Source organism: Bradyrhizobium sp. BRP23 (genome assembly GCF_020194135.1).
GTDB classification, from domain to species: Bacteria; Pseudomonadota; Alphaproteobacteria; order Rhizobiales; family Xanthobacteraceae; genus Bradyrhizobium; species Bradyrhizobium yuanmingense.
The window spans coordinates 1-43,676 of the sequence record NZ_JADYVW010000030.1 but is presented as its reverse complement, the minus strand read 5'-3'; the positions used below and the strand labels follow the sequence as shown (position 1 = coordinate 43,676).

Sequence of the window (43,676 nt, the reverse complement as noted above, 5' to 3'; positions counted from 1 at the left end):
CCCCTGCCCCGCCGTCCCCAGCCGAAACCGGGCGAACTGCTTCTGAAGGTCGACGGCGCCGAGCGGCGGTTCGGCGGTCTCGTCGCGGTCAGCAATGTCAGCTTCGAAGTCCGCTCCGGCGAGATCCTCGCCGTCATCGGCCCGAACGGCGCCGGCAAGAGCACGATGTTCAACTGCCTGACGGGCGCGCTCAGGGTCAACAAGGGCGAGATCGTCTTTGCCGGACGCGCCATCACGCGCGATCCACAATCCCGCATCGCGAGGGGCGGAATCGCCAGGACCTTCCAGCATGTGAAGCTGCGGCCGCGCATGAGCCTGCTCGAGAACGTCATGCTCGGCACCTACGCGCGCACCAGCACGGGCCTGTTCGCCGGCGCCCTCCGCCTCAACCAGCGCGAGGAAGCCAGCACCCGGCACGAGGCCTTGAAGCAGCTCGAACGCGTCGGGCTCGGCGACAAGCCGTTCGAGCTCGCGGGCAATCTGCCGCTCGGCAACCAGCGCATCCTGGAGATCGCGCGCGCGCTCGCCGCAGACCCGGCGCTGCTGGTGCTGGACGAGCCGGCCGCTGGCCTGCGCCGCCAGGAGAAGCTCAGGCTTGCGGAGCTGCTCCGCTCGCTGCGGTCGGACCATCTGACCATCCTGATCGTCGAACATGACATGGAGTTCGTGATGTCGCTGGTCGACCGCATCGTCGTGCTCGACTTCGGCTCCAAGCTCTGCGAGGGCGCGCCCGCCGCGATCCGGAGCGACGAACGGGTTCAAGAGGCCTATCTCGGAGGCGTCGCGTGAGCGAGATGTTTTCCATGACGGATGTGACCGTCTGCTACGACAATGTCGAAGCGGTCCGCAACGTCTCGCTGTCGGTCGAGGAAGGCCAGATCGTTACCGTGATCGGCCCGAACGGCGCCGGCAAGACCACGCTGCTGATGGCTGCCATCGGGCTGCTCGCCTCCCGCGGCCGCCTCGTCTTTCAGGGCAACGACATCGGCAGGATGTCCGTCGAGGACCGCGTCGAGCGCCGGCTGTGCCTCGTGCCGGAGAAGCGCGAGCTGTTCTCCGACATGTCGGTCGCCGACAATCTCCTGCTCGGCTCCTACAGCTTGCGCGACCGCTCGGGCGTCCAGAAGACGCTGGACGAGGTCTATGATCGCTTTCCGCGCCTGAAGGAGCGGCAGCGCCAGGCCGCCGGCACCCTCTCCGGCGGCGAGCGCCAGATGCTGGCGCTCGGGCGCGCGCTGATGGCCAAGCCGAAGCTGCTCATGCTCGACGAGCCGAGCCTCGGCCTCGCACCGCTGATCGTGCGCGAGATCTTCCGCACCATCGCCTCGCTGCGCGACCTCGGCGTCTCGATCCTGCTGGTCGAGCAGAACGCCCGCGCCGCGCTGGAGACAGCCGACTACGGCTATGTGCTCGAGACCGGCGAGATCGTGCAGTCGGGCCCCGCCAAGGATCTCATCCACGATCCCCGGCTGATCACAGCCTATCTCGGCGGACACTAGCGCTGATCTGGACAGGCGGGGTCGCTGGAAAAACAGAAAGGTCGAAAACAACCCCATGCACAGTAGCCGGCGACAGCGATTTCAATGACTTGGCGGCGAGCTTTGCGGATTTTACGAAAACCGCTTGCTCCGTCGGGCAAAACAGGGGCATAATGCCATCATCGCCGCCCCCCCGGCCGCCAGGATCCGACGGGGCGTACCGTCTTCGTCAACATCGGAAAGCGCTTCTTATCGGCGGTCCAAACTTGCGCCTCCCCCAACCGAGTTTACATATCACTCCAACTGGTTGCTATCCCGCGCGGCACGAATCAAGCGACGTTCGTTTGTTTTTGATGGGCGATAAGCGGTAACTATCTGGCCGTTTTTCACAACAAGCCGCTTGCCTACCAGCCGGCGAGCATCTTGAAGAAATTGCTTTAAGCGGTGTTCAACTTCTCTGTAGTCTTTCTCCGTCACCAGATAGCCATCGTCGACCTGGCTGCCGATCTGAACGATTAATTCCGCATCGTTCAGCATCATGCCGCGTTGAGACATGCGCGACGCCGCGTGCCTTGTGATCGTGAGCGCGCTCATAGCGTTGGTTCCCTCGATTTCCTCCTTCGCTCTGTCGCCTCCAATTGCCTTGCAATGAACGCGTCTGCTTGGGTCTGCACCCATGCGGCACGGTCTTCCACCTTCCCATGGAATTCCTGCAAATCCTTCGGCATCTCGTACAGGTCGACGACGCCGCTAAGGATTCGCTCTGCCAAGGTCTCGTCGCCACCAACCATATGCAGTGCTTCCCTGCGGCACACTTCAAAATCTGGGAAATCAATAGGCGAGAAGCCTTCGAAAGTCGCCACGTCGCCAATCTCCGCTGCTAGCTTCGCAAGGAATTCCGGCCGGAGTTTCGGTGGAGAAGCTTCGGCGTCACCCGGACGAATTCTATCAGTTGCAAGTGACCGAAACCCGCCATACGCCTCCGGGCGAACTTAAACCTAACCCTCGTGTGCTTCTCGACATCATCAAGGACATTGGCGCCAAGATTGAGCGATGCGCCTATGTGGGCGATAGCCTTTTCAAAGATGTTGCAATGGCGCGAGACGTTGGCGTGCTCGATGTGCATGCGCAGTTTGGTGAAAGCCAGCGTCGTCCCGAATATAGCCTGCTACAGCGCGTATCTCACTGGACGGAAGAAGACGTACAACGCGAAAAGGCGATTACGGCGAAGGGGCACAATTTCACACCGACCGTTGTCCTGAAAGATTCCTTCGCAGAAATTTTTATGTATTGCGATTTCGTGAAATTCGACGAACCCGCACTTGAAATTGAGCTGGAACAGCAAAGCAAAAACGCAATCGAGATTTGGAAGAAGTGCGTCGATGTACACCAGCACTTCAACGATCTCGAGATGCGCATTCGGAACTTCGCTATCACGGTGGCAGGCGCACTGTTGGCAGCCGTCAGCTTCACTTATCAACAAGGCCTGCAGGCACAGATCTTTGACGTAACGGTGCCTGCAGGCGCTTTCTTGGTGGCCGCAGCGACGTTTGCCTGGATAGGCTTCTTCCTGATGGACCGATTTTGGTACCATATCCTACTTAAAGGTGCGGTCGACCATTCTGCAAAGATCGAGAAACGTTACGCAGATGCGATCCCGGAAATTGGCCTTGGAAAGACGATCTCGGAGGCAAGCGGCAACGTCAAAATCCTCGGGATCAAAATGAATTCGAACCGACGACTAGAGGCCTTCTACGCGGGAGGCGCGGTCATTCTGACCATTCTTTTCTTCCTGCTGCTTTGGGCAAAGCCGCAACCGCCTGCGCTCAATAGGGTGTCTACAAATCCTCCGGCTGCGGCAGCAAAGAGTCCATAAGCGTATGTGTACGCTCCATTCAATTGCCATTAAGCGGCCGGTCCATCAGCCCAAATCTTAACGCCCATCGCGGTGGCTTCGGCAGATTACGGTAACAGTGCAGTCCAGCACTGTCACCGTAATGTGAGCAGATATCAAGACTTGGCGGCAAGCTCCTTGACCTATTGTGCGACCACCGCAAATCCCCTGCCGGCTTCGCTGGCGCGGGCCGCCTCGTGTTGCATCGGGTGCCAATAGATTCGTCTGTTCGGCAGCCTCGATGGAGCTTGGTTTGACCGTCTGTTTTGCCCGCCGAACCGGGCGAGCGCTACGCAAGGACCCGGCTTTCGATTTCGCCGCGCTCGATCGTCAGCGTCACGTCTGCGAAGGTCTCGAGCAGCTTCGGGTTCGACTCTGTGATCAGCAGGGTAATGTCCCGGTCCTGCGAACGAAGCCGACGCAGCGCCTCGGCGTACCTCTGCGCCAGCACAGGGGCGAGGCCCTGGAACGGCTCGTCCAGAATGACGAGGCGGGTGCCCAGCATCAGGGCGCGCCCGAGGGCGACCATCTTGCCTTGGCCGCCCGAGACGGAGCCCGCCGGGCGACCCGCCAGTTCCTCGAGCTCCGGCAGGACGGAGTAGGCTCGCTCCAGCCGCCGGCGCGCCTCTTCCGCGCTAAGTTTCGCGACGCGAGCGGGCAAAAGAATGTTTTCTTCCACCGTAAAGGCCGAGAAGAGACGACGGTCCTCGGGGGCGTAGCCGATGCCCAGGAAGGGCCGTCGGTGCGGAGGAACATGCCCCAGGTCCTGACCGCCCAGGCGCACGGTACCGCTCGCCTTCGTGAAGCCCATGATAGTCCGTACCGTCGTGGTTTTGCCGGCGCCGTTTCGCCCGATGAGCGCGGCGGTCGCGCCCGGCGGCAGCGAGAAACTGACGCTGCGCAGCACCGGCGCATCGGCGATCGCGACGTTGACGTTCTCGAAGTCCAGCATCGCCGTCATATGCCGATCACCTGTTCGCGGACCTTGGGATCGGCCAGAACCTCCGCGGGCGTGCCGACCTTTTGGATCTTCCCGACGTTCCACACCGCGACTCGGTGGGCATAGCGCTCCACCATGTCCATGTCGTGCTCGACGAAGACCGAGGTCACCTTCTCCTTGGCGAGCGCGGACGTCAGGATGTCCATGATCTCCAGCTTCTCTGCGGAGGCGACGCCCGAGGTGGGCTCGTCCATCAGCAGCAGTCTGGGCTTCAGCGCGAGCGCCAGAGCGATGTCGACCAGCTTGCGTTGTCCCTCGGGAAGCTCCCTCGCTTTGCGAGATGCGTACAGCTTGACGCCGACGAGATCCAGGAGGCGCTCCATTTCAGACAGCTCAGGCAGGGCGGAAAGAGCCCTAAAGCCGGAAGGGCTTCCCAGCCGCGAGGCTGCGGCGATCAGCATGTTCTCCATCACGGTCTGATCGAGAAAAAGCTGCGGTATCTGAAAGGCCCGCGCGATGCCGAGTTTGGTGATCGTGCGCGGGAGCTGCGCCGTGATTTCCTGGCCTAGAAAGGTGATGCTTCCGGCCTGCGGCCGCAGATAACCCGTCGAGATGTTGAGGAAGGTGGTCTTTCCGGCGCCGTTCGGTCCGATGATCGCGAGGTTCTCGCCTTGGAGCACGTCCAGATCGATACCGTCGGCGGCGACGACGCCACCGAACCGGATTTTGATGCCCTTCGCGGAAAGGAGGACGTTGGTCATCAATGTCCTCCCTGCTTCGCCTGGCCGTAGCGCTGCCTGAGACCTATCAGTCCGTTAGGCGCATAGAGAATGATGACGATCAAGACCACGCCGAGGATCAGTTGCCAGGTGTCGGCCAGGTGGGCCGCCGCATAGAAGCGCACGCACTCGAACATCGCCGCGCCGGCGAACGCTCCGAAGGCGTGGGCGCTGCCGCCGAGGATCGCGATAAAGACGAACTCGCCCGACTTCGTCCAGAACCCGAACTCGGGCGTGGCGATCTGCTGGATGATCGCCACCAGCGTGCCGCCGATGCCGCCGAGAAAAGCCGAGATCACGTAGCCTATCAGAAGCACGCGCCGTGCGGACGTCCCGAGGTACTCGAGCCGCGTCTCGTTCGATTTGATGGCACGCAGCATGTGTCCGAGCGGGCTATCGAGATAGCGTTGCACGCCGTAGAAGGCGACGACCGCGATCAAGAGGCTCACGTAAAGAATGACGTACTGGAAGGTTTCGGGCGTAAACGACAGCCCCAACAGGGCCGGACGAGGGACCCGGATGCCGTCGGCGCCGTTGGTGTAATGAAACATCTTCTCCAGCAGCGACCACAGCACCATCGAAAACGCCAGATTCAGCATTCCAAAAAAGATCTCCCGGTAGCGCACGACGAAGAGCCCGACGATGAGGCCGAAGACGGCGGAGGTTATGCCGCCCAGCGCGATGAAGAGCACGATGTCGCCGCCACCGACGTACTTGCCCCAGAACGCTGCGGTATATGCCCCGGTAGCGAAGAACATTGCATGTCCGAACGACACCTGTCCCGCCTGCAGCAGAAGAATGATACCGAGGACGACGATGCCCTTCGCGAGGATCAACGCGAACAAGGTTGCCCAGCTCGCTACAAAAAGGGGCGCGACGGCGCTGGCCAGAAAGAAGATGGTCGCGATCGTGGTGACCGGCTTAATGCGACCGCTCATCATATTTTCCTTACCTGCACGGCGCCGAACAGGCCGAACGGACGCACCAGAAGCACCAGCACCATCAGCAGATAGGGAACGAGAACTTCGAATTCCGGCTGGAGATAGATTACGAAGGCACGGGTCAGGCCGATCATCAGCGCGGTGAGCGCGGTGCCCTCGATCTGGCCGAGACCCGCGGTCGCAGCGACGGCAAAGGAAAGCACGATCATATCGGCGCCCATTCCAGGGACCAGCGAGGTGGTCGGCGAGGCCAGCGCTCCTCCCAACGCGGCCAGACTCGCGCCGATGACGAAGGTGACGAAATATACGCGTTTTGCGTCAATCCCGATGGCCGTCGAAGCTTCGCGATCCTCCGTGACCGCAAGGATCACCGCTCCCGACAGCGTCCTGCGCAGGAAGTAGCGGAGCCCGAACAGCGTCGCCAAGGCGACTCCGGGCAGCAGAATGACCTGGTACGACGTGTAGCTGACGCCGAACACGGCGATGTTGGGAAGTAGTCTCAATGGCTCCGCGGCGAAGATGGGCTGCACGCCCCAGATCAGACGCTGCAGGTTGTCCATGATCATGAAGGCGGCGAAAGTGATCAGAAGCTGGAGGACGTCCTCCTGTCCGGAGAGCGGTCGCAGCAGAAACCGTTCGATGAAACCGCCGCACACGACGCCGATCACGATGGAGGCGGCCAGCAGCGCGGGATAGGTGAGCCAAGGCGAGATCGGCGCGATTGCAAGGCTGAACGTCGCAGCCAGATAGGCGCCGAACGCATACAGCGAACCGTGCGCGACGTTGACCACGCGCAGCACGCCGAAAATCAGGCTGAGCCCGACCGAGACCAAAAACACCAGTGCGGCGTAGCTGATCCCATCGAGGATCGCCAAGATAGCGAGTGTCGAGTTCATGATGGCCTTCGGAAAAGGTCCGTCCTCCGGGACGCGGCTCGGAGGACGGGGATCAAAAGTCGAGCGTGCCGTTACTGAGCTTTGAAAGTCGGCACGTCCATCTTGACGAAGTCCGGCTTGAGCGTCTTGAGCCACTCAACCGACCGTACACCCGCCGGGTTGGTGATCGTCTTCGGATCGAAGATCATCATGTTGTCGAGCAGCTTGAAGTCGTACCCCGGAACGGACTTGGTGACGCCGACCAGCTGAGCTTCGAGACCCTGGTTGTCCTCGGGCCGCAGCGTAATCGGACGGCCGAAGCCGGTGGCGAACTCGATGCCCACCGTCGCGTCGACGACCTGTTCGCGCGTGGGCCAGTTACCGCCGTTGGACTTGATCGCCTTGTCGTAGGCCGTCTGCAGGGCCTTGAACGCCTGCGCCATGTGATAGACCGGGTAGATCGGCCATGCACCGGTCTTCGCCTTGAAGGCTTCATTGAACGCCTTGAAGGCCGCGTCGTTCTTCTTCTCGGGATGCAGGAACCAGTGGTCTCCGCGTGCGCCGACGATCAGGCCTTCGGGCAAGTCCTTGCCCAACCTCTGGATCGATGATTCGCCGATCCCGAGCACGAAGGTCGACTGCTGCAACAGGCCGCGCTGACCGGCCTGGCGGACCAGGGTGTCGAGATCTCCGCCCCAAGACGTTGTCAGAACCACATCCGGCCGCAGCGCCAACAGACGGGAAACTTCAGTGGAGTAGTCCGGTGCGCCGAACTTCGGGAAGAGCTCCGCGACGACTTGCACGTCCGGCTTCATCGCCTTGAGCGCGGTCGAAAAGATCTCCCAGCTCTCCCGACCCCATGCATAATCCTGATTGACCACCGCGATCGTCTTAAAATCGGGCTTGGTCTTGAGCAGGTAAAGGAGCACGGCCAGCATTTCCGGCGTGCCGTTCGCCTGAGTCCGGAAATTGTAGCGGTACTTCTTGGTTTCGAGGATGGAGGCCGCACCGCAGTCCCACATGAAATTCATGACTTTGAGGTCTTCGGCGACGGGCACCAACTGGGTGCAGCTGCCCGACGAGATCGAAGCAAACGTGGCATCGACCTTTTCGTCCTGCACCACGCGTCGGTAGTTCGAGACGAGCGCTTCGCCTCCCGCGCCTTCGTCGATGAAGGAGAGCTTGACCGGCACGCCGCCGATGCCGCCCTTCTTGTTGAGGTCCTCCGCGATCATCTCCGCCGCGGCCTTCGCCGGCACACCGAAGACTGACGCAGGGCCCGACAGGAACGTCGTGATGCCGATTTTGAGCTCCGACGGCTTGCTCTGCGCAAGCGAGTTGCCGGTAAAGGTCGCAATGACAAGCCCGGCCGCAACCGCAGCCTTGAGAAACTGCATCGAAAGTCCTCCCTGTTTTATTGTTGCGCCCGGTTTCAGCCGCCGTGCGCTTCTTCTTGCAACAACGCTACTATAATTGTCGCGTGTTGCCAGCCCCCTTGGCCGCCATTCGCGAGCCGACGAATTCAGTTCGCGGCTGTCCCCCATTTTGTCGGAAGCGAAGCGACTGGAACGGACAAGGTCCCCAAAATGGTCGATGCCTTTAATTCCATGGTGCGATAAAAGCTCCGGCCAGAGCCCGCAGCGCGCCAATCGCGCCTGCCGTTGCTCTGCGACATAGGCGCTCCCGTTCCAGCAACAAACACCGAACGCGCTTTGCGCTTTTGGCCCGTTGCTGACTTCCCCTTTTGACCGCGCACGGTCGGCTTCCAAGGGCTGAGCGGAACGCTGCCGTGGAGCTGCCGAGGGCAGCCTTGACCCAAAACGGAAGTCGCCCCTCTTGGCCTATTCAACGGCATAAGGGTTGAGCTTCGGAAAGCCCTGCTTCCACTTCACCCATTCTTCGGCGTCACGGAGGGACACGAAGTCCGCAACAGGAATGTCCTCGCGATCGGGGCGACGCTCACTGATCCGCTAGCCGCCCTCGACCAGACGCTCGATGATAAAGCTCTCGACAGGCAGATCAAGGTTGGTCATTTCTAACTGTATCAATCTGTCGGCTCTAGCGGAAGCGTAGAGTGTTCATGAACGAAAATCTTGACATGGCCGAGCGGTGTGCTGAAATTTCCCAGACCACGAGCGACACGACACTTCGCTCGATATTTGGCAGGATGTCAGAACTGTATCGTCAGTTGCACGCGGAAGAGGAAAAACTTGCTGACTGGAAGAGCAAGCAAGACCCTTCGTCAACATTAGATTTCATTTTCAAGAAGCCGCGAGATTAAGATCACGGCAAGCCGCGAACCTTTGGATGATCGAACTCGACTGGAAGGATCAGAGGATGACGGCCTCGGACTTAATTTGCTCCTTTTGTGGAAAGGAGCCGAGAGAAGTTGTTTCCGTGGTCAACGCCGTATCCGTGAGCGTACAAGGTCAGCAGACCGCCGGTGCTATTTGCAATGAATGCGTTGAGCTTTGTGTACAGGTCATCGGTTTGCAAAAGCCGGAGTGGCTTGAGCGACATCGCCAGTTCGTCGCTACGCTAGGAAAGTGATAGGCGACTCACCTGTTGGCCCTTAGCGGGCTGCCGCAGCATGGGGCGCCACGGCAACTTTTGACCCGTTGCAGACATTCGGTGTCGCCGGTTACAACAGCTTCGTGTTTAGCGTGTGAGCGTCGCTATGAACCAAAAGGTCGCGGAAGGTACCTGGTATTACGACGGCAATGTTCCGCGGCGCATTGCCGTTTATAGAAAAGAAGCACGTCTCGCGTCGTCGAGATTTAAGCGCGACACTGACGAAGAGCCGTCGATAGATGAGACCCGACCGATACCGGAAACGAAGGACGGGTTCTTGTACTATTGTCTGCTCACTAACTCGGGGGAACACCTCTCCCTGGCTGAGGCTAAAGCCTGGGCGGACGCCCAGCCGTGGGGTCCCGTCAAATGGGAGTAACTGCAGTTTACCACGTCCGTTGTTGGCCCATCGCTTTCGTTAGGCGTAGCGAGGAGTTGTCCGGAAACGGGGGTAGACTGGAAGCGCCCGACCACTGGGCAAATCGGCGGCTTTTGACCCGAGGCAGACGTTAGCGGTCAGTCTTTCATGCCATCCACACCTGGATGATCTTTGTTAATTTCGTCGTGAAGCATGGTGTCCATCCGAGCGATGATATCGCCGACCGATCTCCTCAATTTCAGAAACTCATCTGCTGGAGAGGCTTCTTTGGCGAGCATGAGCGCCAGCGATAATTCCTCAATTGCCCGCTCTACGTGCTGTTTCAATCGTGCAGCCGATTTCGCGTCCATAGAACCATCTCGCAGGAAGGGGCCTGCCTTGCAAAAGGCAGCATACCCGCTTTTAGACCAAAACTCCTTTCAAATCGCTGGAGCGCTACTCTTCCGTTAATGGCCCATCGCGACATACTGCGCCGGCGCACGAACTCGGTCGCTATAGGAGCAAAGCAGACATTGCTTTTGGCCGCGTCACGCCGCCGGATTTTGTGGGTACGCGGCCTAGGACCTCGCCCCCACCACTCTGGTCAGCATCGGAAAATGCTTGTTGCCGCCTGCGAATGGCGGGAATTTCGCGAAGTCGGCACGCATGTGCTTGATCACGTCGGAGCCGAGTGCGTGCGCGAGGGCTTGCGGGCTGTCGAACACCAGCTTGTTGCGCTGCATATGCTCGACGCGCTGCGACGGCAGCCGGTCGACCCAGTCGATGCGGGTGTAGATCTCGATCTGGCGGACGTTCGGGAAGGTCCGCATGATCGACGGGTGGTGCTCCAGATAATGCAGGTTCCAGGCGTTCATATCCTCGGCCGGGCCGGGATAGTGCACGAGGTAACTGCAGGGGGTCGTCGTTCCCGCCGGATGCTCTGCGACATCGACCGGAAACGGGCGCGTCAGCATCACCTGGTGTGTGATAGCGAGTCCGGTGAGGCCGGAGAGACCGGCCCCTGTTGCGAGGCCGGCAAGGACGCCGCCGCGGTCCATCGCCGCCTCGCAGGCGAACAGGTCGGGAAACCGGAGTTGCAGCGCAAAGGCGGGGCCGGCGCCGTCGGCCTTGTAGGGATGGTCGACCGACTGTTCGAGCGGCGTGAACAGCAGGGCCTCGGTCATGCCGGGGATCGATCCGACGCGCTCCGCCACAGCGGCAACCTCATCGGGACGGAGTCGCCGTTCGCCCGTGGAATCGGAGAATGTCATGAACAGCGAGATCATGCGGGCGTTGCCTCGGTCCCCTCGCCCACACTCACATGCGCCATCAGAGCGAGGCGAATGTCATCGGGCCATGGGATCGCATGATGATCGACCAGCGAGGTCGCAGCAAGGATCTGGCGCGCGCGCCAGCGCGGGCCATTCGCGCCGGAGATGACATGCTCGAGATGAAGAGATGACCCACCGACCCTGATGATGCGCAGCTTGAATGTCAGGAGATCGCCGAACATCGACGGCCGGGAGAAATCGCAGTTCAGGTGCACCGTGGGCGTTCCGATCTTTCGGACCGCGATCAGCTCCGGCCATGGAAAGCCGATCCGCGCCCAGAAATCTTCGACGACGCCGTTGAGAATGTTCAAATAGGACGGGAAGTACGCGATCCCCGAGGGATCGCAGTCTCCGAACCTGAGCACGCGATCGAACGAAAAATTCGTCATCAGATCGCAACAACGGGGTGGCGGATGACACCGACGCCGTCGACGCCGGCCTCGACCACGTCGCCCGGCCAAAGCCATTCCTGCGGGCTCATGCCGGCGCCGACGCCTTCAGGCGTACCGGTGGCGATGATGTCGCCCGGCTCGAGCGTCATGCCCGACGAAATGTCCGCTATCAGCACCGGGATGTCGAAGATCATATATTTGGTGTTGGAGTCCTGCTTCGTGACCCCGTTCTTGGTCAGCCACAGCCGCAGATCGTGCGGATCGGCAATCTCGTCCGCAGTCACGATGCAGGGGCCGAACGGCGCATACGTGTCCATGCCCTTGGAGAAAATCCACTGTCCGGCGCGGCGATTGTCGCGCGCGGAAATGTCGATCATCACCGAATAGCCGAAGACGTGGTCCATCGCCTTGTCGGCCGCAATGCGCGTTGCGGTCTTGCCGATGATGACGGCGAGTTCGACTTCCCAGTCGAGCTGCTGCGTCATCTTCGCATTGTGCTGGATCGCCGCGCCCGGGCCGATCACCGAGGTCGGCGGCTTGGAGAAGACGACCGGCTGCTTCGGCAGATCCTTGTCCGTATCCAGGCTCTTGGCGGATTCGGCCACATGCGCCCGGTAGTTCAGCCCGATACCGAAGATGTTTTTCCGCGGCCGCGGGATCGGCGCCTGCAGCTTTACATCCTCGACCGCAACCGCCGAGCCGGCCGGGAAGCGGCCATCGGCGTCCGCCAGTGCATCCTTAAGCGCAGGCAGCAGGGTCACGCTGTTGTCGATGAACGACAGCATGTCACCCGGCCATGTCACGCCGCTGGACGCACCAAGGTGCTCGACATCGACGACCAGTCCATTGACGAGGGCTCCAAGACGGGCACCGCTGGAGCCCAAGGTGTAGGTGACGAGACGCATGAAGGCTTCTGTCCGGCTGTTCTGGTTGAATTCTGCAAGGGCCTATCAGGCGGCAACCGACTGATAACCGCCATTGTCGCCATAGGCCTCTTCCCGATAGAGCCCGAGGCCCTCGATGACGGGCAGGTCGTTGAAGCAGAACAGGCAGGCATCCTCGCTCGCTGATGCATTGCCGTGCTCGTGCCAGGCCCAGGAGGGAACGCAGAAGATGTCGCGCTCTTCCCATTCGAGCCGCTTGCCGCCAATGATCGAATAGCCGCGCCCCTTGGCGACCTGGTAGATGAAGCTGCCGGTGTGCCGGTGCGACTTGGTCTTCTCGCCGGGGCGCAGCAGCTGCATGCTCGCACCGATCGTCTGCATCACGTGCCCGCCGGTGACCGGGTTGACGTAGTTCATGAGGATGCCGTCATAGGGCGAGCCATCGGTCGCGGCCGCATATTTCTGCAAGGACTCGTAGGTCGGCTCCCACTCATATTTGAACATCGGCGAATAACCCTTCGACCAGCGCGAGTCCGCCGGCCGAAGACCGGGATTGCCCCAGGTCCGGGTCATGTCGTCCACGGGATAGCCGGACGGCTCCTGCTGGATGTTCGGATGCACGACGAAGAAATTGGCTTCCAGCGCGTTGACGAGCGGGATGTCCAGGCCATCCTGCCAGATGCAGACCGAGCCGTCGCCTTCGACGCCATGCTCGTGCCAGGTGCCGTTCGGCGTCAGCACGAAATCCCGCGCGCCCAGCGTCATCTTGTGACCGTCGACGATGGTGTAGGCGCCCGCGCCCTCCATGATGAAGCGCAGCGCCGAGGCCGAGTGGGCATGGGCCGTGGCGACCTCGCCGGGATGCATCACCTGCAATCCGGAATAGAGCCAGCCGACCGCGGCCGACACGTCGCGCCGCCCTGGATTGTTGAGATAGATCACGCGCCGGCCGGCTTTCTCGGGCGAGACCAGCTCGACCGAGCGCAGCACGTGCTCGCGCAGATCCTTGTAGCGCCAGAGCACGGGAACCGAGGCCGATTGCGGCGCCCACGGCTCGATCTTGTTGGCGACGGTCCAGAGCGCTCCGGCTTCGTACCTTTCGAGATCCTTGTAATAGGCCTCGAGCTCGGGGGTGTCCTCGACATTGGCCCGGCCGATCACGTTCTCGCGCATCCTATCCTCCAAGTCCTGTCTTATGATCCCGCACCCTCAAGCGAGCCAGCCCGTCATTCCGCTCGACCTGGAATCGACGCGAAGCCCGCCTGCTCCGGTCCGGCGACGGCTTCCGCCTCTGCCAGACCGAGCGGCGTCTGTGGACGACGGTTGACCCGCAGATCGAAAATGTCGAACCGGTTATAGTGCCCGACGATGTCGTGCATCTGCTTCGGCTGGATGCAGCGCTCGAGGTCGATATCGGCATAGACGATGCCTTCGTCGTCGATCAAGGGATCGCCGACCACGCGCCCGTCCGGCCCGATGATACCGGAGAATGCGCTCGACTTCCGTTGCAGACGTGCGCGAGCGTCGGGAACGACGGTCTCCATCGCCGCGATGATCTCCTCCGATACGGTCGAGCAGGAGACGATCGTGAAGATCTTGCCTTCGAAGGAGTGGGCAATCGCGCGCAATTTGATCGCCTCCGCCATGTCATAGTCAGGGGGCGCGACGGGAAGCGAGATATAGCTGGCGACGTGCACGAGCTCGCCCTGCCCGAGCAGCGCAAAGCGCGCGAGCGTGTTGGTGTTCTCGCCGCAGGCCAGGCCTCCGAGACGCCCGATCTCGGTATCATAGACGCGCAGGCTCGACCCGTCACCGCCGGTCCAGGTCAGCTTCTCTGCCCAGGTCGGCACCAGCTTGCGATGCTTGCCGAGCAAGGCGCCGTCAGGACCGATGAAAACCAGCGTATTGTAGATCGCGCCGAGCGAGACCGGGCTGCGCTCGTTCACGCCGAGCACGACGTGGCATCCCGTATCGCGCGCGGCCTTGCAGACGATTTCGACCTCCGGCCCCGGCACCAGCACGGACGCCTTGGCGAGCTTCTCGAACCATGCACTGCCGGTGACGGGATCGGTGATCCAGTTCCAATAAGGATAGCCGGGAACGAACACTTCGGGGAACGCGACGAGCTTCGCCCCGTTGGCTGCGGCCTCACGGACCAGTGAAGCCGCCTTCTCCGCGGTCGCGCTTGCGTTGAGATAGACTGGTGAAGCCTGGACGGCGGCAGCTTTAAAGCGAGGCAGCTTCAGCATCGGCCCTACCCTGTCGCTGGCTCATGACCGCCTTGTCGGAGAGAGCATCCGCAAGCGTGATAGCATGGCGCGGCGTTGACTTACTTCACATGTAAACGTATGCTATCGCATATTTCTGGAGGGTGCAATGGCTGAACGGTCTTTTGCTCGCGAGGTCGAGGATCTCAGGCTCGGCGATGGCGACACGTTCCGCGGCGAAGGCATCCTCGCCATCACCAAGGCGCTGCTGCAATCGGGGGTCGCCTATGTCGGCGGCTACCAGGGCTCGCCGATCTCGCATCTGATGGACGTGCTGGCCGACGCCAAGGACGTGCTCGACGATCTCGGCGTCGTATTCCAGAGCTCGGCCAACGAAGCCGCCGCTGCGGCGATGCTGTCGGCATCGGTGATGTATCCCCTGCGCGGCGCGGTGGCGTGGAAGTCGACCGTCGGGACCAACGTCGCCTCCGACGCCCTTGCCAACCTCGCCTCGGGCGGTGTCACCGGCGGCACCATGATCATCGTCGGCGAGGACTATGGCGAAGGCTCCTCCATCATGCAGGAGCGTACCCACGCCTTCGCGATGAAGTCGCAGATGTGGCTGCTCGATCCCCGCCCCGAGCATGAATGCATCGTCAATCTGATCGAGAAAGGCTTCGAGCTCTCCGAGTTCTCCAACACGCCGGTCATGCTGGAGGTGCGCGTGCGCGCCTGCCACATGCACGGCAGCTTCGCCTGCAAGGACAATGTCAGGCCGGCGCACACCATCAAGGACGCGCTCAACAATCCCAAGCGTGACGTCAACCGCATCGTGCTGCCACCGGCGGCCTATGAGCACGAGCAGGAGAAGATCAAGACGCGGATGCCCGCGGCTATCGGATTCATTCGGGACAACAAGCTGAATGAGTGGATGGGGCCGAAGCAGGGCAAGGTCGGCATCATCATGCAGGGGGGCATGTACAACAACGTCATCCGCGCGCTGCAATATCTCGGGCTGTCGGATGCCTATGGCAACACCCAGATCCCGCTCTACATCATGAACGTCACCTACCCCGTGATCGATACCGAGGTTGCGGAATTCTGCGTCGATAAGGAGGCCGTTCTCATCGTCGAGGAAGGCCAGCCGGAATATCTGGAGCAGGCGATTAATACGGTCTTGCGCCGCAAGGACATCCAGGCGCGCGTCCACGGCAAGGACGTGCTGCCGATGGGCGGCGACTACACCGCTCAGGTGCTGCTCGGCGGCGTCAGGGAATTCCTGGAGAAGACCGAGCCGCGGCTGCTCGGCAACCGGCCGCCGGCGCCGGACGCAGCGCCCGTGCTCAATCACCCCGCGGTCGAGAAGCTCAAGCAGGTGGTGCCGGCGCGCCCACCCGGGCTTTGCACCGGCTGCCCGGAACGGCCGATCTTCGCCGCCATGAAGCTGGTCGAGGAAGAGCTCGGCCAGCACCACGTCTCCGCAGACATCGGCTGCCATCTGTTCTCGATCCTGCCGCCCTTCAACATCGGCGCGACCACGATGGGCTTCGGCCTCGGCCCGGCCTCGACCTCGGCCTTCAACGTCAAGGCGGACAAGCGGTCGATCGCGGTGATGGGCGACGGCGGCTTCTGGCACAATGGACTGACCAGCGGCATCGGCAATGCCGTGTTCAACAAGCATGACGGCGTGTTCGTCATCGTCGACAATTACTACACTTCTGCGACGGGCGGTCAGGACATCCTGTCCTCGCGCGCGGTCAACAAGCGCCGCAAGACCAACAATTCGATCGTGCAGGCGGTGAAGGGCATCGGCGGCCAGTGGGTGCGCCAGCTCGACCGCACCTACGACGTCGGCAAGATGCGCGACACGCTGAAGGAAGCGCTGACGACGAAAGAGGAAGGCCCGAAGGTCATCGTCGCGTCCTCCGAATGCATGCTGAACAAGCAGCGGCGCGTGAAGCCGCAGATCAACAAGGCGATCAAGGACGGGACGCGCATCGTCAAGGAGCGCTTTGGCGTCGACGAAGACGTCTGCACCGGCGACCATGCCTGCATCCGCCTCTCCGGCTGCCCGTCACTGTCGGTGAAGCAGCTCGACGACCCCTTGCGCGACGATCCGGTCGCGGCGATCGATAATTCCTGCGTCGGCTGCGGCAATTGCGGCGAGGTTTCCGAGGCCGCCGTGCTCTGCCCCTCGTTCTATCGAGCCGACGTCATCCATAATCCGACGCGCTGGGACATGTTCAAATCCAAGGTCGCCATGAGCGTGATCGGCTGGCTGCAGCGTCGGCGCGACCGCCGGCGTCCGGCGCTCGAGGCACTGGCATGAGGGACGAGACGGTCCGGCTGGCCCTCCCCGCCGCAGGCGAAGCGACGGAGCGGCCGATCTCGATCGCGATCGTCGCGATGGGGGGCCAGGGCGGCGGCGTCCTGACCGACTGGATCGTTCAGCTCGCCGAGAACCATGGCTGGGTCGCGCAGTCCACCTCGGTGCCCGGCGTCGCCCAGCGCACCGGCGCCACCATCTACTATATCGAGGCGATGCCGCCGCTCGACGGCCGCAAGCCGATCCTGTCGCTGATGCCCACCCCGGGCGACGTCGACGTGGTGATGGCGGCGGAATTCATGGAGGCCGGGCGATCGATCCTGCGCGGCCTCGTGACGCCGGATCGCACCACGCTGATCGCGTCCAACCACCGCTCGTTTGCGATCGGCGAGAAGATCGCGCCGGGCAACGGCATCGCCGACGGCGGCGCCGTGACCGGCGCCATCGGCATTGCGGCGAAGACCGAGATCATCTTCGATCTGAACGCGCTGGCGATCGCGCATGGCAGCGTCATCTCGGCCGCGATGTTCGGCGCGCTCGCAGGCGCGGGCGTGCTGCCGTTCAGCCGCGACAGCTATCTCGACGTCATCCGCACCGGCGGCAAAGGCGCCAAGGCCAGCGTCGAGACGTTCGAGGCCGCCTTCGAGCGGGTCAAGACCGGCCCGACCGAAGTTGCGGCCCCCGCGCCAACCAAACCGACCGACGATACCCCCTCTTCCGCGACGCCCGATCCGCAGCTTGGCGAGCTCGTCGCAAGATTGAATGGGGAGCTGCCCCAGCCTGCACTCGGCATGGCTCGTGCAGGCTTGCGGAAGGTCGTCGACTTCCAGGACATCGCCTATGGCGGCGAATATCTCGACATCCTCAAGAGGTTGCACGCAGCCGACCGAAACGCCGGCGGTGACGCACATGCCTATGCCTTCACGGAAGCCGCGGCGAAGTACCTCGCCAACGCCATGACCTATGACGACGTCATCCGCGTCGCCGACCTCAAGACGCGCGCCGGCCGCCGCGCGCGCATCGAGAGCGAACTCGAGATGTCGAACGGACAGGTGCTTCAGACCACCGAGTTCATGCATCCCCGCATGGAGGAAGTGATGGGCATGCTGCCGGCAGGCTTCGGCCGCTGGCTCGGCGCGCGGCCGCGCCTGCTCGGCTGGCTCGATCGCCGCGTCAACCGGGGACGCCGGGTGCGAACCTACTCGCTGCCCTGGTTCCTGGCCCTCTATGTCGTCGGCGGAATGCGCGGCCTGCGCCGCCGCTCGCTGCGTCACGCCATCGAGACGGCGCACCGGGATTCATGGCTCAAGGCCGCGACCGAGGCGGTCGGCACCAATTACCAGCTCGGTGTCGAGATCCTGCAATGCCGACGCCTCGTCAAAGGCTATTCAGACACCCACAGCCGGGGGCTGTCGAAATTCGACAGGACGCTCGCGGCGATCAAGCTGGTGGAGCGCCGCGAGGATGCCGCCGACTGGGCGCGCCGCCTGCGCGAGGCCGCGCTGAAGGACAGCGCCGGAACGGCGCTCGACGGCGTGATCCAGACCATAAAGACTTTCGCATGATTCCACGGGCGCCGGACGCAGGATTGGATTGCCGTTCGCCCCTCAGGAGGTCAGGATCGGACGGCTTGACTACGATTCTCAGGTTGTTAATCGGAGCGAACGACCCGCAGTAATTCCCTTCACTCGACGAGACATTCTGTACTCGATGGTCATGCGATGCCGGCAGCACTCAAGGAGAACGTTGTTCCCGTCCCTGGGCAGATCGAAACCCGGCTCTGGCTCCAATTGCTGTCGCTGCATGGTGAGCTGTTCGCCTCGCTCAATTCGATGCTGAGTTCGGAGTTCGGCCTGTCGCTGGCAAAATTCGACGTGCTGGCCCAGCTCGATCGTTACCAGGAGGGCCTCGCGCTCGGGCAATTGTCGCAAAATCTGAAGGTGACCGGCGGCAATGTCTCGGGGCTGGTACAACGTCTTCTCGCCGACGACCTCATCAGCAGGGAGATGTCGAGCGAGGACCGGCGGTCCTTCATCGTGCGCCTGACGCCGAAAGGCGAAGCGCTGTTCCGGCAGGCCGCCGAAATCCACAAGAAGCATCTCGCCAGACGGCTCGAGAACGTCCCGGCCCGGGAGCTGGACACCGCGCTGTCCGTGCTGAAATCGCTTTCCTCGAAACTTCATACCGAGAGCAAGAAGCAAAGTCGCAAGAGATAATGGCCAGAGAATCCAAGAGCAGATGGAAGTCGGGTCCGCCGAGGACGAGGGACCAGCTGCAAACCTATATTCCGTATCTGTTCAACCGGCTCGCCAATCGCTGGAACCTGGATCAGAACCGCGATTTGAGCGAGCACGGCATCAACAATGTCGTGTTCCGGACGCTGTCGGTGCTGTTCATCTACAAGACCCTCACGGTCAACGAGGTCGCCGTTCTCGCGGTGACCGAGCAGTCGACGGCGAGCCGCATGGTCGAGTCCATGGTGTCGTCGGGCCTCGTCAAGCGCGAGATCGCCGAGGAGGACCAGCGCCGCCGCGTCGTCGGCCTGACGCCGGAGGGCGAAGCGCTGCTGCGCAAGATCTGGCCGATCATGGCGAACAATTACGACAGGCTGGTCGCGGGCATCGAGCCCGACGACATCGAGGTCTGCGCGCGCGTGCTGGCCAAGATGGTCGAGAATATCCGCCAGAACCAGATCTAGAGCGCGCGCGTCAAGGCCCGAGGCCGACGAGGCTGGTACCGCCGCAGACATAGAGCACCTGGCCGGTGACGAAATCGGAGTGCTCGTCGAGGAAGAACGAGATTGCGTGCGCGACGTCCTCGCGCGAGCCGAGCCGCCCGACCGGAACGTTGCGCGCCATCCGCTCCTGCTGCTCGGAGCCCTTCGGGATGATGCCCCAGAAATTATCGGTCAGGATCGGTCCCGGCGCGACGACATTCACGGTGATGCCGCTCGCGGCAAGCTCCAGCGCCCAGGTCCTTGCCATGCCGTGCACGCCGGCCTTGGTGGCCGAATAGGCCGAGCGCGTCACTGCCCCCATCGCGGCGCGCGAAGAGACGAACACGATGCGCCCGAAGCGGCGCGCACGCATCCCTTCCAGCGCCGCCTGGGTCAGGAGCATCGGCGCGCCCAGATGCAACTGCGCCAGCATCAATATGTCTTCCGGCTTGGCGTCGGGCAGCAGGTTCGGCAGGATGACCCCGGCATTGTAGACCAGGTTGTCGACGGCGTGATCCCGGCAGATCTCCTGCGCGATCGCACGCGTCTGTTCGATATTGGTGAGGTCGGCGCGATAGGCCGCGAGCAGATCATGTGTCCAGCCGGGCTGCTCGAGCCCGACCGAGACCACGCGCTGCCCGCGCGCGACGAGCTTCTTCGCCAGGGCCTCGCCGATCCCCGAATTGCCGCCGGTGATGAGGGTGGTGCGGATCTCGCTCATGATCAGACCTTCTTTGATCAGACCTTCTTGATCAGACTTGCCGCTTCTTGAGGTCGCGCAGGTCGAAGAACGCGCCCTCGCCCATCAGCTTCCCGACAAAATCCTTCAACCCGCCGCGCTGGATCTTCTCGGTCGCGGTCAGCGGCAGGCTGTCGGCGAAGCAGATCCAGCCCGGCGCCTTGTAATAGGCCATCTGCTCAAGGCTCCAGCGCACGATCTCTTCGGCGAGCGCGCGGTCCGCGCCGGCCTTCTCAGCGACGATGACCGCCGCAACCTCGTCGCCGCGCACCTGATCCGGCGTCGCCGCAACCGCGGCCTGCCGGATCGCGGGATGGCGGTTGAGAACGGATTCGACCTCGACCGCGGCAATGTTCTCGCCGGAGCGACGGATCACGTTCTTCTTGCGATCGACGAAGTGCAGGTCGCCGTCCGCATCGCGCGACACGATATCGCCGGTGTGCAACCAGCCGCCGGCCCACGCCTCGGTGGTGGCAGCCTCGTTCTTGAGATATTCGCGGAAGAAGCCGTAGCGCGGATCGGCGCCGGCGCGCCGCACCAACAGCTCGCCGGGCACATCGACCGGGGCATCATTGCCGCCGTCATCGACGATCCGAACCTCGATCTCGGGGGCCGGGCGGCCAAAACAGCTGGTGCCGACCTTGCGCGGCTCGACATTGGCGGCGATGACGCCGCCGCTGCCGGTCTCGGTCATCGCCCAGGCCTCCAGCAGCGGAAAGCCGAAGCGCTGCTCGAACGTGGCATGCAGCAGCTTGTCGACGCCGGCGCCGAAGCCGAAGCGCACGCTGTGCGCGCGGTCCAGCTCCGACGGCGGCGCGCTCATCAGCATCGAGGGCATCACGCCGAGATAATGCAGGCAGGTGGCACGGCTGTCGCGCACCGAGGCCCACCAGCTGCGCGGGTGGAAGCGATCGAGCATGGTCAGGCAGCCGCCGACCGACAGCATCGCCATCAGAGACACCGCCATCGCGTTCATGTGGAACAGCGGCAGCGGCGTGATCATACGCTCGCCGTCTGGCTTGAGGTCGATCAGCCCGCCGACGTCGCGATACCAGTTTCCGCAATGCAGGAAATAGGTGTTGGTGAGCACGCAGCCCTTGGGCTGGCCCGTCGTCCCCGACGTATAGAGCAGCGCGCATTCGCTTCCCTCGCTTGCCGCGGTCAAGGGCCGCGCACCGCCGAAGGGCGCGGGAACGTCGTCCTGATCGGCCACGACAGGGATCGGCCGGCCGGCCTGACGCGCGGCCAGCCCCACCTCCTCGCGCCGTTCGGTGAGGACGAACGCGGCATTCATCTCGGAATGCCCGATGATGTATTCGAGCTCGCTGAGACGGAGGTCCGGATTGATCGGCACCACCGAGACGCCGAGCGCATTGAGCGCGAACCACAGCTCGATGAAGACAGGCCTGTTCTGGAACAGCAGCCCGACCCGGTGGCCTTCGCCGTAGCCGCGGCTCGCAAACGCCGCGCGACGGTGCTCGACCCGGTCGAGCATCGCGCGGTAGGAAATCTCGCCCGCCGCTATGCCGTAGATGCCTGCGGTCTCCGGCAGCACGTTGAGGAAACCCGCCTCGCCGCGGCGGAGCGCGGTCTCTTGAAAACGGGCATGGACAGTGGTCGCAGCGGTCAAGGCAGTCTCACATGAAAAGCTGGATGTTGCCGAACGGCGCATCGAAATTGACGAGATCGACGCGCTTGAGCTTGATCTTCAGGGCATCGCCGACCTGCACGAGCTCGTGCGAGGCCCATCCCGAATAGCGCTCCAGCATATCGCCGCGCGTCTCGGTGTAGATGTAGGAGGTTCGTGCCTTGAACATTCCGGCAGCAGGATCGCACGCGACGATCCGCGGTGCCTGGAGCAGGTGATGGCAACGGCTCTTCGGCTTCTGGCTGAAGGTGCGCTCGCCGGCGAGCCGCTCGACCCGCACCTTCAGCAGCAGAAGATCCTCGTACATCAGAGACGGCTGCAGCACCGGATCCTGCTGCTGCCATTCGAGCGGCATCCAGTAACGCCCTTCGGGGTGAAACAGATCGAGCCAGGCCTGCCACTGCATCGTGTCGAGCAGCTCGGCCTCGCGATAGATAAAGTCCGTGATGGTGTTCTCGCCGATCATTCCGCGGCCTCGATGCGCTCGTCCATGCCCATGGTGATGAATTTCGCCCAGGCGTGAAACTGGTTCCGCATCTGCCGCTCGGACGTGCCGTTGATCACTGCCGTGACGTCCTGTTCCTCATGGCCATCGTAGAGCCGACGCAGATTGACCCATTGATTGCCGTTGGACTTCAGTCCTTCCTGCGCCCGCTCGTACATCTCGAGGTCGTCGTGGCCGACGATCGAGGTCGGCGCGTTGATGAACCGGTTGTACATCAATGCGCGCTCGTAGAGCTTGTCGGGCGCGCCGACCAGGCGATAGACCCAGCTCTCGACCAGCGTCTTGTCGACCGCGATGGGGATGAAATTGCGTAGGATCTGGACAGCGCCCTTCACCATGATGTTCGGGAAGTAGACGGTGTTGTGCCTGACTTCGCCGAGAATCTCGTGCGCACGCTGCTCGCCATAGGCCGCGACCATCTGGTCCAGATAGCCCGGGATATCCGAATAGTTCGAATGGATAGAGTTAGCGACGCCGGTGTGGCCGTGGCCGTTCGGCCAGATCCGGATGCCGCTCTGCTCGTAGAACTCGTACGGGCTCATGAAGGGACCGTAGAGCTGCACCGCCATCGGTGTTTCCGTGGAATCGCCCTGCTCGCGCTTCCAGACCTTGACCGCGGTGCCGGCCGAGCTCTCGTGCGCCACCATCGGATGGCAGGTGTCGGTCTGGTTCTCGACCAGCATCTTCCAATTGCACGTGTGCATGTAGCGGATCGGTGTCGCCTGTACCGCGAGCTTCCCCTCCGGCGAGCGGTCGACCATGTTGTCGATGGTCGAGAGACTTTCGCCGAAATAATCCTCGAAGGAGACGCCCTCATCGCTCAGGCGAGCGAAGATGAAATCACGGTAGATGACGACGTTCCTGACCCTCGACAAGCCCTCATTGGCCTGGGTGTCGCCGAAGCCGGTGCCCTCGTAGCCCTTCTTCAGCGGGATCGCGAGCAGGGAGCCGTCGGTCTTGAAAGACCATGCGTGATAGGGGCAGCGGAAGAACTTTCCGGTGTTGCCGCAGGGTTCGGACGCGATCTTCACGCCTTTGTGCGGGCAGCGATTGTAGAACACATGGATGGACCCGTCGGTATGGCGGCTGGCCATGACCGGCTGCCGGCCGATATTGGCCGTGATGAAATCGCCGGGTTTTGCAAGTTGACTGGCATGGCCGACATAGACCCAGCTGTTGGGAAACAGGTGCTCCATCTCGAGCTCGAAGATCTCGGCATCGACATAGACGTCGCGATGCACCTCGGCCTCGCGCACCAGCGCCGCAATCGCGTGGGCATTCCCGCCGTATCTTTTCATGGCGTCCCTCGTCTCCCCTAGAGATCCAGCACCAGTCGTTCCGACTTCGCGCGTGACACGCAGATCTGCATGACCTTGTTGGACGCCCTCTCCTCGTCGCTGAGGATGACGTCGCGATGATCGGGGACTCCCGCGATCACGCCGCACTGGCAGATGCCGCAATCGCCGCGCCGGCAGTCGTAGAGCACGTCGAAACCAGCCGCCTCCAGCGCCTCGATGATGGTCTGCCCCGCAGCAACGCCGACGACCTGCCCGGTCGACTTGATCTCGACCTCGAACGGCTGGTCAGGCGCCGACGTCTGTTCGGATTTGAACAGCTCGTAATGAACGCGATCCGCTGATACGCCGGCGGCGGCCGCAGCGGCCTTCACCGCCTCGATCATGCCCGAAGGGCCACAGACATAGACGTGGGTGTTTGCTGCGGCATCGCCGAGCGCCGCGGCAATGTCGAGGCGGGATTCATCGCTGTCGTAGTGGACGGACAGCCCTCCGGCGCAGATCTCCTGCAATTGCGGCAGGAACGCCAGCAGTCCTAGCGTGCGCCCGGCATAGTGCAGGCGATATGAGCTTCCCCGCGCCGCCAGTTCCGCCGCCATCGACAGAACGGGCGTGATGCCGATGCCGCCGGCGAACAGCAGCGCCGGCGCTGCTCCCTCGTGCAGTCGGAAATTGTTGACCGGCGCGCTCGCCTTCACGACGTCGCCGACCTTGAGCGCGTGCATGAATTGCGAGCCGCCGCTCGAGGCCTCCTCGCGCAGGACACCTAGCGCCAGCGCATCTTCAGGAAGTCCCGGCAACGCCATCAGAGAGTACGGCCGATCTCCGCCATTCGGGAGCGTCACGCGGAGATGCGCGCCTGCCTGCCATTGCGGCACGACGCCGTCCTCCACACCAAACACAAGGCTCCGTATGAACGGCGTCTCCGCGACATACGACCTGACCTTGAGCTTGAGCGGATGCACGTCCATTCAGGCATCTCACGGATTATATGAATTTGCATATTTTTAGACATGTAATAATTCGCTTGTCAATCGTCAGCGTGGGGCAGGTCCGGATGATGCAATCAATGGATCGCCAGCTGGCGTCTCGGGCGATCGCCCGCCGGCAACGTCAGTGGCCAGCCGGGGGGCTCGCTACCGGCTTGCCGCCGGTCGTCAGGCCCGGCGCATCATGCGCTCTCCTGCGCTCGGCATCGAGCAAGGATACAAGGGGCGAAAGCCGGCGGTAATGGCGATCCGGTGATACTTCGAGGCACCTGCCCATCTCGGCACGCAGCTCAGGAAGGCGGCAGGCGGCATACCGGACGCAACGAATGCAAGCTGGCCGACTTCATTCCAGAAATCAGAACTTACAACCTGACAGCGCCGCTCCTCCCCACGTGAGGGCACGTCGCGATCAAGCGGCAGCCGCCTGGTATAGGCACTCGCGAAGCCAGGCGTGGCCTTTGTCCTCCTGATTGCGCGGATGCCACAGCGCGACGATGCGAGCGGGCGGCAGATCGAGCGGCGGTGGCGTGAGATCGAGCTCGTGGGCGAAACGGATCAGGAAGCGCCGCGGAAGAGTGCAAATGCAGTCGCTGTGCGCAAGGATGACCGGCGCCAGCGCATAGGTCTGAATCGAGACGGCGACGCGCCGGGAGCGGCCGAGCACCGCCAGCGCGTCGTCGACCAGGCCCGAGAAACCGCCGCCATCGGCGGAGATCAGCAGATGGTCGAGCGCGCAAAAGCTGTCGAGATCGAGCGGACCGATGCCGCGGGGATGACCCTTGCGCTGTGCGGACAGGAAGCCGTCTTCGAACAGCGGCCGCTGCATCAGCTCGCCATGTGCGCGGTCGGCGCCCGTCACCAGGATGTCGATCTCTCCCCTTTCGAGCTGATCCACGACATCGCGCGCGGGGTGAATAAGGGCGAGCCGCGCCCGCTCGGCCATCGCGGTCAAGCGCGCGACCAGGCCGGGCGCCAGCGTCACGGCCGGATTCTCGTGGATGGCAACGATGAAGGTACGCTGGCTCTTGGCGGGGTCGAACTCAGCCGGCCCCTCCACCATGCGACGAAGCTTGCCGAGCACGTCCGCAAGCGCCGTCTGCAACTCCACCGCCCGCGTCGTCGGCACGACGCCGCGCCCGCTCGCGGCGGGTACGAACAGCGGATCGGCAAAGATCTGCCGCAGCCGGTTCAGCCGCGCCGAGAGCGCAGGCTGCCCGATATTGAGCCGGGAGGCCGCGCGCGTCACGTTCCGCTCGCGCAGGAGAGCCTCCAGAGCCAGCAACAGACCGAGGTCGATCTCGGCGAGATCGTTATCATCGGCCGGCCGACCCCGGCCGTGTTCCGCATCCTGCATCGGTGGCACCTCCGTCTGGGGCATGTCGCGACCGCGACGAGCCGCGATACGAGGGTTAGGGCCAAAACGCCGGCGTGAAAAGCTGGGCCAGCATCCTTTCCGATATCGACAATGTCGATGGGACCTATCGAGCCCGCGACTCTCCCCAAGGCCTGGCGGCCTTCGTACCTCACCGTCACCGCGGCCCGGGCAACCAGCCCTACGCCGCGGTCCAGTGGAGGACATCTTGATGATTCACGCGGCCAAGACCTATCAGGTCGGCGAAGCATCCATCACGCGGATCGACGAGTTGCGGCTTGCCGCATTCAAGTTCGACGCGCTCTATCCGGGAGGCGAGCCGCGGGCGCTGGAGCGCCATCGCGACAGCCTGGAGGCGGGCTCGTTCGATGCTGCGACCGGTACCTTCATCCAAAGCATTCACAGCTGGGTGGTCAGGACACCGCACCACACGATCCTGATCGACACGGCCACCGGCAACGACAAGAACCGGCCGGAGATTCCGCCGCTTCACCGGCTCAACGAGCCGTTCCTGGCGCGGCTGGCCGCAGCGGGCGTCACGCCGGAGCAGGTCGACTACGTGCTGCTCACCCACGTGCATGCCGATCACGTCGGCTGGAACACCCGTCTCGTCGACGGACGCTGGGTCCCGACCTTCCCGAATGCGACCTACGTCTTCTCCGCGATCGAGCAGGCCTATGGCGAGAGCCTCGCGACGGGCACAGAGCCGACTGGAGCGGCCCGCCCGGCCCCGGCCCTCGGCCCCGCGCTGCGCAAGCCGGCCGACCGTGTCTATGACGACAGCGTCCGGCCGGTGATCGAGGCCGGACTTGCCAGGCTCATCGCGGTGGACGGGAGCGAGGCCATCGAGGGCATCTCGTTCGTCCCGACGCCCGGCCACAGCGTCGATCACGCCTCCATCCGGCTCGTCTCGCGTGGCGAAGAGGCGCTCTTCGCCGGAGACGTGATGCACCATCCGCTCCAGGTCTATGAGCCTTCACTCAATTCCTGCTTCTGCGAATTCCCGGAAGCCGCGTTGCGCTCGCGCGCCTTCGTGCTGGAGGACGCTGCCGAGCGGGGCTCAATCATCTTCACCACCCATTTCGCACAGTCATCGGTCGGCCGCGTCAGCCGCACCGGAGGACGCTTCACCTGGCAATTCGTCTGAACGGAGAACGATCATGAATCAGCACGCCAGCGCGCGCGTCGACAGGCCCAAGATCGTAGTCGAGGATCTCATGATCCCGAGCGACACGGCCGGAATTTCGCTTCACCTGCGCAACAAGCGCCCCGCGGCGCTCGAGACCTTCTCCGCCGAGCGAACCATCCTGATGATGCACGGCGCGACCTATTCATCGGGAAGCCTTTTCGATACGCCGCTCGGTGGCCTCTCGTTCATGGATCATCTCGCCGGCCATGGCTACGACGTCTTCGCTCTCGACGTGCGCGGCTATGGCCAATCGACCCGCCCGCCCGAGATGGACGCGCCGCCGGAGCAGTCCGCACCGCTCGTGCGCACCGAAGCCGGCGTGCGTGACCTCGCCAGCGCCGTCGCGCACATCCTGAAGCAGCGCAGGATCGCGCGCCTCAATCTGGTTGCCATGTCCTGGGGCGGCTCGGTGGCCGGCGCTTACACTGCAGGCAACAACGACAAGGTCGTCAAGCTCGCGCTGGTCGCGCCGCTTTGGGTGCTGCAGGGCCCAGCTCCGATCGATGCTGGCGGGCGCCTCGGCGGCTATCGCAACGTTCCGGTGCTGGACTTCAGGGAGCGCTGGCTTTCGGCTGCGCCGGAAGCGGCACGATCGAGCTTGATCCCGGCGGGCGGCTTCGAGCGCTGGGCCAATATCTCGCTCGCCACCGACCCGCTAGGCAGCGCGCAAGCGCCTGCCATCATGCGTGCAGTCAACGGCCCGATCCTGGACATCCGCGAATACTGGGCCGCGGGCAAGAGGCTCTATGACGCCGCCGACATTCGCGTGCCCGTGCTCCTGGTCCACGCGGAATGGGACCAGGACGTTCCTATCGACTCGGCGCAGAACTTCTTCCTTTCGTTGAAGCATGCGCCATACCGGCGATGGGTCGAGATTGGCGAAGGCACGCACATGGTTCTGCTGGAGAAAAACCGTCTGCAGGCGTTCGATGCGATCAACCAGTTTCTCGGCGAAGATTACAGCTAGCGCGGCGTCCTGCTGCACCGCGAAAATCACTCGCGCCGCAACATTCAAAAATGAGACTGCCAGTCAAGCCGAACGAGGCCGCGATGGGTGCAGCGCATCCGACTTCGGTTAGCTTTCCTCCAAAGCCGCGGGCTTCGAGAGCCACTGGCACCATACGGTTCGTCGCGGCAACAAGCGATGACACAGGGAGGAGCACATGTCGAAATGCAGCATCGGACTGCTCGCGTTGAGCAGCCTGTTTCTTTCGGGCGCGGCGATCGCCCAGGAAAAGATCAAGGTGGGCGTGACCGCAACGCTCGAGGGCACCTACACGGTGCTCGGCGAGGACGGCATGCGCGGCCACCAGACCGCGCTTAACGTGCTCGGCAAGAAGGTCGGCGACAAGGAACTCGAATTCATCGTCGCTTCGACCGATGCAACGCCGGACTCCGCCGTGCGCGCCGTGCGCAAGCTGATCGAGCAGGACAAGGTGCAGATCCTGCTGTCGCCGCTCTCCGGCGACGAAGGCATCGCGGTCAAGAATTTTGCCAAGAGCCATCCCGGGCTGACGTTCATCAATGCCGCATCCGGTGCGCAGGAAACGACCTATGTCGACCCGGCACCGAACTTCTTCCGCTACAACATGGACGGCGCGCAGTGGCAGATCGGCCTCGGCAAATACGCCTATGAAGAGAAGAAGTATCGCAAGATCGCGACCGTCGGCGAGGACTATTCCTTCATCTATACCCAGGTGTTCGGGCTGGTGCTCGAGTTCTGCGGCATGGGCGGACAGGTCACCAACCGGCAATGGGTGCCGCTGGGAACGAAGGACTTCGCCTCCGTCATCGCTGCCCTGCCCGACGACGTCGATGCCATCTATCTCGGGCTTGGCGGCGCCGACGCCGTCAACTTCCTCAACCAGTATCAGCAGGCCGGCGGGAAGGCGCATCTGATGGGCGGTTCCATCATGATCGACCAGACCATCCTGTCGTCGAAGGGCAACGCCAAGAACGCGCTGATCGGAACCATCGCGGCGAGCGGACAGGCCGACACCTGGGAGGATCCGGGCTGGCAGAAATTCGTGAAGGCCTATCAAGACGCCTTCCCGCCCAACAAGCGCTTCCCGAGCCCGTCGCTGCTCGCCACCAACTACTATAATTCAACCATGGCGCTGATCCTCGCACTGCGTCAGGTCAACGGCGATCTCTCCAACAACCAGGCCAAGTACAAGGAAGCACTGGCGAAGATCGAGCTCGACGCACCGAACGGCAAGATCAAGCTCGACTCCAACCGCCAGGCGATCGGCACCAACTTCGTCACCGAAGTCGTCGACGACGGCAAGGGCGCGCTGTTCAGCAAGGTCGTGAAGGTGATCCCGAACGTGAACCAGACGCTCGGCTACGACCCGGCCGTGTTCTCCAAGATCGGGCTGCCGAGCCGCACCGTGCCGGAATGTAAGAAGTACTGACGCATCACGTCAGGCAGACGCAACCGGGGAGCGACTCGCTGACGCGGTCGCTCTCCGCTCTTGCAATCTCGGCGGTGTTGTTGAAGGCTGGCCGAAAAGACAAGAACATTCGGGAGGGGAAGGCATGAGCCGTGCGCTCGCCGTCTTCCATGGCCGCTTCGGCCGGGCGACGGTTTATCAGTTGAACCGGCCTTTCAATATCCACGCCCATCGCGAAGGTCATCTGATCTTCCATGTCGGCGGCATGTCGGCATGCATCGATGTCTCCGAAGGGCATTACGATCTCACCGAGACGTCGGTCGTCGCCGTCAATCCCTGGGAACCGCACAACTTCCTGCCGACCGATCTTGACGGCGGCGCCATCTTCTTCGTGCTCTACGTCAACGCCGAATGGTTCGCGCCGGATGCCTCCGGCTCCGACCGGTTGCGCTTCGGCCGCACCCAGTTCAAGCGCACGCCAGCACTCGACAAGCACATCAGGCGGACCGCCGCGCTCGTGTGCGGCGCACCATCGCTCTCCAGTCTCGATTCCGAGCTGAGGCGGCTGATCGACATTTGCTACGATGAAAGCTGGCAGCAGGCCGAGATCGCGCGAGATCCGCGCGCAGTCGGTGCCGTCACCGACTTTCGCGTGCGCAAGTGCATCAAGATGATGTCGGAGAGCCCCGGCGCTGAAATCGAACTCGACACCATCGCGCGCGAATCCGGCCTGTCGCGACCGCATTTCTACCGGCTGTTCCGCGTGCAGACCGGCGTCACGCCGAACCTCTATCTCAACACGCTGATCATGGAACAGGCGCTCGAAGCGCTGGTGGCGAGCGAGACGCCGATCGCCGACATCGGCTTCGATCTCGGCTTTTCCTCGCAGAGCGGTTTCACGCGCTTCTTCGCCGCCAATGTCGGGATGGCCCCGACCGATTATCGTCGCGCCGCCAAGGTTTTGCGCGCCTGAGCGCAGACCACGAAAAGATACTCACGATCAAATGTCGTCCTCCCCGTCTGGCTAGGATGTCGGCAACGCGATCCCGAAAGAGAGGATCGTGAGTGACGGGAGGACGTTCGTCCATGGCAGGGCCAGCAGCCGGCAACGGCTTGCATGCCCCCTCGCCCCACTCGCGGGGAGAGGGTCGGGGTCGGGGAGAGTCTCCGCAAGCGCGGTGGCGGTTTGACTCGCGGAGAGCCCCCTCACCCGGCGCTGCGCGCCGACCCCTCCCCGCGAGCGGGGCGAGGTAAGCCATGAGCCGCTTCGTCGAACGCCATCCGGCCTGGGCGCTGATTACGATCATCGCGATTGCGGTCGCGCTCTGGCTGGTCTTCGCGGTCTGGCCGCCCGGGCTGGAAGAGGCGATCGGCCGCAAGCGCGTCTTTCTCAACGCGGTCTTCAATGGCATCACGCTCGGGGGCCTCTACTTCCTGGTCGCCAGCGGCTTCACGCTGATCTTCGGCCTGATGCGCAACGTCAACCTGGCGCACGGCTCGCTCTATCTATTCGGCGGCTATATCGGCTACGCCATCAGCACATCGTCCGGTTCGTGGATCCTCGGCTTCATCATCGCCTTCATCCTGACCGCTGCCGTCGGCGTGCTGCTGCAGGTGATCGTGTTCCGCCGGATGGAGGGTCAGGATCTCAGGCAAACCATGGTGACGATCGGATTGTCGATCGTGTTTGCCGATCTGATGTTGTGGGCCTGCGGCGGCGACTTCTACCAGATCCAGACCCCGAACTGGCTGATCGGTCCGATCGAGCTGCCGCTGATCACTGCGATCAAGTCCTCGGGCGAGCCGGTCTATCTCAGATATCCCATGGTGCGGCTCGTGATCTTCATCGCGTCCGTGATCATCGGTGTGGCGATGTGGCTTGCGCTCAACCGCACCCGGATCGGCATGATCATCCGTGCCGGCGTCGACGATCGCGATATTCTCGCCGCGACCGGCGTGCGCATCCAGCTCGTCTTCGTCGGCGTGTTCGCCTTCGGTGCTGGGCTTGCGGGCATCGCCGGCGTCGTCGGCGGCACCTTCCAGTCATTGTCGCCCGGCGAAGACATCCGTTTCCTGCTGGCGTCCCTCGTCGTCGTGATCGTCGGCGGCATGGGCTCGATCCCGGGCGCCGCGCTCGGCGCGGTGATCATCGGCCTCGCCGAGCAGCTCGGTTCGGTCTACATCCCGACCTATGCCATCGTCGTGACCTTCCTGATCATGGTGCTGGTGCTGGCGATCCGGCCGCAAGGCCTGTTGGCGAGGCGCTGAGATGTCGCTCGCCCACGATGCCCGCCTCGCCGTAGGCCGCGCCACCGAGGCGCAGCGCGCGGCCCGGACCTGGCCGGAGATCAACAACCCCGCCGCCTGGGCCGTCGCGGCCATCCTCGTAATCATGCCGCTGATCGCGAGCAGCTTTTTTCTGATCGAGATCTTCGCGACCACGCTGATCCTCGGCACCATGGCGCTGAGCCTGATGTTTCTTGCCGGCTATGGCGGCATGGTCAGCCTGATGCAGCTCACCATTGCAGGTTTTTCGGCCTACATGGTCGCCGTGTTCGGCGTCAGCGGCAACGCCAATATCAGCCTGGGCTGGCCGTGGTGGCTCGCAGTGCCGATGGCGCTGGCGCTGGCGACCGCGTTCGGCACGCTCGGCGGCGCGCTCGCGGTGCGTACCGAAGGCATCTACACCATCATGATCACGCTCGCCATTGGGGCTGCCTTCTACTATTTCACCAATCAGAACTGGGCGATCTTCAACGGCCATACCGGCATCAACAACGTGGCCACGCCGCGCTTCTGGGGCGTGAACTGGCGCGCCGACATTCCCTTCTACTACATCGTGCTCGCCGTCGCCGCGTTCTGCTATTTCGCGGTCCAGTATGTCGTGCGAGCGCCCTTCGGACTCGCCCTTCAGGGCGTACGCGACAATCCGCGGCGCATGGCGGCGCTCGGCTTCAACGTCAACGCGCACCGGATCGCGGCCTATGCCTTCGCATCCTTCATTGCGGCGCTGGCCGGCGTGCTCCAGGTCTGGAACTACCGCCAGATCTCACCGGGCTCGGTCAGCGTCGGGGCCTGCATCGACGTGTTGATCATCGCCGTCGTCGGCGGTATTACGCGCCCGATCGGGCCGTTCATCGGCGCGCTGACATTCGTGCTGCTGCGGACCTTCGCGCTCGACTTCCTGGTCCGGCTAGGACTCGACGGCAACCGCTTCCGCCTGCTGATCGGGCTCGGCTTCCTCGCCATCGTGTTCTGGTCCTCGGACGGCGTCATCGGCCTGTGGCAGCGCTGGCGTCAGCATCAACGGCGCGAGGTGAGCCGCTCCGGTAGAGGGCGCGGTCATGGATAGCGTCGCCCAGCGCCTCTCCGCCGTCGGTGCCGGCGCTGCGCTGGAGCTGCGCGGCGTGACGCGGCTGTTCGGCGCGCTCGCCGCGCTGACCGACGTCACCATCACGGTGCGACCGGGCGAGCGGCGCGCCGTGCTCGGCTCGAACGGTGCCGGCAAGACCACGCTGTTCAACTGCATCACAGGCGATTTCCCGCCCTCCTCCGGCACCATCCGCTTCTTCGGCGAGGACGTCACGCATTTCCCGCCCTATGAGCGCATCCGTCGCGGGCTGCGCCGCACCTACCAGATTTCGGCGCTGTTCCCCGGCCTTACCGTGCAGGACAACGTCTATCTCGCCTGCCGCGGCGTCTCGCGCGGACGTTTCTCGTTCCTGCGTCCGGGGCAGAACGACGCACTGATGCATGCCGCGGACAATCTCGTGCAGGCCGTGCATCTATCCGCTGTGAAGGACCAGCGCGTGGCCGAGCTCGCCCACGGCCAGCAGCGCCAGCTCGAGATCGCGCTGGCGCTCGCAGGCGCACCGCGCTTCGTGCTGTTCGACGAGCCGGCCGCGGGCCTGTCGCCGACGGAGCGGGCCGAGCTGATCGAGATCCTGACCTCTCTGCCCGCCCATATCGGCTACATCATCATCGAGCACGACATGGACGTCGCGCTCCGCGTCGTCGAGAGCGTCACGATGATGCACAACGGGCGCGTCTTCAAGGAGGGCCTGCCGGAAGAGATCCAGTCCGACCCTGAGGTGCAGGAGCTTTATCTGGGAGGCGGCCATGAATGAGGCCCGCCGCAGCAATCCCGCGCTCGAGGTTCGCGGCCTCGACGTCTATTACGGCCACTCGCACGCCCTGCAAGGCGTCGATCTCACGCTGGATAGCGGCGTGTTCTCCGTCGTCGGCCGCAACGGCATGGGCAAGACCACGCTGTGCAAGGCGATCATGGGGCTGGTCGGCGTGAGTGGCGGCTCGATCCGCGTCCGCGGCGAGGATGTCACGCGGCGGCCGCCGGCCCAGATCGCCCGGCTCGGCGTCGGCTATGTGCCGCAGGGCCGCCGCCTGTGGCGCTCGCTCAGCGTCGACGAGCATCTGCAGCTCGCCGGCGGCCTGCGTTCGGGCGCATGGACCGTCGAGCGCATCTACGACACATTCCCGCGCCTCGCCGAGCGCAAAGGCCACGGCGGCGGCCAGCTCTCCGGCGGCGAGCAGCAGATGCTGGCGATCTCGCGCGCGCTGCTCACCAACCCGCACTTGCTCATCATGGACGAGCCGACCGAAGGCCTCGCGCCCGTCATCGTCGCGCAGGTCGAGGAGATGCTGCTGCAGCTGGGCGAAGACGGTGACATGTCCGTGCTCGTGATCGAGCAGAACATCGGCGTCGCCACCGCGATCTCGCGCAACGTCGCGATCATGGTCAACGGCCGCATCAACCGCATCATCGACTCCGCGCGCCTTGCCGCAGACCGCGAGCTGCAGCAGCGCCTGCTCGGCGTCGGGCTTCATGCGGAGCTCGAGACGGATATCGACGTCGCCGCTTCCGGCGCCGAAACGACACCGACACCGGCGCCACGGCGGGACGGGCCGGTGCGCATCTACATCTCCAACCCGACGCTGCCGACGCGATGGTCGCAACCGGTGCCGATCGCGCGCATCGAGGCCGCGGCGCGGACGCTCTCGACGCAAGTCGCGCGCGTCGACGAGACGGCGCGGCGCAAGCGCGAGCCGGCGGCGGCGCAGGCCTCGGGCCCGCCGGTGGTGCTGGTCGTCGGCACGCTCGACACCAAGGGCCAGGAGCTGCGCTACATCCGCGACATCATCGCCGAAAGCGGCCTGCGGACGCGGCTGGTCGACGTCTCGACCAGCGGCAAGCATTCATCCTGCGACGTCTCCGCGCAGGAGATCGCCCTGAACCACGGTCGCGGCGGCTCCGCCGTGTTCGGCACCGACCGTGGTGCCGCCGTGACAGCAATGGCGGACGCGTTTGCCAACTGGTTGCGGCGTCAGGGCAATGTCGCCGGCGTGATCTCCGCCGGCGGGTCCGGCGCGGCCTCGCTGGTCGCCCCAGGCATGCGCGGCCTGCCGGTCGGTGTGCCCAAGCTGATCATCTCCTCCGTCGCCTCAGGCGATGTCGGGCCCTATGTCGGCCCGGCGGATATCACGATGATGTACTCGGTCACCGACGTACAGGGGCTGAACTCGATCTCGCGCGCGGTGCTCGCCAATGGGGCCAATGCGCTCGCCGGCATGGTCAAGGCGCGGCTCGACACGCGTGCCGCCACGGCGCGCGAGGCCAGCGGGCTGCCCGCAATTGGCATCACCATGTTCGGCGTCACCACGCCGGCCGTGCAGAAGATCGCCGCCGACCTGCGCGGCGATTTCGAATGCCTGGTCTTCCATGCCACTGGCGTCGGCGGACGCTCGATGGAGAAGCTCGTGGAGTCCGGCCAGCTCGCCGGCGTGATCGACCTCACCACGACTGAGGTCTGCGACCTCCTGATGGGCGGCGTGTTTCCCGCGACCGAGGACCGCTTTGGCGCGGTCATCCGCAGCCGCCTGCCCTATGTCGGCTCGCTCGGCGCACTCGACATGGTCAATTTCGGCGCGCCCGACACCGTTCCCGAGCGCTATCGCGGCCGCAAATTCCACGTCCACAATCCGCAGGTGACGCTGATGCGGACGACCGTGGAAGAGAACGAGCGCATGGGCCGCTGGATCGGCGAGCGGCTGAACCAGATGGATGGCCCGGTGCGTTTCTTCCTGCCCGAGGGCGGCGTCTCCGCCCTCGACGCACGAGGCCAGCCGTTCTGGGATCCGGATGCCGACGCCGCGCTGTTCCGCACGCTGGAGCGGACCGTGCGGCAGACCGGCAACCGCCAGCTCATTCGCATCCCTAAGAACATCAACGATCCCGATTTCGCCGCCGCCATCGTCGGTGCGTTCCGAACCCTGTTCGGGCGCACCGGGGTGCGGCGGAGAGTAGCGAGGTGACCGATGGCCAGGTTTGAACGCGCGGCGCTGCTGAAAAGGTTTCGCGACATGGCAAGGCGCGGCGAGCCGATCGTCGGCGGCGGGGCCGGCACCGGGCTCTCAGCCAAATGCGAGGAAGCCGGCGGCGTCGACCTCATCGTCATCTATAATTCCGGCCGCTACCGCATGGCCGGGCGTGGCTCGCTCGCGGGCCTGATGGCCTATGGCGATGCCAACGCCATCGTGCTGGAAATGGCGAGCGAAGTGCTCCCCGTGGTCGACCAGACCCCGGTGCTGGCGGGCGTCAACGGCACCGATCCCTTCCGCGACATGGACGTCTTTCTCGACCAGCTGAAGGCACTCGGGTTTGCCGGCGTCCAGAACTTTCCGACCGTCGGCCTGATCGACGGCACCTTCCGCGCCAATCTCGAAGAGACCGGTATGTCCTATGCGCTCGAGATCGACATGATCGCCAGGGCGCACGACAAGGACATGCTGACCACGCCCTACGTGTTCAGCGAGAAGGAAGCCGCAGCGATGGCGATCGCCGGCGCCGATATCATCGTCTGCCACATGGGTCTGACCACCGGCGGCACGATCGGTGCGCAGACCGCCTTGAGGCTCAACGACTGCCCGGCGCGGATCGACACCTGGGCCAATGCCGCGCTCAGCGTCAATCCGGACATCCTGGTATTGGCGCATGGCGGCCCGATCGCCGATCCGGCCGACGCCGATTTCATCATGAAGAACACCCGTCATTGCCACGGCTTCTACGGCGCGTCCTCGATGGAGCGGCTGCCGGTGGAGCGGGCGCTGACGGAACAGGTGCGGCAATTCAAGGCGATCGGCGCGCGATAACGTCTGATTGGTTCGAGGGAGGAAAAGATGTCAGGGATGTTGGTCGGTGAATTGATCCTCTGGCTGATCGTCGCGATCATCGTGATCGTGGTTGGCGTCTATATCGTGAACTGGCTCTACCACCGCTCCTCCAAGGAGACATCGTTCGTCCGCACCGGCTTCCTTGGCGAACGCGTGGTGATCAATGGCGGCGCCTTCGTGCTGCCGTTCATCCACGACTACACGCCCGTCAATATGAACGTGCTGCCGATGGGCATCGTACGGTCGAAGCAGGATGCCGTGATCACGCGCGACCGCATGCGCGTCGACATCGAGGCCGACTTCTACGTCCGCGTGCAGCCGACCCGCGAGGCCGTCTCGATCGCCGCGGCGACGCTCGGCCGCCGCACCCTGGAACCGGGGCAGCTCCATGCGCTGCTGGCCGGCAAGTTCATCTCGGCGATCCGCTCGGTCGCCTCCGAGATGACCATGGAGGAAATGCACGAACGTCGCGGCGACTACGTCGCGCGGGTCAAGACCGAAGCGGCGGAAGCTCTCGCCCAGAACGGCCTCGAGCTGGAATCGGTCGCGATCACCGATCTCGACCAGACCGACCTCGAGTTCTTCAACCCGTCGAACCGGTTCGACGCCGAAGGCCTGACCCGGTTGATGGAGGACATCGAGGCTAGGCGGAAGCTGCGCAACGACATCGAGCAGGATTCGATGATCAAGATCCGCTCCCGCAACCTGGAAGCCGAGCGGCAGGCGCTCGAGATCGAGCGCGAGAGCGAGACCGCACGCCTGGAGCAGGAACGCGACATCGAGATGCGCCGCGCGCTTCAGCGCACCGAAGTCGCCCGCGAGCGGGCCCTGCGCGAGACCGAGGCCGAACAGGCGCAGATTTCCGCCCGCGAGGCCATCGAGCGCGCCCGCATCGCCAATGAGCAGGCGATCGCCGAAGCCCGCATCGCCTCGGAGCGCGAGACCCGCCAGAAGGAGATCGAGCGGACCCGCACGATCGAGGAAAAGGAGCTGCTGGCGCGCGAGGAGATCGAGAAGACAAGGATCGCCAACCAGCGCTCGATTGACACCACCCGCATCGCCTCCGAACGCGAAGTGCGCCAGCGCGAGATCGAGCGGATGCGTACGGTCGAGGAAGCCGAGATCGCCGCGCGCGAGGCGATCGAAAAGGCCCGCATCCAGCAGGACCGCGTCGTCACCGACGCCCGCATCGCCAACGAGGAGGAGACGCGCCGCCGCGAGATCGAGCGGACGCGCGCGGTCGACGAGGCCGAGATTGCAGCACGCGAGGCCACCGAAAAGGCCCGCATCGCCCAGACGTTGATCGTCAATGTCGAGCGCATCTCCTCCGACGAGCGTACCCGCGCGCTGGAGATCCAGCAGGTGCGAACCATCCAGGAGGCCGAGATCGAGGCCCAGCGCGCGGTGGAAGCCGCCCGCATCGCCCGCGAGCGGACGCTCGCCGCCGAGCGCATCGCCGCCGAGCAGAACACGCGGCAGCTGGAGATCGAGCGCAACCAGGCGCTCGACGTCGCCGGCATCGCCGCACGCGAGACCACGGAAGCTTCGCGCATCGCGCAGGAGGAGCGCGTGCGCTCGCTGGAAATCGCCCGCAACCGCGCTGTCGAGGAAGCCGATATCGCCTCGCGCGAGGCGATCGAGGCAGCCCGCATCGCCCAGGAAAAGACGGTCGCGGCCGAGCGCATCCAGGCCGAACGGGAAACGCGCGCGCTGGAGATCGAACGGACCGGGATCCTGGATGCCGCCGAGCTGAAGCGGCGCGACGCCATCGAGCGGCAGCGCATCACGGTCGATCTGGCACTCGAGGCCGAGCGCATCAATGCCTCCAAGAAGCGCGAGGTGCTGAACATCGAGCAGAAGAAGGCGATCGAGATCGCGGACGAGGACCGCGTCATCGCGCTGTCCACCAAGAAGTCCGAGCGGATCGACGCCGACCGCCAGGTCCGGCAGGCCGAGATCGTCGCGCGCAAGGAAGTCGAGACCACCGACGTCTCGCGCGAGCAGGCCCTGGAGGCGGCGCGCATCGAGCGGCGCCGCGCCATCGAGCAGCTCGAGGTCGCCCGCGTGCAATCGCTCCAGGAGGCCGAAATCGCCGCGCGCGAGGAGGTCGAGCGAGCCCGCATCGCCTCCGACCGCGGCCTCGACGAGGCTCGCATCGGCCGCGAGCGCGAGCTGCGCAAGCTCGAGGTCAATCGTGAGAAGGAGGTCGAGACCGTCCTGATGGAGAAGGCGATCGCGATCCACACCAAATCCCTGGAAGAGTCCGCAGCCAAGGCCTCTGCCGAGGAAGCCCGGATGCGCGCGACGGAAGCCACCGAGCGCGTCGTCACCGCGCGAGAGAGCGAGATCGCCAAGCGTCGCAAGACGGTCGAAATCCTGCTGGCCGAGAAGCAGGCGGAGGAGACCCGCATCGCGGCCGAAGCCGAGCGTGTGCGCGCCGCCGTCGAAGCCGAAGCGCAGCGCATGCTCAACGAAGCCGAGAACGTACTGACAGACCAGGCGCGCTACTCGCTGTTCCGCAGAAAGCTGCTCGACCGCATCGAAGGCATCGTGCGCGAGAGCGTCAAGCCGATGGAGAAGATCGAGGGCATCCGCATCCTCCAGGTCGACGGCCTCAACGGCAACGGCCATGGGAACGGCAATGGCGGTCGCAGCGCCACCGACGAGGTGATCGACTCGGCGCTGCGCTACCGCGTCCAGGCGCCGCTGATCGATTCCATCCTGTCGGATATCGGCGTCGAAGGCGGCAGTCTCGCCAAGATGCCGGGGCTGATCCGTGAAGCCCGCGACATGCAGGGCATCAAGGAGGCCGCGCGCAAGGGTAGCGGCGGAGGTGGTGGCGGTGGTGGTGACAAGCCGGCGGCTTCCTCGCCTGCGACCGAGGGCGGCGAGCCGCCGGCCGAGCGCGGCCCGCGGAAGAAGAGCTGAGGTCTCAAGCGATGGCCCGCGTCTACGTCTCCACCGTCGTCAACGCCCGCAACGACCGCGTCTGGGCGCGGGTGCGCGATTTCAACGGTCTGCCGAACTGGCATCCGGCCATCGCCGAAAGCCGGATCGAGGGCGGCGAGCCCTCCGACAAGATCGGCTGTGTCAGGGATTTCCGCCTGCGCAACGGCGACCGCATCCGCGAGAAGCTGCTCGGCCTCTCCGACTTCGACATGTTTTGCACCTACTCCATCCTGGAATCGCCGATGGGCGTCGAGAACTACGTCGCCACCCTGCGCCTGACGCCCGTCACCGACGGCGACCAGACGTTCATGGAATGGACGGCGGAATTCGACTGCGCGCCGGAGCGTGAAACCGAGCTCGTCAACAACATCGGCGGCGGCGTATTCCAGGGCGGCTTCGACGCCCTCAAGCGCGTGTTCGGAGGCTAGCCGTGCCGCATATCGTCAAGAGCACGATCCTGAACGCATCGACCGACGCGGTGTGGGACGTGCTGCGCGATTTCAACGGGCACGACCGCTGGCACCCGGCGGTCGCGACCTCCTCCATCGAACGCGCGCAGTCCGCCGACAAGATCGGCTGCGTCAGGCGGTTCAAGCTCAAGGACGGCTCGGAGCTACGCGAACAATTGCTGGCGCTGTCCGATCTCGAACAGACCTTCAGCTATTGCCTGCTCGATACGCCGGTCCCGATGTTCAACTACGTCGCCCATGTTCGCTTGCTGCCGGTGACCGACGGCGACCGCACCTTCTGGCACTGGGAATCGCGCTTCACGACCAAGCCGGAGGACAAGGACCGCATCACCCACATGGTCGCCGAAGACATCTATCAGGCCGGATTTGAAGCGATCCGCCGCCATCTGAAGGAGGCCGCCTAAGCCATGGCCGTGACGGTAAAGACTTTTGCGAATGCGAGCGAGGCGGCTGGCGCGCTGTCGTCGGACCGGAGCGCGCGCTATCTCGGCGGCGGCACGCTGGTGATGCGGGCGCTGAACGAAGGCGACGTCTCGATCTCGACGATCGTCCGGGCGCGGGACCAGGCGCTGACCCGGATCGACGCCTCAAGTCCACGCATCACGCTGGGCGCCGGCGTCACCTTCGCGCGCGTGCTCGCCGAGCGCGACCTCGCCTTCCTGCATGCCCCCGCCCGCTCGATCGGCGGTCCTGCCGTGCGCAACATGGGCACGGTCGGCGGCAATCTGTTCGCGCCGAACCCTTACGGCGATTTCACCGTGGCACTGCTGGCGCTCGACGCCACTATTGCGGTTCAGGGCGGCTTCGGCTCGCGCGATATTCCGATCGAGGAGTTTCTGCAGGGGCGCGAGCGCCAGGCCGGGACTTTGGTGCTGTCGGTGTCCTGCACGCGGCCGGCAAGCAGCGAGGCGTTCCGATATCGCAAGATCGCCCGCATCAAGCCGAAGGGCGGCTCGGTGATCACGCTTGCCGCGCATCTGCCGGTCAGCGGCGGACGGATCGCGGGTGCGCGGATTGCGCTGGGCTCGATGGCGCCGACCCAGATCCGCGCTCGCGCCGTCGAGCGCGCGCTGGAGGGCCGCTCGCTGGATGCGGCGACCATCGCAGCTGCGGCCTCTGCCGCCACAGAAGGAACATCGCCCTCAGACAACGCGCTCGGCAGTGCCTGGTATCGCCGCGAGATCGTCGGTGTGCATTTGCGGCGCCTGCTGTCGGGACAGGAATAGCTCGCCATGACAAAAATCCCCCTGCAGTTTCGCCACAACGGCCGCGACGTCGCGATCTTCGTCGACGGCGGCACCAACCTGCTCGTCGCGCTGCGCGAGCTGATCGGCGACATGACGCCGAAATTCGGCTGCGGCCAGGGTGGCTGCGGCACCTGCAGCGTGCTGATAGACGGCGAGCTTCACCTCTCCTGCCTGACGCTCGCCGAGACCGTCGCGGGCCGTTCGGTCGAGACACTCGACGGCATGAAGCAAGGCCCGAACCTGCATCCGCTGCAGCGCGCCTTTGCCGACAACTTTGCTGCCCAATGCGGCTATTGCACGCCGGGCATGCTGATGGCCGCAAAGGCGCTGCTCGACCGCAATCCCGCCCCGAGCCGGGCCGACGTCATCGAGGCGATCTCCGGCAACATCTGCCGCTGCACCGGCTACGAGCCGATCATCAATGCCATCCTCGCCGCCGCGGGCGGCCGGGCCAGCGCCTGAGGTCAGACCATGCTGGAACTGCGCAAGGACATCTTCGCCGACGAGCGCGACGATAATTTGAAGGAGATCGGCAAGGGCACGCAGCGGCAGGACATGCTCGGCCACATCACCGGCACGTCCAGCTATTTCAACGACCACCAGCTGCAGGGCATGCTGCACCTGAAGGTCGTGCGTTCGACCCAGGCCCATGCAAGGCTGCGCCGCATCGATACCACCGAGGCCGAGCGCTCGGCCGGCGTGCGCCGGATCATCCGCGGCGCGGACGTCCCACGCAACTTGAACACGCTGCTCAGCCTGATCAACTTCGGCAAGGACGACGAGCCATCGCTGGCCGTCGACAAGGTTCGCTACAAGGGCGAGCCGATCATCGCCATCGTCGCCGACAGCGAGCGCGAGGCGTTCGAGGCGATCGCGAAGGTCAGGATCGACTACGAACCGCTGCCGACCGTGTTCGACGTCGAGGACGCGCTGAAACCGGGCGCGCCCGTCGTCAACGAGACCTATCCGAAGAACGCCTTCATCTATCACGACGTCTATGATCACCAGCGCTTGCGCTTTGGCGATGCCGATGCCGCGCTCGCGACCGCCGACCACGTGCTCGAACAGCGCTATCAGATGTCGCCGATCGAGCACGCGCCGACCGAGACCAACGGCGCCATCGCCGCACCCGACACCAACGGCCGCTACGTCGTCTACACTTCGACGCAGGCGCTGTTCTTCTCGGTCGACACCTGCGCCAAGATCCTAGACGTGCCTTCCAACACCTTCCATTTCATCGGCGGCACCGTCGGCGGCGGCTTTGGCGGCAAGGTGGATACGCTGACCGAACCACTCGCGATCCTCGGCGCCATGCTGACCGGGCGCCCGGTGCGCTACATGTTCGGCCGCGAGGAGGAGATGCAATACGGCCCACCGCGCGGCGCCGAGCGCATCTACATCAAGGACGGCGTGATGCGCGACGGCCGCATCGTCGCGCGCAAGATCCGCGCCTATTTCGACAGCGGCGCTTATACGCGGCTGTCGAGCTATGCCGCCGTGAAATGCGCCGCGCACCTGCCGGGGCCCTACACCATCCCGAACGTCTATGGCGACGTCTATTGCGTCTTTACCAACCGCACGCCGGCAACGGCCATGCGCGGCTTCGGCGTCACCGCGATGGATTTTGCCATCGAATGCCAGATGGACAAGCTCGCAAACCTCGTCGGCATGGACCCGATGGAGTTCCGGATCCTGAATGCCTATCGCGACGGCGACATGAAGGCGCACCGGCGCGAAGCCAAGAACACCGCGCTGATCGAGTGCGTCCAGGTTGCGGCGGAGAAGGCCAAATGGCCAATCCGCGACGAGTTCAGGCGCGCCTCCTCGCGCAAGGACGGCGGCGGCAGCCGCGCCGTGATCCCGCCAACACCGACGGATTCGCGCAGCCGGCCCGCTGCGCCTGCGCAGCAGCGCACGACCTACGACCGCGCGCCGGTGACGGCGACAAGAGAGCCGCCGCGCGAACCACCTCCGCCGGCGCGCGGTCGTAGGTCGTGCGC

43 protein-coding genes are annotated in these 43,676 nt (G+C 64.2%); 24 read left to right on the top strand and 19 right to left on the bottom strand.

The annotated features are described in order from the left end of the window. Both I6F24_RS36835 and I6F24_RS36830 read left to right on the top strand, forming a co-directional pair. On the top strand, window positions 1-789 hold a 789-nt coding region (locus tag I6F24_RS36835), incomplete at its 5' end, for an ABC transporter ATP-binding protein (protein ID WP_225156584.1). Then, window positions 786-1,499: an ABC transporter ATP-binding protein gene (locus I6F24_RS36830; protein WP_109144179.1), complete on the top strand. Its 714-nt coding sequence runs from the start codon at window positions 786-788 to the stop codon at window positions 1,497-1,499. The genes I6F24_RS36835 and I6F24_RS36830, both read left to right, overlap by 4 nt. Window positions 1,500-1,772: 273 nt before the next feature. On the opposite strand, the gene I6F24_RS36825 is transcribed toward I6F24_RS36830, so the two are convergent. Beyond that, window positions 1,773-2,072 carry a DUF4258 domain-containing protein gene (locus tag I6F24_RS36825; protein WP_225112767.1) on the bottom strand — a complete coding sequence of 100 codons (300 nt, stop codon included), beginning with the start codon at window positions 2,070-2,072 and terminating at the stop codon, window positions 1,773-1,775. Then, window positions 2,069-2,341, bottom strand: a complete 273-nt coding sequence (locus tag I6F24_RS36820; protein WP_225149419.1) for a hypothetical protein — start codon at window positions 2,339-2,341, stop codon at window positions 2,069-2,071. Before I6F24_RS36820 ends, I6F24_RS36825 begins: the two co-directional genes overlap by 4 nt. A gap of 50 nt (window positions 2,342-2,391) precedes the next feature. Between I6F24_RS36820 and I6F24_RS36815 the strand changes: the two genes are divergently transcribed. After that, complete coding sequence (locus tag I6F24_RS36815; protein WP_225149418.1) at window positions 2,392-3,354, top strand: HAD hydrolase-like protein; 963 nt, start codon at window positions 2,392-2,394, stop codon at window positions 3,352-3,354. A gap of 307 nt (window positions 3,355-3,661) precedes the next feature. Here I6F24_RS36815 and I6F24_RS36810 read toward each other — a convergent pair whose 3' ends face one another. From I6F24_RS36810 to I6F24_RS36790, 5 genes are all read right to left on the bottom strand, one after another. After that, the gene (locus tag I6F24_RS36810) at window positions 3,662-4,333 is read right to left on the bottom strand and encodes an ATP-binding cassette domain-containing protein (RefSeq protein WP_225125910.1); all 672 of its coding nucleotides are present in this window, start codon (window positions 4,331-4,333) and stop codon (window positions 3,662-3,664) included. Beyond that, window positions 4,330-5,073, bottom strand: coding sequence for an ABC transporter ATP-binding protein (locus tag I6F24_RS36805; RefSeq protein ID WP_036013413.1), 744 nt, complete (start codon window positions 5,071-5,073; stop codon window positions 4,330-4,332). The genes I6F24_RS36810 and I6F24_RS36805 overlap by 4 nt, the downstream gene beginning before the upstream one ends. Continuing rightward, window positions 5,073-6,029 carry a branched-chain amino acid ABC transporter permease gene (locus I6F24_RS36800; RefSeq protein ID WP_225125911.1) on the bottom strand — a complete coding sequence of 319 codons (957 nt, stop codon included), beginning with the start codon at window positions 6,027-6,029 and terminating at the stop codon, window positions 5,073-5,075. Before I6F24_RS36800 ends, I6F24_RS36805 begins: the two co-directional genes overlap by 1 nt. Further along, a complete protein-coding gene (locus I6F24_RS36795; protein ID WP_036013410.1) occupies window positions 6,029-6,928 on the bottom strand; it encodes a branched-chain amino acid ABC transporter permease in 900 nt (299 codons plus the stop codon). Before I6F24_RS36795 ends, I6F24_RS36800 begins: the two co-directional genes overlap by 1 nt. A gap of 71 nt (window positions 6,929-6,999) precedes the next feature. Beyond that, a complete protein-coding gene (locus I6F24_RS36790; protein ID WP_225149417.1) occupies window positions 7,000-8,676 on the bottom strand; it encodes an ABC transporter substrate-binding protein in 1,677 nt (558 codons plus the stop codon). A gap of 311 nt (window positions 8,677-8,987) precedes the next feature. Here I6F24_RS36790 and I6F24_RS36785 point away from each other — a divergent pair, with 311 nt between their 5' ends. Next, a complete protein-coding gene (locus I6F24_RS36785; protein ID WP_036013408.1) occupies window positions 8,988-9,188 on the top strand; it encodes a hypothetical protein in 201 nt (66 codons plus the stop codon). 26 nt (window positions 9,189-9,214) lie between these two features. Continuing rightward, the gene (locus I6F24_RS36780) at window positions 9,215-9,457 is read left to right on the top strand and encodes a ClpX C4-type zinc finger protein (RefSeq protein ID WP_036013407.1); all 243 of its coding nucleotides are present in this window, start codon (window positions 9,215-9,217) and stop codon (window positions 9,455-9,457) included. A gap of 537 nt (window positions 9,458-9,994) precedes the next feature. Here the strand turns inward: I6F24_RS36780 and I6F24_RS36775 are convergent. The 6 genes from I6F24_RS36775 to I6F24_RS36750 all read right to left on the bottom strand — a co-directional run bounded on the left by I6F24_RS36775 (window position 9,995) and on the right by I6F24_RS36750 (window position 14,692). Further along, window positions 9,995-10,207 carry a hypothetical protein gene (locus I6F24_RS36775; RefSeq protein ID WP_036013403.1) on the bottom strand — a complete coding sequence of 71 codons (213 nt, stop codon included), beginning with the start codon at window positions 10,205-10,207 and terminating at the stop codon, window positions 9,995-9,997. A 207-nt stretch (window positions 10,208-10,414) separates the two neighbouring features. Beyond that, complete coding sequence (locus I6F24_RS36770) at window positions 10,415-11,122, bottom strand: hypothetical protein (protein ID WP_225143075.1); 708 nt, start codon at window positions 11,120-11,122, stop codon at window positions 10,415-10,417. Continuing rightward, complete coding sequence (locus tag I6F24_RS36765; RefSeq protein ID WP_225149416.1) at window positions 11,119-11,556, bottom strand: thioesterase family protein; 438 nt, start codon at window positions 11,554-11,556, stop codon at window positions 11,119-11,121. The genes I6F24_RS36770 and I6F24_RS36765 overlap by 4 nt, the downstream gene beginning before the upstream one ends. Then, window positions 11,556-12,464 (bottom strand): fumarylacetoacetate hydrolase family protein, encoded by a 909-nt coding sequence (locus I6F24_RS36760; protein WP_225149415.1) that lies wholly within the window; start codon window positions 12,462-12,464, stop codon window positions 11,556-11,558. The genes I6F24_RS36765 and I6F24_RS36760 overlap by 1 nt, the downstream gene beginning before the upstream one ends. A 45-nt stretch (window positions 12,465-12,509) precedes the next feature. After that, entirely contained in the window at window positions 12,510-13,616 is a 1,107-nt protein-coding gene (locus I6F24_RS36755; protein ID WP_036023823.1) for a cupin domain-containing protein, read from the bottom strand. A 53-nt stretch (window positions 13,617-13,669) separates the two neighbouring features. Beyond that, the gene (locus tag I6F24_RS36750) at window positions 13,670-14,692 is read right to left on the bottom strand and encodes a carbon-nitrogen hydrolase family protein (protein ID WP_036013394.1); all 1,023 of its coding nucleotides are present in this window, start codon (window positions 14,690-14,692) and stop codon (window positions 13,670-13,672) included. Between the two features lie 127 nt (window positions 14,693-14,819). Here I6F24_RS36750 and I6F24_RS36745 point away from each other — a divergent pair, with 127 nt between their 5' ends. The 4 genes from I6F24_RS36745 (at window position 14,820) to I6F24_RS36730 (ending at window position 19,674) form a co-directional block, all read left to right on the top strand. Next, the gene (locus tag I6F24_RS36745; RefSeq protein ID WP_074448187.1) at window positions 14,820-16,979 is read left to right on the top strand and encodes an indolepyruvate ferredoxin oxidoreductase subunit alpha; all 2,160 of its coding nucleotides are present in this window, start codon (window positions 14,820-14,822) and stop codon (window positions 16,977-16,979) included. Further along, complete coding sequence (locus I6F24_RS36740; RefSeq protein WP_036023819.1) at window positions 16,976-18,541, top strand: indolepyruvate oxidoreductase subunit beta family protein; 1,566 nt, start codon at window positions 16,976-16,978, stop codon at window positions 18,539-18,541. Before I6F24_RS36745 ends, I6F24_RS36740 begins: the two co-directional genes overlap by 4 nt. Before the next feature lie 156 nt (window positions 18,542-18,697). Further along, complete coding sequence (locus I6F24_RS36735; protein ID WP_036023818.1) at window positions 18,698-19,192, top strand: MarR family transcriptional regulator; 495 nt, start codon at window positions 18,698-18,700, stop codon at window positions 19,190-19,192. Continuing rightward, entirely contained in the window at window positions 19,192-19,674 is a 483-nt protein-coding gene (locus I6F24_RS36730) for a MarR family winged helix-turn-helix transcriptional regulator (RefSeq protein ID WP_036023816.1), read from the top strand. Before I6F24_RS36735 ends, I6F24_RS36730 begins: the two co-directional genes overlap by 1 nt. A 10-nt stretch (window positions 19,675-19,684) precedes the next feature. Here I6F24_RS36730 and I6F24_RS36725 read toward each other — a convergent pair whose 3' ends face one another. The 6 genes from I6F24_RS36725 to I6F24_RS36700 form a co-directional block, all read right to left on the bottom strand. After that, on the bottom strand, window positions 19,685-20,413 hold the full coding sequence (locus tag I6F24_RS36725) for an SDR family oxidoreductase (protein WP_225149414.1): 729 nt from the start codon (window positions 20,411-20,413) through the stop codon (window positions 19,685-19,687). Between the two features lie 31 nt (window positions 20,414-20,444). Continuing rightward, window positions 20,445-22,061 carry an ATP-dependent acyl-CoA ligase gene (locus I6F24_RS36720; protein ID WP_036023812.1) on the bottom strand — a complete coding sequence of 539 codons (1,617 nt, stop codon included), beginning with the start codon at window positions 22,059-22,061 and terminating at the stop codon, window positions 20,445-20,447. Between the two features lie 7 nt (window positions 22,062-22,068). Beyond that, a complete protein-coding gene (locus tag I6F24_RS36715; protein ID WP_074448188.1) occupies window positions 22,069-22,545 on the bottom strand; it encodes an aromatic-ring-hydroxylating dioxygenase subunit beta in 477 nt (158 codons plus the stop codon). Beyond that, window positions 22,542-23,882: a Rieske 2Fe-2S domain-containing protein gene (locus tag I6F24_RS36710; protein ID WP_036023802.1), complete on the bottom strand. Its 1,341-nt coding sequence runs from the start codon at window positions 23,880-23,882 to the stop codon at window positions 22,542-22,544. The genes I6F24_RS36715 and I6F24_RS36710 overlap by 4 nt, the downstream gene beginning before the upstream one ends. A gap of 17 nt (window positions 23,883-23,899) precedes the next feature. Beyond that, window positions 23,900-24,850 carry a PDR/VanB family oxidoreductase gene (locus tag I6F24_RS36705; RefSeq protein ID WP_225149413.1) on the bottom strand — a complete coding sequence of 317 codons (951 nt, stop codon included), beginning with the start codon at window positions 24,848-24,850 and terminating at the stop codon, window positions 23,900-23,902. Window positions 24,851-25,277: 427 nt separating this feature from the next. Then, window positions 25,278-26,222: a LysR family transcriptional regulator gene (locus I6F24_RS36700; protein ID WP_036023805.1), complete on the bottom strand. Its 945-nt coding sequence runs from the start codon at window positions 26,220-26,222 to the stop codon at window positions 25,278-25,280. Window positions 26,223-26,451: 229 nt separating this feature from the next. On the opposite strand from I6F24_RS36700, the gene I6F24_RS36695 reads away from it, so the two are divergent. From I6F24_RS36695 to I6F24_RS36625, 15 genes are all read left to right on the top strand, one after another. Then, window positions 26,452-27,387: an MBL fold metallo-hydrolase gene (locus tag I6F24_RS36695; protein ID WP_225137875.1), complete on the top strand. Its 936-nt coding sequence runs from the start codon at window positions 26,452-26,454 to the stop codon at window positions 27,385-27,387. A 13-nt stretch (window positions 27,388-27,400) separates the two neighbouring features. Beyond that, complete coding sequence (locus tag I6F24_RS36690) at window positions 27,401-28,396, top strand: alpha/beta hydrolase (protein ID WP_225141328.1); 996 nt, start codon at window positions 27,401-27,403, stop codon at window positions 28,394-28,396. Window positions 28,397-28,592: 196 nt separating this feature from the next. Further along, the gene (locus I6F24_RS36685; RefSeq protein WP_036013367.1) at window positions 28,593-29,843 is read left to right on the top strand and encodes an ABC transporter substrate-binding protein; all 1,251 of its coding nucleotides are present in this window, start codon (window positions 28,593-28,595) and stop codon (window positions 29,841-29,843) included. Window positions 29,844-29,967: 124 nt separating this feature from the next. Next, a complete protein-coding gene (locus I6F24_RS36680; RefSeq protein ID WP_225141326.1) occupies window positions 29,968-30,795 on the top strand; it encodes an AraC family transcriptional regulator in 828 nt (275 codons plus the stop codon). 284 nt (window positions 30,796-31,079) lie between these two features. Beyond that, the gene (locus I6F24_RS36675; RefSeq protein WP_036023789.1) at window positions 31,080-32,090 is read left to right on the top strand and encodes a branched-chain amino acid ABC transporter permease; all 1,011 of its coding nucleotides are present in this window, start codon (window positions 31,080-31,082) and stop codon (window positions 32,088-32,090) included. 1 nt (window position 32,091) lies between these two features. Beyond that, entirely contained in the window at window positions 32,092-33,174 is a 1,083-nt protein-coding gene (locus I6F24_RS36670; protein ID WP_036023787.1) for a branched-chain amino acid ABC transporter permease, read from the top strand. Then, window positions 33,167-33,949 (top strand): ABC transporter ATP-binding protein, encoded by a 783-nt coding sequence (locus I6F24_RS36665; RefSeq protein WP_036023786.1) that lies wholly within the window; start codon window positions 33,167-33,169, stop codon window positions 33,947-33,949. Before I6F24_RS36670 ends, I6F24_RS36665 begins: the two co-directional genes overlap by 8 nt. Beyond that, window positions 33,942-36,152 (top strand): ABC transporter permease, encoded by a 2,211-nt coding sequence (locus I6F24_RS36660; RefSeq protein ID WP_036023785.1) that lies wholly within the window; start codon window positions 33,942-33,944, stop codon window positions 36,150-36,152. Before I6F24_RS36665 ends, I6F24_RS36660 begins: the two co-directional genes overlap by 8 nt. Window positions 36,153-36,155: 3 nt before the next feature. Beyond that, a complete protein-coding gene (locus I6F24_RS36655; protein WP_074448191.1) occupies window positions 36,156-36,989 on the top strand; it encodes a phosphoenolpyruvate hydrolase family protein in 834 nt (277 codons plus the stop codon). 27 nt (window positions 36,990-37,016) lie between these two features. After that, window positions 37,017-39,938: a flotillin family protein gene (locus I6F24_RS36650; protein WP_036023780.1), complete on the top strand. Its 2,922-nt coding sequence runs from the start codon at window positions 37,017-37,019 to the stop codon at window positions 39,936-39,938. Window positions 39,939-39,949: 11 nt separating this feature from the next. Then, on the top strand, window positions 39,950-40,387 hold the full coding sequence (locus I6F24_RS36645) for an SRPBCC family protein (protein WP_036023778.1): 438 nt from the start codon (window positions 39,950-39,952) through the stop codon (window positions 40,385-40,387). Window positions 40,388-40,389: 2 nt separating this feature from the next. Next, the gene (locus tag I6F24_RS36640; RefSeq protein WP_074448192.1) at window positions 40,390-40,833 is read left to right on the top strand and encodes an SRPBCC family protein; all 444 of its coding nucleotides are present in this window, start codon (window positions 40,390-40,392) and stop codon (window positions 40,831-40,833) included. 3 nt (window positions 40,834-40,836) lie between these two features. Beyond that, on the top strand, window positions 40,837-41,655 hold the full coding sequence (locus I6F24_RS36635) for an FAD binding domain-containing protein (protein WP_036023774.1): 819 nt from the start codon (window positions 40,837-40,839) through the stop codon (window positions 41,653-41,655). A gap of 6 nt (window positions 41,656-41,661) precedes the next feature. Then, the gene (locus tag I6F24_RS36630) at window positions 41,662-42,138 is read left to right on the top strand and encodes a (2Fe-2S)-binding protein (RefSeq protein WP_036023772.1); all 477 of its coding nucleotides are present in this window, start codon (window positions 41,662-41,664) and stop codon (window positions 42,136-42,138) included. Between the two features lie 9 nt (window positions 42,139-42,147). Continuing rightward, a partial coding sequence (locus tag I6F24_RS36625) for a molybdopterin cofactor-binding domain-containing protein (RefSeq protein WP_225156583.1) occupies window positions 42,148-43,676 on the top strand: 1,529 nt, incomplete at its 3' end.

Bases quoted from the DNA above. Each gene is read 5' to 3' on its own strand.
- I6F24_RS36825 (WP_225112767.1), bottom strand. From the start codon at position 2,072: ATGAGCGCGCTCACGATCACAAGGCACGCGGCGTCGCGCATGTCTCAA.
- I6F24_RS36810 (WP_225125910.1), bottom strand. From the start codon at position 4,333: ATGACGGCGATGCTGGACTTCGAGAACGTCAACGTCGCGATCGCCGAT.
- I6F24_RS36805 (WP_036013413.1), bottom strand. From the start codon at position 5,073: ATGACCAACGTCCTCCTTTCCGCGAAGGGCATCAAAATCCGGTTCGGT.
- I6F24_RS36800 (WP_225125911.1), bottom strand. From the start codon at position 6,029: ATGAGCGGTCGCATTAAGCCGGTCACCACGATCGCGACCATCTTCTTT.
- I6F24_RS36795 (WP_036013410.1), bottom strand. From the start codon at position 6,928: ATGAACTCGACACTCGCTATCTTGGCGATCCTCGATGGGATCAGCTAC.
- I6F24_RS36785 (WP_036013408.1), top strand. From the start codon at position 8,988: ATGAACGAAAATCTTGACATGGCCGAGCGGTGTGCTGAAATTTCCCAG.
- I6F24_RS36780 (WP_036013407.1), top strand. From the start codon at position 9,215: ATGATCGAACTCGACTGGAAGGATCAGAGGATGACGGCCTCGGACTTA.
- I6F24_RS36775 (WP_036013403.1), bottom strand. From the start codon at position 10,207: ATGGACGCGAAATCGGCTGCACGATTGAAACAGCACGTAGAGCGGGCA.
- I6F24_RS36770 (WP_225143075.1), bottom strand. From the start codon at position 11,122: ATGATCTCGCTGTTCATGACATTCTCCGATTCCACGGGCGAACGGCGA.
- I6F24_RS36765 (WP_225149416.1), bottom strand. From the start codon at position 11,556: ATGACGAATTTTTCGTTCGATCGCGTGCTCAGGTTCGGAGACTGCGAT.
- I6F24_RS36760 (WP_225149415.1), bottom strand. From the start codon at position 12,464: ATGCGTCTCGTCACCTACACCTTGGGCTCCAGCGGTGCCCGTCTTGGA.
- I6F24_RS36755 (WP_036023823.1), bottom strand. From the start codon at position 13,616: ATGCGCGAGAACGTGATCGGCCGGGCCAATGTCGAGGACACCCCCGAG.
- I6F24_RS36750 (WP_036013394.1), bottom strand. From the start codon at position 14,692: ATGCTGAAGCTGCCTCGCTTTAAAGCTGCCGCCGTCCAGGCTTCACCA.
- I6F24_RS36745 (WP_074448187.1), top strand. From the start codon at position 14,820: ATGGCTGAACGGTCTTTTGCTCGCGAGGTCGAGGATCTCAGGCTCGGC.
- I6F24_RS36740 (WP_036023819.1), top strand. From the start codon at position 16,976: ATGAGGGACGAGACGGTCCGGCTGGCCCTCCCCGCCGCAGGCGAAGCG.
- I6F24_RS36735 (WP_036023818.1), top strand. From the start codon at position 18,698: ATGCCGGCAGCACTCAAGGAGAACGTTGTTCCCGTCCCTGGGCAGATC.
- I6F24_RS36730 (WP_036023816.1), top strand. From the start codon at position 19,192: ATGGCCAGAGAATCCAAGAGCAGATGGAAGTCGGGTCCGCCGAGGACG.
- I6F24_RS36725 (WP_225149414.1), bottom strand. From the start codon at position 20,413: ATGAGCGAGATCCGCACCACCCTCATCACCGGCGGCAATTCGGGGATC.
- I6F24_RS36715 (WP_074448188.1), bottom strand. From the start codon at position 22,545: ATGATCGGCGAGAACACCATCACGGACTTTATCTATCGCGAGGCCGAG.
- I6F24_RS36710 (WP_036023802.1), bottom strand. From the start codon at position 23,882: ATGAAAAGATACGGCGGGAATGCCCACGCGATTGCGGCGCTGGTGCGC.
- I6F24_RS36705 (WP_225149413.1), bottom strand. From the start codon at position 24,850: ATGGACGTGCATCCGCTCAAGCTCAAGGTCAGGTCGTATGTCGCGGAG.
- I6F24_RS36700 (WP_036023805.1), bottom strand. From the start codon at position 26,222: ATGCAGGATGCGGAACACGGCCGGGGTCGGCCGGCCGATGATAACGAT.
- I6F24_RS36695 (WP_225137875.1), top strand. From the start codon at position 26,452: ATGATTCACGCGGCCAAGACCTATCAGGTCGGCGAAGCATCCATCACG.
- I6F24_RS36690 (WP_225141328.1), top strand. From the start codon at position 27,401: ATGAATCAGCACGCCAGCGCGCGCGTCGACAGGCCCAAGATCGTAGTC.
- I6F24_RS36685 (WP_036013367.1), top strand. From the start codon at position 28,593: ATGTCGAAATGCAGCATCGGACTGCTCGCGTTGAGCAGCCTGTTTCTT.
- I6F24_RS36680 (WP_225141326.1), top strand. From the start codon at position 29,968: ATGAGCCGTGCGCTCGCCGTCTTCCATGGCCGCTTCGGCCGGGCGACG.
- I6F24_RS36675 (WP_036023789.1), top strand. From the start codon at position 31,080: ATGAGCCGCTTCGTCGAACGCCATCCGGCCTGGGCGCTGATTACGATC.
- I6F24_RS36670 (WP_036023787.1), top strand. From the start codon at position 32,092: ATGTCGCTCGCCCACGATGCCCGCCTCGCCGTAGGCCGCGCCACCGAG.
- I6F24_RS36665 (WP_036023786.1), top strand. From the start codon at position 33,167: ATGGATAGCGTCGCCCAGCGCCTCTCCGCCGTCGGTGCCGGCGCTGCG.
- I6F24_RS36660 (WP_036023785.1), top strand. From the start codon at position 33,942: ATGAATGAGGCCCGCCGCAGCAATCCCGCGCTCGAGGTTCGCGGCCTC.
- I6F24_RS36655 (WP_074448191.1), top strand. From the start codon at position 36,156: ATGGCCAGGTTTGAACGCGCGGCGCTGCTGAAAAGGTTTCGCGACATG.
- I6F24_RS36650 (WP_036023780.1), top strand. From the start codon at position 37,017: ATGTCAGGGATGTTGGTCGGTGAATTGATCCTCTGGCTGATCGTCGCG.
- I6F24_RS36645 (WP_036023778.1), top strand. From the start codon at position 39,950: ATGGCCCGCGTCTACGTCTCCACCGTCGTCAACGCCCGCAACGACCGC.
- I6F24_RS36635 (WP_036023774.1), top strand. From the start codon at position 40,837: ATGGCCGTGACGGTAAAGACTTTTGCGAATGCGAGCGAGGCGGCTGGC.
- I6F24_RS36630 (WP_036023772.1), top strand. From the start codon at position 41,662: ATGACAAAAATCCCCCTGCAGTTTCGCCACAACGGCCGCGACGTCGCG.